The organism is Streptomyces syringium (assembly GCF_017876625.1).
Lineage (GTDB): Bacteria > Actinomycetota > Actinomycetes > Streptomycetales > Streptomycetaceae > Streptomyces > Streptomyces syringius.
The window spans coordinates 6,879,803-6,937,473 of the sequence record NZ_JAGIOH010000001.1 but is presented as its reverse complement, the minus strand read 5'-3'; the positions used below and the strand labels follow the sequence as shown (position 1 = coordinate 6,937,473).

Here is a 57,671-nt window from a genome sequence, read left to right as displayed (position 1 = left end):
GCCGCCCACGTCTGCTCGAGGAACAGCCGGTGCTGCGGGTCCATGACCTCGGCCTCGGCGGGCGAGATCTTGAAGAACCGCGCGTCGAAGCGGTCGACGTCGCTCAGGAAGCCGCCCCACCGGGCGGTGCCGCCGAAGCGCCGGGACACCTCCTGCCAGTCCCACCGGTCGGCGGGGGTCTCGGTGATGAGGTCCCGTCCGTCGGCGAGGTTCCGCCAGAAGGACTCCACGTCCGGCGAGTCGGGGAACCGCCCGGCCATGCCGATGATGGCGATGGCGTCATCCGCAGATGAGGGCACCGGGGTGACGGGTGCCGGGGTGGTCACCGCTTCCGTCCGGGTGACCGGGAGCAGTGCGGCGGCGGCCGGTGCCGCGTCCCGCTCCAGCAGGGCGGGGTGCTCGGCCAGGAGGTGACGGGCGAGCTTGTCGATCGTGTTGGCGCCGAAGAGCGTCGTCGTCGGCACCGTCACGCCGTAGGTCTCCTCCAGGGCCACGGAGAGGGACTGGAGTCCGAAGGAGTCCAGGCCGTACTCACCGAAGCCGGCCTCGGGGTCGAGCGCCGTCGGCGCCAGGCCGAGGAGTTCGGCGACCATCGTCCGCAGCCGGCCGGCCAGTTCACCGGCGGACGCCGCGGCCGGCTGGACGGCCGGCGACGGCTGGACGGCCGACGGCGACGGGGCGGCCGGACGGGCCTGGGGCGCGTTCTGCCGGATCCGCATCGCGTCGATCTGCTCGCGCATCCGCCCCGGCTCTCCCGGCAGGACGGCGACCTGGGGGTGTCCCAGACGCAGCACGAGGTCGAGCATCCGCTCGCCCTCGTCGGCCTCCAGGTAACGGAAGCCGGTGGCGGCGAGGTAGCCGCGCTCGTCCTCGGGGTCCACGTGCATGCCACCGGCGCGCCACATGGGCCAGTCGATCGAGACCGCGCGGCCGCTGCGGCGGCCCGCCGAGCGCAGCGTCTCGCGCTCCTCGGCGAATCCGTCGAGGAAGCGGGCGCCGACGGCGTAGTCGACGAGACCGTAGTCGCCGAGCTGGCCGGCCAGGGACGAGTACAGGACGAACACGTCCAGCGGCTCGTCGCGGGTCACCTCGTCGAGCACGCGGGTGCCTTCGAAGCGGGCCCGCAGGTGGTTGCGGAACTCGGCGACGTCCTTGCCGGGCAGCGGTGTGCGCGAGGCGGTCGCGGCCAGGTGGAAGACGCCGTGCAGCGCGCCCCACCGGTCCTTGACGGCCGTCACGACCTCCGCCATGGCGGCGGGGTCGGTCACGGATGCCTGGAAGTAGGCGACGTCACCGAGTGCGCGCAGCTCGGCCAGCTCCCGGGCGCGGTCCGCGGCGGGCGACCGGCCGGTGAGGGCCACTCGGGCACCGCGCGCCAGCAGCGTGCGGGCGAGCAGCAGTCCGAGCCCGCCGGTGCCGCCGGTCACCAGGTGCACGCCGTCCGGGCGCAGCGGCGAGGCGACGGCGGGCAGCGCGGCGACCTCGGAGAGGGCGCGGACGGTGCGGCCGGTGGCCGAGAGACGGACCGCGGCCGAGGAGAGGCGTTCCGCCGCCACCTCGGCGAGCAGGGCGGCCTGGTCGACCCGGCCGGTGACGCGCACGACGCCGAAGGCCGTGCCGGGCAGGGCGGCGCGCAGCGAGGTGTCGAACCCGCCCCACGCCTCCGCCATGGCGCCCTCGGGCACGATGACCTGGATCCGGTTCGCGGCGCGGGAGGTCGTCATGGCCTGGACGAGCAGGTAGACCGACTCGATGCCGAGGTCCTCGCGGTCCGGTGCGAGCAGCGGCCACTGGTGCACGATCCGGTCCGCCGGCGTGGTGAGCAGCCGGGCGTAGTCCTCGGCCTCGCCGGGACGGATCGTGACGGTGGAGCCGTCGTCCGTGTACGCGGAGCCGGCCCGCACATGGACGGCGCCGGGCACCGGCAGGTCGCCGAACACGAGCACCCGGCCCGTGAAGGGCACGGCGGGCGGCACGGGTTCGGCCGTCCACGCGGCCGTGAAGAGGCTGACGGGCTCCGTGTCAGCCGTGTCACCGGCGGGGGGCACAGGCGCGGGCTCGACGGCTCCCGCAGGGCCGCCGTCGGTGAACCAGTGCCGCTCGGCGGCGAAGGGGTACGCCGGCAGGGAACGCCGGCGCGGCGCCGGTGTCCACCGGGCGGACCAGTCGATCGTCCTGCCCCGCACCCAGGCGGCGGCCGTCTCGTCGGCACCGCGGCCGTCGAACGGTGACCTGTCGGCGTGCCGGTCGACGTGGCCGAGGTGGATACCGGAGGAGTCCCCGGCGAGGAAGCGCCGGAGGGTGGCCACCGCGTGCTCACCGGATTCCGCGACGAACGCCAGGCGTTCGGCGTGCTCGGCGCGGCCGGTCTGGAGGGTGTGGGCGGTGCCGGCGAGGTCCTGCGCCCAGCTGTCCGGGGCGTCGACGAACGAGTGCGCGAAGGCGCGCAGCCGCTCCGGGTCGCGGGCGGAGAGCGCGAACACGGCCGGGCCGTCGGCCGGCGCGGGCTCGTCGGCCGGGTACTCCTCCAGCACGACGTGGGCGTTGACCCCGCCGTAGCCGAACGAGCTGACCCCGGCGCGGCGCGGCACGCCGGGCGCCACGGGCGCCCAGTCGCGGCCGGCCGCCGCGACCTCGAACGCGGTGCCCTCCAGCGCCAGATGGGGGTTGAGCTCCGGGCCGTGCGGGTCGCCGGTGATCCGCCCGTGCCGCATCGACAGCAGCACGCGCAGCACCGCGGCGATGCCCGCCGCCGGCTCGAGGTGGCCGATGGTGTTCTTCAGCGCGCCCAGCGCGCAGTGCGGCGCGGCCAGCGCCGGGTGGCCCCACTCGCGGTAGAGCTCGGCGAACGCCTGACGCAGGCCGTTGGTCTCGGCGGGGTCGCCGATGACCGTCCCGGTGCCGTGCGTCTCGATGTAGCCGATGGTCGCCGGGTCGGTGCCCGCCTCGCGGTGGGCGCGCACGATGACCTCGGCCTGGGCGCGCGGGTTGGGGGCCGTCAGCGAGTTGGAACGCCCGCCGTGGTTGACGGCGGTGCCGCGCAGGACGGCGAGGATCGGGTTGCCGTCGGCACGGGCGCGGCTGAGCCGCTTGAGCACGACGGCGCCGACGCCCTCGCCGCGCACGTAGCCCGCGGCGTCCTTGTCGAAGGCCCGGCCCACGCCGTCCGGGCTGAGCATGCCCGCCCGTTCGAGGGAGGCGAAGGTCACGGGCGACAGCATGAGGCTGACGCCGCCCGCGATGACCGTGTCGCAGTGTCCGAGCCGCAGGGCCTCCGCCGCGCGGTGCAGGGCCACCAGCGAGCTGGAGCAGGCCGTGTCCACGGGTTCGCTGGGGCCGCGCAGGTCGAGGTGGTAGGAGACGCGGTTGGCCAGCATGGAGGGGGTCAGACCGGTCGAGGAGTACGCGTCGGTGGCCGTGCCGGAGCGCTGCACCAGCTCGGCGTACTCCGACGCGCCGACGCCGACGAACAGTCCGGTGTCGGTGCCGGCGAGGTCGGCCGGGTCGATGCCCGCGTCCTCCAGCGCCGTCCACACGGTGCGCAGCAGCAGCCGCTGGCGGGGGTCCATCCAGCGGGCCTCGCGGGGCGAGATGCCGAAGAACAGCGGGTCGAAGCGGTCGACGTCCGGCATGAAGCCGCCCCGGGTGATCCGGGTCCGGTCGGGGTGCCGCGCCGGGTCCCCGTAGTGCGCTTGGCTGTCCCAACGGTCGGCGGGGACCTCGGTGAACAGGTCGCCGCCCCGCTGGAGACCGGCCCAGAACTCGTCCAGGTCCCGGGCGCCGGGCAGGGTGCCCGCCATGCCGACGATCACGACCGGGTCGTCGGCGGCCCGGTCGGCCGCCGCGGGGAGAGCCGGGGCGGGCTCGGGCCCGGCCGGGGCCGCACCGGCCACGGCGTCCGGGTGTTCACGGTCCAGCCACTCGGCCAGCGTCTTCGGGGTGGGGGTGGCGAGGAGCTGGTCGGGCCCGACGGGCACGCCGAAGGCGTTCGCGACGTCGTCGGCGAAGCGGATGAGGCTCAGCGAGTCCAGGCCGTGCTCGTGGAAGGAGCCGGCGGGGTCGAGGTCGGTCACCGGGTAGCCGCTGACCGCGCCCAGCAGGCGCAGCAGGGTGTCCAGCGAGCCGGCCGGGCGGGCGGCCGGAGCACCGGCTGCGACGGGGACGGCCGGGCCGACCGGGGCAGTCGGGGCGACGGCGTCGATCCAGCAGCGGGTCCGTGCGAACGGGTACCCGGGCAGGGACAGCGGGCGCACCGGGCCCTGGTGGGCGGCCGCCCAGTCGAAGACCTCACCCGCGGCCCAGCGGCGGGCCACGCCGTCGGGATCGGCCGGGGAGGGCACGGTGGCCGTGCCGGGTTCCGCGGTCACCACGGCGGTGTGGCCGCACGGCCGGCCGGCGAGGAAGGCTTCGAGTGCTTCGGTGAGCTCCCCCGCCGACCGTGCCACGACGGCGAACCGGTGGGCCATGGGCTCCCGGCCGGTCTGCAGCGTGTACGCCAGCCGGCCGAGGTCGACTCCGGCGCCGCCGCCGGCCCGGCCGGCCAGCTCGCGCAGGGTCGTGCCGCCGTGCACGGTGCCCGGCCGGACGAAGTCGCCGAGGCCGATGAGGCGCACCATGGTGGCCGGGTCCAGCCCCAGCTCGTCGAGCGGTTCGTCGACGGCCGTGACGGGCACGCCGACCGCGGTGGCGATGTCCTTCGGGTCGGCGCCGGGGCCGGCGGTCCGCAGCCAGTCCAGCATCCGTTCGACGACGCGGCGCAGTGCCTCCGCGTCGCGGGCGGAGAAGGGGAAGACGGCCGGTCCCGCCGGGGTGTCCGCCGGGGTGTCCGCCCGGTACTCCTCGACCACGAGGTGGGCGTTGGAGCCGCCGGCGCCGAAGGCGCTGATGCCCGCGCGCAGCGGCTCGGCGCCCTTCCACGGCGTGAGCTCGCGCTGTACGCGGAACGGTACGGAGTTCCAGTCGACGGCCGGGTTGAGGGCCTCCGCGTGCAGCGAGGGCGCCAGTTCGCGGGCCTTCATCTGCAGCAGGACCTTGGTGAGGGCGGCGACGCCCGCGGCCGACTCCAGGTGGCCGACGGAGGACTTCACCGAGCCGAGGGCGACCGATCCGGCCGGCAGGTCGCCGAAGGCCCGGATCAGCCCGGCCACCTCGGCCGGGTCGCCCAGCGCGGTACCGGTGCCGTGCGCCTCCACGTACGAGACGCTCGCCGGGTCGACGCCGGCGCCGTGCAGCGCCGAAGCGATGACCTCGCCCTGGGCGGCCGGGCTGGGTACGGCGTATCCGCCGGTCTTGCCGCCGTGGTTGACGGCACCGGCGAGGATCACGCCGAGGATCCGGTCGCCGTCGCGCTCCGCCGCCGCCAGCGGCTTGAGCAGGACGGCGCCGACGCCTTCGCCGGGCACCATCCCGTCGCCGTCGGCCGCGAAGCTGCGGCACCGCCCGCTCTCCCCGGTGAAGCCGCCGGCCGCGAGCTGGCGGTACTTGCGCGGGTGCGGGGCGAGGTTGACGCCGCCGGCGAGCGCGTAGTCCGCCTGTCCGGCCGCCAGGGCCTCACAGGCGAGGTGGATGGCGGTGAGCGACGACGAGCACATGGTGTCGATCGCCATGCTCGGCCCGTGGAAGTCGAAGAAGTACGAGACCCGGTTGGCGATGGAGGCGTATCCCATGCCTCCCGCGAGGCCCCGCTCGTCCTCGAAGAGCTGGTAGTGCCCGTACATGACGCCCGTGTACACGCCGACGCGGCTGCCGCGCAGGCGCGCCCGGGTGTAGCCCGCGTCCTCCAGCGCGTGCCAGGAGGTCTGCAGGAAGAGCCGCTCCTGCGGGTCGGTCAGCTCGGCCTCGCGCAGCGACATCTGGAAGAAGCGGGGGTCGAACTCGTCGATGCCGTCGAGGAAGCCGCCCCAGCGGCTGATCTTCTGTCCGTCCGCCTCGGTCAGCGCGCTGTGGTCCCAGCGGTCGGCCGGCACCTCGCGCACGCAGTCACGGCCGGCGCGCAGGTTCGCCCAGAACGCGTCGGGGTCGTCGGCCAGGGGGTAGCGGCCGGCGACGCCGATGACCGCGATGCGCCGGTCCGCTGCCGCGGCGGGCTCCGCCGGGCGATCGGAGGCGTGCACGGCCGGGTACGCGGCCACGGCGGACCCGGGTGCGGCGGGTTCGGCCGCGGCGGGCGCCTCGGGGAGCAGGGCGCGCACCTTGTCGGCGTGCCGCTCGACCAGGTAGTCGGCGACCTCACGGACCGTCGGGTACTCGAACAGCAGGGTCGCGGGCAGCTCGCCCATGCGCTCGGAGAGCAGGTCCACGATGCGGGCCACGGTCAGCGAGTCGACGCCGAAGTTCTCGTAGGTCTCGTCCAGCCAGAGCCGGTTGCGCGGGACCTGGAGGATCTCCACGAAGGCGTCCTTCACGTACTCCCGGGCTGCCTCGACCAGCGCGTCGGCGTCCCCGCCGGACGGCACGGACGACGGCCCGGACGGCACAGTCGGCACAGCCGGTTCGGTCGCCCGGGGGGATGCCACGGCCGCCGTGGGAAGGGCCGCCGGTGCGGCACCGGTCGCCGTCTCCGCGACCACCACGTGCTGGCTCAGTCCCTCGTCGGCCGGGAGGGCACGGCTGCGGGCGAAGCCGGCGAGCGCGAGGGCCTTGCGCCAGCCGGGCGCGGAGAGCAGCGGGGAGCCGGGCAGGCGCAGTTCGGCGTCCTCGTGCAGCCACCAGCCGTCGAGCAGGCCGAAGGTGAGGGTGGCGGTGAGGACGTTGCTGCTGGCCTCGTTGAGCACCAGCCGTCCGCCGGGCTTGAGCAGCCAGGCCACCGCGCGCAGGGTGCCGAGCAGGTCGGAGGTGGCGTGCAGGACGTTGGCCGCCACGACCAGGTCGGCGCTGCCGGGCTCGAAGCCCTGGGCCACCGGGTCGCCCGAGATGTCGAGCTGCTGGAACCGGACGTAGGGGTACGTCTCGGCGAACCGCTGCTTTCCGTGCTGCAGGAAGGCGCGGGAGATGTCGGTGTAGACGTAGGTCACGTCCGCGCCCGAGGCCGTCAGCGCCGGAAGCACGCTCGCGGTGGTGCCACCGGTGCCCGCCCCGATCTCGACGACGGTGACGGGACCGTGGTGGCGGGACAGGCTGTCGGTGACCGCGCCGACGACGAGTTCGTTGGCGCGGTCGACGACCGGGCTGCCCCGGTAGGCGCCCTCCACGAGCGCGGTCGAGCCGCCGGGGAACATCACGTCGGTGGCGCGGACGCTGCCGCGCATCACCGCGAACAGGTTCCGCATGCATGGGAGCAGCAGCCGGTCGAAGCGGTTGAGCGCCGGCTTCTGTTCGCAGAGGGCGACCAGCTCGCCCTCGGGGTCCGCGGGGGCCGGGCGGCCGGCGGGGGTGAGGTGCCCGCCGTCGTCGTGCAGGTAGCCCGACTCGGTCAGCTGCCGCAGGAGCTCGGCGAAGAGCCTGCCCTGCCCGGGGAGGACGCGCAGGCGCTCCGCGAGGGTGGCGGAGGTCCACCGCTCGCCCTGGGTGAGGAACACGCCCTCCTGCCGGAAGAGCGTCCACAGCCAGCCGCACATGACCTCGGTCAGGCGGGCGTCGTCGGCCTCGGTGAGCAGCCGGGCGACGGGGGGAAGTGCCGTCAGCGACGGCACCAGTGACGGGTCGTCCGCCGGTGCCTCGGTGTTCATTGCTGTGTTCGTTTCTGTGTGCGCGCGGTCCGCCGGGGCGGGTTCCACGCCGACGGCGGCGAGGGCGGTGGCGTCGGCCTTGACCACGATGACCTGGCGGTCCGGACGGCCCAGCACGGAGTGCACGGCGGCCATCCCCTCCTCCGGGGTGATCGAGTGGATGCCGGTGGCCGCGAGCCGGGCGCGGTGGCGCTCGTCGGCGACGATGCCGACGGTCCCCCAGTAGCCCCAGTTGATCACGGCGGCCTTGGCGGCCAGCACCCCGTCGAGGTGGTGGGCGAAGGCGTCCTCGAAGGTGGAGCCGGCCGCGTAGTTGCCCTGCCCGGCGCTGCCGGAGAGGGCCACCGCCGAGGAGAAGAACAGCACGAAGTCCAGGTCGGCCGAGCCGGTGAGCGCGGCGTGCAGGGCGACCGAGGTGCGGGTCTTGGCCTCCAGGACCGAGCGGAAGGTCTCCTCGGTCATCGTGGCGACGGTCTGGTCCCGCAGGACGATCGTGGCGTGGAAGACACCGTGCAGCGCGCCGTGGGTGGCACGCGTCCAGGCGACCGCGTCGCGCAGCGCCGCGGGGTCCGTCGCGTCGGCCCGGCGGTAGGAGACCAGGGTTCCGTCCGGGTCGATGGCGCGCAGCCGGTCGCGGCGGGCGGTGTCCAGCTCGCTGCGGCCGAGCAGCACGACCTTCGCCCGGTAGGTGCGCACGAGCCACTCGGTCAGTTCGAGGCCGATGCCGCCGGCGCCGCCGAGGATCAGGTAGGTGCCGTCGCGGCGGATCCGCTCCTGCGGGGGCGTGGCCGTGACCGGGATCAGACGGCGGTGGTGGAGCACGTCGCCGCGCAGTGCGTACGGGCCGCCGGCGGGGACGTCGAGCACGTCCGCGGAGGGCCGGTCGGCGGACGAGCGGTCGACGACGGCCACCCGCCAGCGCGGGTGTTCCTGGGCCAGCGACAGGGCGAGGCCGTGCAGGCTCGCCGCGTACGGGTTGCCGACCGGCTCGCCGGCCGTGCCGAGCGCGTCCTCGGTGACGACGGTGAGCCGGACCGAGGAGCCGAGCCGCTGCAGGACCTTCGCGAGCCGGAACAGGGCGAGGACGCCCCGCTCCTGCGTGGCTTCGAGGGCGGCGATGTCGTCGGTGGCGTCGGTGGCGCCGGTCCGTGCTCCGGCGCCGGGGCCGAGCAGGACGACGTGGTCGGGCCGGCCGGTCGCGGTGGCGAGCCGGTCGGGCTCCAGCTCGACGACGGTGCCGCCCAGACGGGCCGTCAGGGCGGCCGCGAGCTCCGCGAACTCCGGGCCGCGGACGAGCCAGGTGGTGCCGCCCGTCGGCGCCGTTTCCCGCGCGGGCAGCGCGGACCAGCGCGGAACGTACATCAGGTCGTCCGCCGACACCGCGGCCATGGCGTGGGGGGCCTGGAGGGCCTGGGGGGTCTCGGGGGTCGCCGCGCCGGGGGCGGGGCGCAGGGACAGGTCGCGCAGCCGCGCGCAGACGCGTCCGGCGTCGTCGGTCAGGGTCAGTTCGTAGCGGTCGGTGCCGACGGTCCGCACGTGTGCGTAGCCGAGGTCCGTCACCGGGGAGAGGACCTCGGCGGCGGTGAGGGCGAAGGGCACCATGGCGGGACCGGCGCTCCGGTCGCGCAGCACCGCGAACGCGTGCAGCGCGCCGTCGACCACCGAGGGGTGGAGGGCGGAGCCGGCGAAGCGGGCGGCCTCGGCGGGGACCCGCAGCCGCACCAGGGCTTCCCCGTCGCCCGCGGCGATCCACTCGACGGTCCGCAGGGCGGGTCCGTAGACCAGGCCCGCCGCCGCGAGGTCCGCGTAGAGGTCGGTGCCCTCGTGACGACGGTTCAGCCGGGCCCGGACGGCGTCGATCGCGACGGTCTCCGGGGCCGGCGCGGGCAGGGCGTCGATCCGGCCCTCGGCGAGCAGTTCGCCGTCGCCGTCGCGCAGGTCGAACACCAGGCCGCTGTCACCGCGGCGCAGTCGCGTCCTGGCCGAACGCTCGGTGCCGGCCACGACGAAGGGCCGCAGCCAGCGGACGTTGGCGAGCTTGAGCCGCTGCCCCGCGCCGGCCGCCTCGGCCGCCGCGCGGGCCATTTCCAGGACGGCCGCGGCGGGCAGCAGACGCATGGCGCCGACGCGGTGTCCGTCGATGTAGGGGTGCTCGGGGCCGAAGGCCGTCCGGTAGGTCAGGCCGTCGAGGCTGTCGACCGGGTCGACCTCGTCCAGCAGCGGGTGCACCGGGCGGGGCGCGGCCCGGTCCGGGCCCGGAGCCGGCTGCGCGGGCGGCGACCAGATCGTGTCGGTGAGCCAGCAGCGCAGCTCCTCGAACGGGTAGCCCGGCAGCGGCACGCGCCGTCCTCGGGTCTGCGGCCAGTCGACCGTCGCACCGGCGGCCCAGGCGGCGGCGATGTCCGCCGGGGCGGTGCCGACGGGCGCCGCGGTGCGGGACGTCTTGCGGCCGCGCGCGCTGCCGGTCCAGACGCCCTGCGGGTCGCTTCCCCGCAGCCTGGCCACCAGCTCGGTGACGGTGGAGGCCGAGACGACCATCCGGTCCGCCCACTCCTCACGCCCCCGCTGGAGCGTGAAGGCCACGTCCGCGAGGCGGCGCTGCGGGCCGTTCTCGAGGGCGTCCGCCAGCTCGGCGGCGAGCACCGGCAGGCGCTCGGGCGTCTTGGCGGAGAGGGGGAACAGCCACGGGCCGCGCTCGTCGCCGTCCGCCGTCAGCACGGCGGCATCCTCGTGGTGGTCCTGGTATTCCTCCACGACGAGGTGGGCGTTGGCGCCGCCGGCGCCGAAGGAGCTGATGCCCGCCCGGCGGGGGGTGCCCGCGATCCGGGGCCAGGGGGCCAGGTCGCGCTGCACGCGCAGGGGGGTGGAGTCGAAGTCGATGTTCGGGTTCAGCGGGTCCGCGTGCAGCGACGGCACGAGCTCGCCGTGCTGCATCTGCAACAGCACCTTGCACAGCCCGGCCATGCCGGAGGCGGACTCCAGGTGACCGACGTTGGACTTGACCGAGCCGATCGGCAGGGTGCCCGACGACGGGACGGCCGTGCCCAGCGCCCGGGCGAGACCCCGGATCTCCACCGGATCGCCGAGGGCGGTGCCGGTGCCGTGCGCCTCCAGATAACCGAGCGACGCCGGGTCGACGCCGGCCTGCGCCAGCGCCTGCGCGACGAGGTCGCCCTGGGCGACGGGGTTGGGCACGGTGAAGCCGTTGGTCCGGCCGCCGTGGTTGACGCTGGAGCCGAGGATGACGCCGTGGATGTGGTCGCCGTCGCGGACGGCGTCCGCCAGCGGCCGCAGCAGCACCGCGCCGACGCCCTCGCCGGGTACATAGCCGTCGCCGTCCGCGCCGAAGCTGCGGCACCGGCCGTCGCTGGAGGTGAACTGGCCCTGGCCCAGGAAGCGGTACTTGTACGGGTGGGCGTGCAGATTGACGCCGCCGGCGACGGCCATGTCGGTGTCACCGGCCCACAGGTCGCGCACGGCCAGGTGGATCGCGGTCAGCGAGGACGAACACATCGTGTCCACGCCCAGGCTGGGGCCGGTGAGGCCGAGGGTGTACGAGACGCGGTTGGCGATCGACGCGTGCGACGAGGCGCCGATCCGGCCGTCCTCGGCCTCGTGCAGCTGGTACAGCCCGTACATGGCGCCCACGTAGACGCCGACGCGGTGGGAGCGCAGATCGGCGCGGGTCCGCCCGGCGTTCTCCATGGCGTGCCAGGCCGTCTGCAGGAACAGCCGCTCCTGCGGGTCGATGATCTCCGCCTCGCGGGGTGACACACCGAAGAAGAGCGGGTCGAACTTGTCGATGCCGCGCAGGAAGCTTCCCCATCGGCTGTACCGGGCGGCCCGGTCGGCGGGGGTGGCCTGGTCGTAGTCGCGCCAGTCCCAGCGGTCCGCCGGGATCTCGGTGACGAGGTCCCGGCCCGCCTTCAGGTTGGCCCAGAACGCCTCCAGCGTGTCCGATTCGGCGAACCGCGCGGCGACGCCCACGATGGCGATGGGCACGGGCCCCTGGGCGGAGGCGGTGGCACCGCCCTGGTGGGCTGCGGGGGTGACGGCGGTCGGCGTCACCGGCGCGGGGGCCGAAGCGGCGGGGGCGGGGGCGGGAGCCTCGACCGCGGGTGCGGGCGTCAGTTCCAGGATCCGGGCGCCGTGGTGCTCGGTGAACCAGTCCGCGAGCGCGCGCAGGTTCTGGTACTCGAAGAACAGCGTCTTCGGCAGCGACCCGAAGTGCTCCTCCAGCCGCCGGGTCAGGTCCATGATCAGCAGGGAGTCGATGCCGTACTGCTCGAAGGCCGTGTCGGCCTCGATCTCCTCCGGCGGGAACTCGAACACCTCGGCGAGCACCTCGCGCAGGAAGTCCTCGGCCGCGGCCGACGGTTCCGCGCCGGCCGTCCCGGGCTGCCCGGACAGCACGGACTGCCCGGACGGGGCCTGCGGCGCGGCCGGCTCCGGTGCCGTCGCGTCGAGCACCTCCCGCAGCCGCGCGAGGTTGCCGTGCGCGACGAGGACGTGGTCGCCGTCGTGGCCCAGCGCCCGGTCGAAGGCGGCCAGTGCCGCGCCGGTCGGCATCGCCACCAGTCCGACCTGACGGGCCATCCGGGCGGCGGTGGCGTCGTCGGCGTCGACGCGTATCCCGCCGTCGGCCCACAGCGACCAGAGCACGGAGAGGCTGCGGCCGGGCCGGTCGCTGCCGCGCCGCCACGCGGTGAACGCGTCGAGGAAGCGGTTGGCGTAGGCGTAGTCGGTCTGTCCGGGGCTGCCGGCGGCGCCGGACATGGAGGAGAAGGAGACGAAGAAGTCGAGCGGATCGTTCGCGGTGGCCCGGTCGAGGTCGAGGGTGCCACGCACCTTGGGTGCCAGCACGGCCGCGCTGTCCTCGTCGGTCTTGCGGATCAGCAGCGCGTCGCGGGTGGTCCCGGCGAGGTGCAGCACGCCGTGGACCGGTCCGAACGACGCGTGGACCCGCTCGACGAGGTCCGCCGCGGCGCCGGGGGCGCCCAGGTCCGCGCACAGGTAGTGCACGTCGAGGCCGGCGGCGCGCAGGTCCGTGAGGTCGGCCGTCGCCGAACGCCCCGTCAGGACGTAGCGGGCGCTGCCTCCCAGGTGGGCGACGAGGTGGCGGCCGATGGCGCCGGCGCCGCCGGTGACCAGCACGGTGCCGCGCGGCGTGAGCGGGGCGGCGGCGGGCTCGACGCTCTCCCACCGGAGGGCCTGGCGGCCCTCGGCCGTGTGACGGACCCGGAATTCGTGCGGGCCGTGTGCTTCGGCGGCGACGACATCGGCGAGGGGGACCGCCCCCGGCTCGATCACCGCGACGCGGAACTCGGGGTGCTCGTGGGCGAGGGAGCGCGCGAACCCGTCGAGGGCGTACACCCGCGCGTCCTCGGCCCCGCCCGTCGGGCGGAAGACGTGCAGCACCCGCACCGGCTGCCGGGCCGGCTGCGCCGACCAGGCGCGGAAGAGCCGCAGCAGTCCGGGCAGCGGGTCGCCGTCCACGGGGCGGACGAGGAGGAGTTCCTCGGCGCGGGGGAAGACGGTGTCCTCGCCGGCGCGCTCGGCGCCGGGGAGCGTTCCCTCGCCGAGCAGCACCACGCGTGCGGGCCGGCCGGCCGCCGCGGCCGGGGCGGGCCGCCAGCGCTGGGCGAGCAGGTTCGTGGCGACGGCGTTGTCGAGCCGGGCGGCACCGTCGACGGCCCGGGTGACGACGGCCCGCAGCCGCACGCACACCCGGCCCTCCTCGTCCGCGAGGGTCACGTCGTGGCCCGCGGGGGTGGCGACGGCGTGCACATGGCCCTGTTCGGGCAGCGGGCCGAAGATGTCGACCGCGTCCACGGAGAACGGCAACTGCCGTGCGCGGGGGGCCGCCGGGTCCTCATCGGTCCACAGGCAGGCCTGGAGCATCGCGTCGAGCAGGGACGGGTGCAGGGTGAAGTCGTCGAAGGGGACGTCGGCGGCCGCCGGGACCGCGACGTGCGCGAGGGCCTCGCCCGGCGCGGACCGCACCGACCGCAGGCCCTGCAGGCTCGGGCCGTAGCCGCCGCCGAGGGCGGTGAAGACCGCGTAGCACTCCTCGGCCGTCGCCGTGCGGGGCAGCCGGGCCCGGACGGCGTCCAGGTCCAGGAGCGGCGCCTCGGGGCGGGCGTCGAAGCGGAGCGTGCCGGTGGAGCAGAGCGCGCCGTCGGCCGTGCCGTCGACCCTGCGCACCTCGTAGGACACGCCGTCGGCGGCCTTTTCGAGGTGCAGGCGCACGCGCACGGCCTCGTCCTCGACGAGCACGGGGCGGGCCCACAGGACGTTGACGATGCCGGTCGGGGTGCCGTGGCCCAGCTTCGCGGCGGCGGCCACGGCGAACTCCAGTGCCGCCACCGCGGGCAGGATCTTGATCGTGCCGAGGGCGTGGTCGCGCAGGTAGAACTCGTCGCCGGTCAGGAGCCGTTCGGCCGGGCCGTCCGCCAGGCCGGCGGGCGGGCTGATCCAGTAGCGCCGGGTCGGCCGGGGCGGGTGGGGCAGGGAGAGCCGGGCCGGGCGGCCGCCGGGCAGCTCCGGCCAGACCACGGGACGGCCGGTGACCCAGATCCGGGCGGCCTCGGCCACGTCGTCCGTGGCAAGGGCTTCCGCGCCGGCGTCGGCCTGCGCGGTGCCGGTCGTGACGCCCTCGCCGTCGCGCAGCCGCGCCGCCAGTTCCCGGGTGTCCGTCACGACCACGGCGAGCCGCTCCCGCAGCTGTTCCCGGCCGGCTTGCAGCGTGTGCGCGATGCCGTCGAGGGAAGCCGTGGGGTGGGCGTCCAGCCAGGCCGCCATTTCGGCCCGGTACCGGTCGAGCTGCTCGGCGCCGTCGGCCGACAGCACGATCAGTCGAGCGGCCTTGTGCTCGGTGTTACCGCTCATCAACGCTTCCCCGCCTCTTCCACTACCACGTGCACGTTGCTGCCTCCCATACCGAACGAGCTGACGCCGGCTCGGGCCGGCGCGCCGTCGGGTGTTTCCCATGCCTGTGTTCCGGACTGGAGCCGGAACGGACTGCCGGCGAGGTCGATCATCGGGTTCGGCACCCGGAGGTCCACCAGGCCCGGCAGCGTGCGGTGCCGCATCGCCAGCAGGACCTTCACGATGCCGGCGACGCCGGCGGCGGCCTCCAGATGGCCGATGTTCGTCTTGACCGACCCGACGCCGGTCCGGCCCGGAACAACCGGGCTCCCCCAGTCCGTGTGCAACTGGCCGAACGCCTCCTTGAGCGCGTCGATCTCGATCGGGTCGCCGAGCGAGGTACCGGTGCCGTGCGCCTCGATGTAGCCGATCGTGTCGGGCGCCACCGCGGCGGCCCGGTGCGCGGCGAGCACGACATCGCGCTGTGCCTGCGGGTTGGGCACCGTGAGCGAATGGGTGTGCCCGCCGTGGTTCTCGGCCGAACCGATCAGCACGCCGTGCACCGGGTCGCCGTCGGCCAGCGCGCGGTCCAGCAGCTTGAGCGCGAGCAGCACCACGCCCTCGCCCCTGCCGTAGCCGTCGGCACGCTCGTCGAACGTCTTGCAGCGGCCGTCCGGGCTGAGCATCCCGGCGCGGCGCAGCCCGGTGAAGCCGTGCGGCGACAGCAGGAGGTTCGCCCCGCCGGCCAGGGCCAGTTCGCAGTCCCCGAGCTGCAGGGCGCGCGCCGCGCGGTGGACGGCGACGAGCGAGCTGGAGCAGGCCGTGTCGAACACGGCGCTGGGGCCGTGCAGGTCGAACACGTAGGAGATGCGGTTGGCGGCGATGGAGGCGACGTTGCCGATCAGGAAGTGGTCGCCCATCTCCGGGGAGCCGGGGCCGAGCAGGCTCAGGTAGTCCGCGCCGCTGAGGCCGACGAAGACCCCGGTGCGGCTGCCGGCCAGTGCCGCCGGGGCCTGGCCGGAGTCCAGCACGGCCTCGTGCGCGGCGTGCAGCAGCAACCGCTGCTGCGGGTCCATCTGCGCCGCCTCGCGGGGCGAGATGCGGAACAGCGGCGCGTCGAAGGCGTCCACGTCGTCGACGAAGGAGCCCCGGAAGCTCTCGGGGAACACCCGCGCGGAGAAGCCGCGCTCCATCGGGTAGGGGCGGGTCAGGTCGCGTCCGGCGGCCAGATGGCCCCAGAACTCCTCCAGGTTGCCGGAGGAGGGCAGCCGTCCGCCGACGCCGATGACCGCGACCGGCGGGTAGCCGTCGACCGTGGCGGCCGGGGCCGGTGCGGCGGGCACCCGCGGGGTGGTCGGGGCGAGCGCCTCGGGGTGCGCCTTCGTCAGGAAGGCGGCGAGCGAGGTGAGGTCGGGGTGGGCGTAGAAGACCGTCGGCCGCACCGTGATGCCGAACCGCTCCCGCAGCGCCACCGCCAGCCGGGTGAAGCCGATCGAGTCGAAGCCCGACTCGCCCAGCGGCCGGTCGACGGGGACCTGCTCCGCCGTCAGCCCGGCGACGCCGGCCGTGGCCTCCCGCAGCCGTGCCAGGAGGTCGCCGCCATCGCCCGCCGGGGCCGGCGGGGCCGCCGCCGGACGTGCCGCCGCCGGTTCGACGGGCCGGTCGTCGTGGCCGAACCGGCGCAGCAGTTCCTCGACCGGGAGGGCCGTCAGCGGACCGGCGTCGACCTTCGCGTTGGGGGTCAGGGGGAACCGTGCCAGGGCCACGGTGCGGGAGGGGACCATGTACTCGGGCAGCCAGGCCGCCGCCTGCCGGACGGCCCCGGCCGCGGCATCCGCGGCGGCCGTCACGAAGGCCACCAGCTGCGGGTGCCCCGGGAGGTCCTCGCGCACGACCACGCGGACGTCGCCGACCTCGCCGGTGCGGCGGACGGCGGCCTCGATCTCCCCGAGCTCGATGCGGTGGCCGCGCAGCTTGACCTGCCGGTCGGCCCGGCCGAGCAGCAGCATGTCGCCGGTGGCCGACCAGCGGGCCAGATCGCCCGTGCGGTAGAGCCGTTCACCGGTCGACGGGTCGGTGACGAAGCGCTCGGCCGTCAGCTCCGGCCTGCCGCGGTAGCCGCGGGCGACGCCGTCGCCGCCGATCAGCAGCTCGCCCACCGCGCCGAACGGCACGGGAGCACCGTCGGGGCCGGCGGTGGTGAAGGTGGTGTTGGCGATCGGGGTGCCCACGCTGATCGGCCGGTTGCGACGGACGCGCTGCGCGGAGGACCAGATGGTCGTCTCGGTCGGCCCGTACATGTTCCACAGCTCGTCGCAGCGGTCCAGCAGCCGGTCACCGAGCTCGGCGGTCATCGCCTCCCCGCCGCACAGCAGCCTGCGCACCCGGCCCGTCCACCCGGCGTGCAGCAGCATCTCCCAGGTGGCGGGCGTGGCCTGGACGATCGTCGCGCCCGATGCGTCGAGCAGTTCGGCCAGGGCGAACCCGTCCCGCACCACGTCCGCGGGTGCGATGTGGACGGCGGCGCCGCGGATCAGCGGGAGCAGCAGTTCCAGACCGGAGATGTCGAACCCGGCGGTGGTCACGGCCAGCAGCGTGTCGTCCTCGGCGCAGCCGGGACGCTCGGCCATCGAGGTGAGCAGGTTGACCAGGTTGCCGTGGCTGACCTCGACGCCCTTGGGCTCGCCGGTCGACCCGGAGGTGTAGAGCACGTAGGCGAGGTCGGTGTCGCGGCAGGCGACCGGGCCGGCCGGAGGCGTCGGCTCCGTCGGCGCCGGGTCGGTCAGGGGGATGCGCACACCCGGCGTGTTGTCGGGCAGCCGCCCGGCCAGGTCCGGGTCGAGGACGACGGCCGCCAGGCCGGCGTCGGTGGCGATGTGGGCGAGCCGCGCGGCCGGGAAGTCCGGGTCGAGGGGAACGTACGCGGCCCCCGCGGCCTGCACCGCGAGCAGGGCCACGATCAGCGCGGCCCGGCGGCCCACGAGGACGCCGACCAGATCGCCGGGGCGCACGCCCCGGTCGGTGAGGATCCGGGTGAGGGCGTGCACCTGCCCGGCGAGTTCCGCGTAGGTCAGCGACCCCGTGGCGTCGACGACGGCGGTGCGCTCCGGGCCGCTCCGGGCCCGGGCGAGCACCAGGTCGGCGGCGGTGATGTCGCGCGGCCGCTCGGCCCGGGTGGCGTTGGCCCGCTCGATCACCTGTCGTTCGGCCGCGGAGGCGAGGGCGACGTCGCCGACGCGGCGGGCCGGGTCGGCCGTCACCTGCTCCAGCAGCAGCCGGTAGTGCTCGGCCAGCCGCTCGACGGTGGCGCGGTCGAACAGCTCCGGGTCGTACTTGAAGTAGACGTGCGCGCCGGTGCCCCGCACGACCACCTCGACGACGAGATCGTTCTCGCCCTCCTGGGTCAGGTCGAGCGCGTCGCGGAAGACGGTCTGCCCGGCCGCCATGTCCTGGTCCCCGCCGACGCCCTGCTGCATGTAGAAGCCGATGTCAAAGCCCGCCTCGCCGTCGGAGGTCCGGCGGAGGTCGTCGACGACGGAGGCGAACGGGTAGGCGCTGTGGTCCTCGGCATCCGCCATGCGCGTCTGCACGGCGTCCATGAGCTCGGTGAAGCTCCGGCCGGGGTCGCAGTCCACGCGCAGGACCACCGGGTTGATCAGGTAGCCCACGGTGCGGTCGAAGCGCTGCGAGGGGCGGCCGTCGGTCGGCACCATCACGCTGATGTCGCGGTGCCCGGAATGGCGGTGCAGCAGTGCGGCGAAGGCACCGAGAACGACACTGAAGGGGGTCAGCCGGGCGGCGCGGGCGGTGTCCCGGACAGCGGTCCAGGTGGCCTCCGGGAGCCGCAGCTGCACCATCGCGCCCTCGGCGTGCGAGGCCGGGCCGACCCGGCGGCGGTCGGCGAGCGCGCCGAGCACCGGTGCGGTCGAGGCACCGGCCAGGCGTTCGAGCCACCACCGCCGGTGCTTCTCGGCCTCGGGGCCGTCGAGCATCTCCCGCTGCCACCGCACGAACTCGGCGTAGGGGGCGGCGCCTTCGACGGGCGGAAGCTCCCGCCCGGCGGCGAGCGCGTCGTGACAGGCGACGATGTCGCGCAGCAGGAGGTGGCTGGAGACGCCGTCGGTGATCAGGTGGTGGAAGACCAGCAACAGCAGCGTGGCACCGCCGGGCGCCGCGACGATCCACATCCGGTGCAGCGGATCGTCCTCGAGGTCGAACGGGCGGCGCACCAGGTTCCGGACGCGGGCGGCGAATTCGCCGTCGGTCACGTGACGGAGGTCCAGCCGGGTCACCTCGGCGGGGCGGTCGGTGACCTCCTGGACCGGCCCGGTGGCGTCCAGCCGGACGGCGATGCGCAGTCCCGGGTGGCGTCGCACCACGGCGGCCAGCGCCTCGGCGAGCCGGTCGGGGTCGACGTCGTCGCCGAGCCACAGGCCCAGCGGGAGGTTGTACGACACGGCCTGCGGGTCGGTCGCGTGGATCGCCCACAGGGCGGCCTGCCCACGGCTGAGCGGGTACGGCCCGGGCTCGGGCGCGGGCAGGGCCGCCGGTGCGGGCGCGGGCGTCGACACCGGCGCTGATGCCGGTACGGGTGCCGGCTCTGACGCCGGTTGCATCAGGCCCCGCAGCAGGAGCTCCGCCACGTCGTCGGACACCTCACCGGTGGCGATCGCCGCCAGCAGCTCGCGCAGTTCGGTGCTCATCGTCCCGTTCCCCCCTTCAGTGCGGCCAGCGCGGCGTCCACGCCGACGGTGCCGTTGCGCAGGCCGGCCAGCAGAGCCGCGACCCCGTCCTTGGCCGGCTCCGAGGGCCGCGCGGCGGCCGGTGCCGGATCCGGCCCGTCCGCCTCGTGCCCCGGCAGCGGTCCGTACGCCTCGAACACGGCACGGGCGACCGCCCGCACCGTCTGCGCCACGCCGAACATCCGGGCCGGGATGTCCACGCCGTAGTCGGCGCCGAGGCGACGGCTCAGCCGGCGCAGGCCCAGCGAGTCCACCCCCGCGTCGGACAGCACCCGGTCCAGGGGCAGCCGGTCGGGCCGCATCCCCAAGTGCGCGGCCAGCAGCCCGCGTACGTGCTCACGGACGGCGCTCTCCGGGTCGTCGGCGGCGGGCGCCGCGTCCGCCACCGGCCGGGCGGCGGGCACCGGCGCGGCGGGGACGGAAGCGACGGGCACGGATGCGACGGGCGCCGGGGCGGGCGCGGCAGCCGCCGGCTCGTCCTCGGCGTCGGTCTGCGTACCGGCGCCGGCATCGGCATCGGCATCGGCGATCAGGCCGGCCTCGGCGGCCTGGACGGTGTCGAACCGCGCTCCGGGAGTGAGCCAGTAGCTCTCCCGGGCGAAGGGGTAGGTCGGTGCGGGCACCCGCCGGGGCGCGGCGCCCGGCCACAGCTCCGTCCAGTCGATCGAAGCGCCGCCGGCCCACAGCCGGGCGACCTTGTCCAAGCGGCCGGCGTCCACCACGGCCCGCAGGTAGCGGTTCCCCTCGGACCCGTCCAACAGCAGGGCCGTGGTGGCGTCCTGGCCGTCCCCGGCGAACACGCCGGGCGCGGTGCCGTCGGACAGCCACGACTCCAGGGCCGCCACCAGCGCGCGCGGCGAGTCGGCGACGACGGCGAGGCGCTCGGAGAACGTCTCCCGGCCGGTCCGCAGCGTGTGGGCGAGGGCGGCCGGGGCGACCCCCTCGTTGGCCCCGGCCCAGTCGGCGAGGCGTCGCGCGTAGCTCCGCAGCCGCTCCGGGTCCTTCGCGGACAGCACGAACAGGTGGTCACCGGCCGGTCCGCCGACCGGCTCCTCCCGGAACTCCTCCACCACCACGTGCGCGTTGACCCCGCCGAGACCGAAGGAGCTCACCCCGGCGCGCAGCGGCGCCTCGGCCCCGTCGGGTGTGCGGACCCTGCGCCACGGCTCGCGCCCGGCCGGCACCCGCAGCGGGCTGCCGTCGAGGCGCAGATGCGGATTGAGCGTGTTCTGGTGGATGTTTCCGGGGATCTCCCCGTGCCGCATCGCGAGCAGGGCCTTGATCAGGCCGGTGACGCCCGCGGCGGCCTCCAGGTGGCCGGTGTTGGTCTTCACCGCGCCCAGCGTCACATGCGCTTCCGTGCAGGTGGCGCCGTGATCGGCGTACAGCTCGGCGAACGCCGTCTTCAGGCCCTCGACCTCGACCGGGTCACCGAGTTCGGTGCCGGTGCCGTGCGTCTCGACGTAGGTGACGGTCCGCGGGTCCACCCCGGCGCGGCGGTGCGCCTTGACGACGCAGGCGGCCTGCGCGTCCGGGTTGGGCGCGGTCAGCGAGTTGGTGCGGCCGCCGTGGTTCACGGCGCTGCCCCGCAGGACGGCGTGGATGACGTCACCGTCGGCGATCGCCGCGTCGAGGCGCTTGAGGACGACCACGCCGACGCCCTCGGCGCGGGCGATGCCGTTGGCGGCCGCGTCGAAGGTGCGGCAGCGGCCGTCGGGGCTCAGCATGTCGGCCTGGCTCATGTCCACGAACAGCGTGGGCGAGGCCATGACGTTCACGCCGCCCGCCAGCGCCACGTCGCAGTCGCCGTGCCGGATGGCCTCGGCCGCCCGGTGGACGGCGACGAGCGAGGACGAGCAGGCGGTGTCGAGGGTCTCGCTGGGGCCGTGCAGGTTCAGCAGGTAGGACACCCGGTTCGACATGATCGCGTGCGCCCTGCCCACCGTGCTGTACCCGTCGAGCGGGACGCCGAGGGCGTGCTGCAGTTCGAAGTAGTCGTAGGTGCTGCTGCCGATGAACACGCCCGTGTCCGTGCCGGCGAGCGCGGACGGCCGGATGCCGGCGTCCTCGATCGCGGTCCAGGCGGTCTCCAGCACGAGGCGGTGCTGGGGGTCCATCGCCACGGCCTCGTGCGGCGAGATGCCGAAGAACTGCGGGTCGAAGAGATCGACCCGGCGCATGAACCCGCCCCACTTCGCCGTGGTGCGGAACTGCCCCGGCTCGGGCTCCCCGTGCAGCCGCCGCCAGTCCCAGCGGTCCGCCGGAATCTCACCGACCAGGTCGTCACCCGCGACGAGGTGCTCCCAGAACTCGTCCAGGCCGTCGGAGTCCGGGAACAGACCGGCCATGCCGACGATGGCGACGGCGGCAGGATCACCGGCGAAGGGAGCGGGGGCCGCGGGTGCGGGGGCCGGCACCGCGAGGGCGGGGGCCGGTGCCGGGAGGGCGGTCTCCGGGGTGGGCGCCGTCTCCCGCTCGGGCACGGTCAGGTGCGCCGCGAGGGCCGGGCCGTGCTGGTGGAGGACCTTGTCGATGAGGTCGTTCGCGGTGGCCACCCCGAAGAACGCGGCCGGCGTCAGGTCGAGGTCCCAGCGCGCGTTCACCTGGTGGCTCAGCCTCGTGTACATGATCGAGTCGAAGCCGAAGCGGCTGAGCAGGTCGTCCGGCGCGAGCTCGCCCGGGCGGATCCCGGCCACCTCGCGCAGGAGGGCGAGCAGTTCATCGGCCGCCGCCGCGCGCCATGCCTGACCGCCGGGGGCCGCGCCGGCGGGGACCGCGGCCTCCGCCGGGGCCGCGGGGACGGCCGCAGGGACGGCCGGCGTCACGGCTGCGGGCACGACCGCGGCTACGGGCCGCCGCTCGTCCGTGCCGGCCGTCGTCACGCCGATGCGGGCGAGGAAGTCGTCCGTGCCCGAGACCACTGCCACCTGAACCTCCTGTCGGCCGAGCACCTGGCTCAGCGCTTCGAATCCCGTCTGCGGGGAGAGCGGGTGGACCCCCGCGGCGGCCAGCCGGTCGCGGTGGCGCTCGGTGAGCGCGGAACCGGTCCAGGCGCCCCAGTTCACGACCCGGACGGGGTAGGGCAGGTGCCCGGCGAGCGCCCGCGCGACGGCGTCCTGGGCGGTGCATCCGGCCGCGTAGGCGGCCTGCCCGGGGTTGCCGAGGAAGGACTGCACCGACGAGAACACCGCGAGGAAGTCGAGCCGCCGGCCGTCCAGGGCCTCGGCGAGCGCCGCGAGGGTCCGGGTCTTGGCCGCCAGGCCCGTGGTGAACCAGGCCTCGTCCATGGCCGCCAGGGACCGGTCGCTCGGCACGGTCACCGAGTGCAGGACCCCGTGCACGACGCCCACGCGGTCGAACACGGCGCGCAGCTCGGCCGGCCGGGCGGCGTCCGCCCGGTGGACCTCCACCGAGGTGCCCGTCGGGTCGATGGCCCGGATCCGGGCGGCCCTGTCCGCGTCCGGCGCGGAGCGCCCGACGAGGACGACCTTGGCCCGGTGGAGCCGCACGAGCCGCTCCGCGACATCGAGCCCGATGTCACCGGTGCCGCCGATGACCACGTACGTGCCACCGTCGCGCAGCACGGGCGCGGCGGGCGCCGTGGTGCCGAGGGGCTGGAGCACCTCCTCGTACCACTGTCCGGCGCGCAGCGCGTAGTCACCGGGGACGGCGACCGTGACCGTGGCGGGGTCGTCCGCGCCGATGTCGACGGTGCTGACCCGCCAGCGCTCGCACTCGTGCCGCACCGACCTGGCCAGCCCGCGTGCGGCCGCGGCCATCGGGTCGGTGGGCGTGGAGAGCGGTCCGGCGGCGTCGCGCGTCACGACGGTCAGCGACAGCTCGCCGGCCGCGCCGGGACGCGACTGCAGGTGCGTGACGATCCGGAACAGGTCGAGGACTCCGGCCTCGCCGCGGACCACGGCGTGGACCGCGGCGGGCGTCGGCAGCGACTGAAGCGGCGCACCCTCGACCCGGTGGACGTCGGCGGCCGGGAAGTCGTCGCAGCCGAGCACCCAGACGGGGCCGGTGACCGGGCCGCGGGCGGCCACGTCGGCGACGGGCCGCGGGCGCGGCGCGTACATGCCCGCCGGGGCGGCCGGGGCGACGGCGTCCCCGAGGGGCTCCGGCTCCTGGGGGCCGACCCAGCACCGGCGGCGTTCGAACGGGTAGGTGGGCAGCGGAATCAGTACGCCGCCCTCCGGCCAGTCGACCTGCCGCCCCGCGACCCAGCGGTCGGCGGGCGTCGTGCCGTCCGGCCGGGCCAGTGCGGGGTGGTCCGCGCCCTCGGCGGCGGCGGACAGCGCGGCGGCGAGCGTGTGCCGGTCCGCGGCGGTGACCGCGAGCCGTTCGGCCATGGCGTCCCGGCCGTGCTGGAGCGTGTGCGCCACGTCGGCCAGGTCCGGTGTCCGGTCCAGGGCGGCGAGCAGCGCGGCCGCGTACCGGCGCAGGGCGTCGGGCGTACGGGCCGACAGGGGGAACACCCAGGGGCCGTGCGGGCGTTGCGGCGCCCGCACGGGCTCGGCCTCCTCCAGGACGACGTGGGCGTTGACGCCTCCGTAGCCGAAGGAGCTGACCCCGGCGCGCCGCGGCCGGCCGCCGTCCGGGCGCGGCCACGCCTGCGCCGAGCGGACGAGGCGGAACGGGCTGCCGTCGAGCCGCAGGTGCGGGTTCTGCTCGCCGAGCCCGGCGACGGGCGGCAGCACGCCGTGCTCCATCGCGAGGAGCACCTTGATCACTCCGGCGGCGCCCGCGGCGGATTCCAGGTGGCCGACGTTGGCCTTGACCGCTCCGATCCCGCAGAAGGGCTCGGCCGGCGCCGGCAGGCCCCGGCGGTTCAGCAGTTCGTCGAAGGCGAGCCGCAGGCCGTTGATCTCGACCGGGTCACCGAGTTCCGTGCCGGTGCCGTGCGTCTCCAGGTAGCCCACCGTGGTGGGGTCGCCTCCGGCGCGCTCGTGGGCCCGCACGATCATCGCCGCCTGGGCGGCGGGGTTGGGCGCGGTCAGGGACCGGGCCCGGCCGCCGTGGTTGACGGCGGTGCCGCGCAGCCAGGCCCGGACTCGGTGCCGGCCGGCCAGGCTCGCACGGGTCAGCACCACGAGGCCGAAGCCCTCGCTGCGGACGAATCCGTCCGCCCGGGCGTCGAAGGTCTGGCACCGCCCGGTCGGGCTGAGCATGCCGGTGTTGCTGAGCAGGACGTGGTTGTGCGGCGACAGGATGAGGTTGATGCCGCCGGCCACCGCGATGTCGCACTCCCCCGAGCGGATCGCCTCGGCGGCCCGGTGGATGGCGACCAGGGAGCTGGAGCAGCCGGTGTTGACCGGTTCGCTCGGCCCGTGCAGGTCGAGCAGGTAGGAGACCCGGTTGACGAGGATGGAGTGCGTGGTGGCGGTGGCCGCGTGGGCGTCGACGGGCACGTCCGCGGCCTTGCGGACCTCCTCGTAGTCGCTCGACCCTGCCCCGATGAACAGGCCGACGTCGGAGCCCGCGAGCGAGCCGGGTGCCAGCCCGGCGTCCTCCAGCGCGGTCCACACGCCCTCCAGCACGAGCCGCTGCTGGGGGTCCATGCCCGCGGCCTCGTGCGGCGAGATGCCGAAGAACAGGGGGTCGAACATGTCGACGTCGTGGACGAATCCGCCGCGGTGGGCGTGCACGCCGTCCGGGAGCGAGCGCGTCTCCCAGCGGTCGGCGGGCACGTCGGTGATCAGGTCGTCGCCCGCCACCAGGTGCTGCCAGAAGGCGTCCAGGTCGCGGCTCGCGGGCATCCGCCCGCTCATGCCGATGACGGCGATGGCCTCGGGCTCGGCGGGGGCCGTGACGGGTGCCGTCGGGGCGGGTGCCGGGGCGGGTGCGGGTGTCTGCTCCGGGCGGTGTGCGGCCACGGCGGCAGCGGGCTCGGCAGGTGCCGGGGCGGCGGTGTGCCGGTGCTGGAGTTCGGGGTAGTCGCGCACGAGGCGGTCGGCCAGGGCGCGCAGGGTGGGCGTCTCGTAGAACAGCGCGGGCGTCACCTCCAGGGCGAACTCGTCGTTCAGCCGGGTCGCGAGGAGGCTGTAGCTGACCGAGTCGAAGCCGTAGTCCCCGATCGCCCGGTCGAGGTCGAGGTCCTCGAGCGGGATGCCCGAGGCCTCCGACGTCAGGGCCAGGAGCGCGTCGGTGAAGCCGGTGAGGGACGTCTCCCCGGCGGCGCCGGGCGTGGCGGGGTCGTCGGCCCTGGCCACGAGGATGTGCTGGAAGTTGCGGGTGGTCTCGGCGGCGCCCGGCATCGCGGACACCGCGTCGTAGCCGACGCCGGTGAGCAGCCCGGTCCAGCCGGGCACGTCCAGCAGCGGCGAGCCGGGCAGGCGCAGGGCGGTGTCGGTGTGGGCCCACCAGCCGTCGAACAGCCCGTAGGTGAGCGTGGCGGCCAGGGTCACCGAGGTCAGTTCGTTGAGCAGCAGTTCGCCGCCGGCGCGCAGCACTCCTCGCAGGTGGCGCACGGCGCGGCCCACGTCCGAGGTGGCGTGCAGGACGTTCGCGCCGACCGCGAGGTCGAAGCCGTCCGCCGGGAAGCCCTGGGTGACCGGGTCGGTGTCCAGGTCCAGGCGCTTGAACCGCAGGAACGGGTACTGCTCGCCGAACTCCCGGCGGCCGTGGGCGAGGAAGGTGACCGACAGGTCGGTGTACCAGTACTCCACCCGCTCGCCGTACGGGCGCAGCGCGCGCAGCAGCCCCGCGGAGGTACCGCCGGTGCCCGAACCGACCTCCAGGATGCGGACCTTCGCGTCGGCGGGCAGCTCCGCCAGGCGACGCTCGACGTGCGCGACGAGGTGCCCGGTGAGCAGGTCGTTGTAGAGGTCGCTGATGGGGTTGCCCCGGTAGACGCGCTCCATGAGGGAGGTGCCCGACGCGGGGAAGAGCAGCTCGGTGGCGAGGAGCTCGCCCCGCAGCAGCTGCGGGTAGTGCTCCAGGCACAGGGCCAGCAGCCGTACGAAGACCGCGGATTCGGGGTGTGCGTCGGCCAGCTCGTCCAGCTGCCGCAGGTGGCCGCCGGCGCGTGCCTCGGCGAGGGCGGCCGGGACCGGGCGGTGGCGTCCGTCACCGGCCTCGGTCAGGCCCGCGTCGGCGAGCATGTCCAGCACGGTGTGCAGCAGCCGTGCGTACCGGGGGGTGACCCCGACCCGGCGGGCGACCTCGTCGGCGTCCGGGGCCGGGCCCCGCCAGGCGCCCAGGTCGTCGAGCAGGGCCAGCAGGGCCCCGCTCGCGATCGTCGTCATCTGCCGGTCGAGCGCGTGGAAGTCCTCCACCACGCGCAGGTCCGTGGTGCTCAGCTGCCCGCCGGTCGGCGTCACGTCCGTGGTCTCCGTTCTCGTCGCTCCCATCCGTGCCCGCAACTCCTCGGTGCCGGGCACCACGACGGCCTGCGGTGCCGGCTGCCGGAGTGCCTCCACGAGCGCGGCGAACCCCGCCTCGGGCGTGATGGACCCGAAGCCGGCCGCGGTCAGGCGGTCGCGGTGGGTGTCGTCGGCCACCGCGCCGACCGTGCCCCAGAAGCCCCAGTTGACCGCGCGCACCGGGTAGGGCAGGCGGGCGTCGAGGGCATGGGCGTAGGCGTCCAGGAAGGTGGAGCCGGCCGCGTAGTTCGCGAGGCCGGCATCGCCCGTGAAGGACTGCGCGGAGGAGAAGAACACCAGGAAGTCCGGGCTGTGCCCGCGCAGGGCGTCCACCAGGGCCGCCGCGACACCGGACTTGGCCGCCAGGCTCTCCGCGAGGTCCGCGTCCGAGAGGTTGCGCACCAGCCGGTCCCGCTGGACCAGTGCCGCGTGCACGACGCCGTGCACCGGGCCCGCCTCGTCGAGGACGGCGGCCAGTTGCCGGGCGTCGGTCGCGTCGGCGCGTACGTAGCGGATCCGGTCCCCGAGGTCGGTGCCGGACAGCTCCCGGCGGCCGACCAGGACGACCCGCGCTGCCCAGTCCTCGACGAGCCGGCGGCCGATCGCCAGGCCGATGCCGCGGGCACCCCCGATGATCACGTAGGTGCCGCCCCGGCGGAGCGGGACGGGGCCGTCGGTGGCCGGGGCGGGGCGCAGCACCTGGGTGTGGCGGACGGCTCCGGTGCAGGCGAGCCGGGTGCCGCGGGGGGCCGTCGTCACGAGGTCGGCGGACGCGTGGGCGGGGTCGAGGTCGACGGTGGCGACCGACCAGGCGGGGTGCTCGTTCTCCAGGACCCGGGCGAAGCCGGCGATCCCGGCGGCGTAGGGGTCGGTGACATCGCGGCCGGGGGCCGCGGCAGCACCGGTGGTGACGACGACCCAGTCGAGTGCGGTCAGGCGGGACCAGTCGCGTGCGTAGCGGAGCAGCGCCTTGACGCCGGCGGCCTCGGCGCGCGCGACGCGGTCCGTCTCGTGCCCGGCGGCGCCCGTGGCACCGGTCAGGACGTAGACCAGGCGCGGCGTCACGGAGACCGGGGTCCCCAGCTCGGCGAGGACGGCTCCCTCGTGCCGGGTGGCCAGTTCGCGGGCCAGGCCGGCGCGGTCGGGAGCGTGCAGCACCACGACCGGACCGGTCGGCGTGCTCAGCAGGGCGGGTGCGGGGCAGGCCTCCCACACGGGGACGTCCAACGGGACGGTCTCGAACGCGGCGGTGGCGCGGGGCCGCTCGGCGGCCGGCGCGGCCACGGCCCGGGGAGCCTGCGCGGGGGGTGCGACGTCGACCCAGCACCGTACCCGTGCGAAGGGGTAGTGCGGCAGCGCCACCTTGCGCGCCTTCCGGTCGCGGTGCAGTGCGCGCCAGTCGGGGGCGGCGCCCGCCGCCCAGCCGCGTGCCAGCGCGTGCGGGTCGGTGGAGTCCGGGGTGGCGGCGGTGCTCCGCCCGGTGACCGTGCCGCGGTAGCCGGCCGTTTCCGCGCCGTCCAGGAAGGCGCGGAGCACGGAGCGCAGTTCGGCCGTGTCGGAGGCGACCACGGCGAGCCGCTCCTCCATGGCTTCCCGGCCGATCTGTGTGGTGTAGGCAATGTCGGCGAGCGGGGCGTCCGATCCGGTGGCGTCCTGCACGGCCGCGGCGAGGCCGGCCAGCGTCGAGCGGGCGTCGACGTGCGGGGCGGGGCCGGGGAAGCCGTCGGCGAGCGCCCGTGCCAGCCTGCGCAGGTCGTCGGCGTCCAGGCCGAGTTCGTCGAGCTCGGCCTCGGGGTCGGCGCCGGTCAGGCCGGCCAGTTCGGCCACCTCCGCGAGCCGGTCGGCGGCCGGCAGCCGCAGATAGCGCTCCGCCAGCTCGCGCAGGGCCTGCGGGGTGCGTGCGGAGAGCAGCACGACCTGCGGGCCGACCGCGGCGGCGTCCGAGGCCCACGACTGCGGGAACTCCTCGACGACGACGTGGGCGTTGGCCCCGCCCGCGCCGAACGCGCTGACGCCGGCGCGGCGCGGGGTGCCGGGCCCGGCGGGCCACGGCGCGGCCTCGCGCTGCACGGTCAGGCCCGTGGCGTCCCAGTCGATGACCGTGTTGGCCGGTTCGGCGTGCAGGGACGGCACCAGGGTGCGGTGGCGCAGCTGGAGCAGCACCTTTGTCAGGGAGGCGATGCCGGCGGCGGGTTCGAGGTGGCCGACGCCGGACTTCACCGAGCCCAGCCGGCACGGGGTGTCGCCGTAGACCTGGGACAGGGCCGCGATCTCGATGGGGTCACCGAGCGCCGTGCCCGTGCCGTGCGTTTCGATGTAGCCGATCGACGCGGGGTCGACGTCCGCCTTGTGCAGCGCCCGCCGCACCACGTCGGCCTGTGCGGTGGGGTTCGGCACGAAGAATCCGCCGGCGCGTCCGCCGTGGTTGACGGCGCTGCCCTTGATGACACCGAGGACGCGGTCACCGTCCTCCAGCGCGCGGGCCAGTGGCTTGAGCACGACGACGCCGACGCCCTCGCCGGGCACGTAGCCGTCGCCGCCGGCACCGAAGGCGCGGCAGCGGCCGTCCGAGGAGACGAAGCCGACCTGGCTCAGGTGCAGGTATTTGTACGGGTGGACGATGAGGTTCACGCCGCCGGCGAGGGCGAGCTCGCTGTCGCCGGACCTGAGGCTCTCGCACGCCAGGTGCAGGGCGGTCAGGGACGACGAGCACATCGTGTCCAGCGCCAGGCTGGGGCCGCGCAGGTCGAGGAAGTAGGAGAGGCGGTTGGCGACCGCCGAGGAGAAGGACGTCGGCAGCACCGGCAGCCGGTCCTCGGCGCCCAGGCCGAGCATCTGGTACTGGGTGAACATCACGCCCGCGAAGACGCCCACCGGGCGCCCGGACACGTCCGCGCGGGTCAGGCCGGCGTCCTCCAGGGCGTGCCAGGACGTCTGCAGGAACAGTCGCTCCTGCGGGTCCATCCCCTCGGCCTCGCGCGGTGTGATCCGGAAGAAGGCGGGGTCGAACTCGTCGATGCCGTCGAGGAACCCGCCCCACTTGCTGTACGAACGCCCGGGGGCGCGCTCCGGCTCGTAGAAGCCTGCCGCGGCCCAGCGCTCCTCCGGGATCTCGGTGACGCAGTCGCGTCCCGCCAGCAGGTTGGCCCAGAACTGGTCGAGGTCCTCGGCCATGGGGTAGCGGCCGGCGACGCCGATCACGGCGATGTCGCCGTCGGCTTCCGGCGCCCGGTCCGCCTCCCGGGGCAGGGCGCGGTGCTCGGCGTCCGGCGTGCCGTGGTGTGCCCCGGGGGTCTCGGCGGCCCCGAAGGCGGCGTCGGCGGCGGGCAGGCCCAGCGACCGAGCGGCCCGCTCCGGGTCGCCGTGGAGCACGACGACCTCGGTGCCGGCGAGCGCGAGCGCCTGCTCGAACACGTCCAGGCCGTCCGTCGTCGGCAGCGGGACCTGTCCCTGCCGGCGGAAGAGGGCCTCGGCCGCCGGGTCGGTGCGCATGCCGCCCTCGGCCCACAGCGGCCAGGCGAAGGAGGTCAGTCGGTGCTCGCGGGCGTAGGCGTCCATGAAGGCGTTCGCGGCGGCGTAGTCGCTCTGTCCCACATTGCCCGCGACGCCGGTCACCGACGAGAACACGGCGAAGAAGTCGAGGTCCAGGTGGCGGGTCGCCTCGTGCAGCAGCACCGTGCCGCGCACCTTGGGGGCGAGTACCGCCGCGACGTCGGCGGCGGACTTGGCGGTGAAGAGGCCGTCCCGCAGCACACCGGCCGCGTGGACGACGCCGTCCAGCCGGCCGTACCGGTCGAGAACGTCCGTGACCAGGGCGGACACCTCGGCCGGCACCGTCACGTCGGCGCGCAGGTACCGGCCGGCGGACGGCTGCGGCTGCGGCGAGCGCCCGGTCAGGACGGCCGTGGCGCCGCGCTCGGTCAGACGGGCGGCGAGTTCCCGGCCTATGCCGCCCGCTCCGCCGGTGATGAGGTAGACACCACCGGGCCGGACGGTGGCCGGGCCGCCGAGGTCCGCCGCGCGGTAGCGGCGGACGTGGCGGCGTCCCGGGGTGTGCCGCACCCAGGTCTCGTCCGGGTCGGCGAACTCCGCGAGCAGCGCCTGGGGATCGGCGGGGCCGTCGCACTCGACGGCGGTGATCGCGAGGCGCGGCTGCTCCAGGCGTACGGTGCGGGCCAGCCCGGCCACGGCGGCGGCGACCGGCGCCGGTCCGACGTGCACGACCGGCACCGGGCCGTCGGCGAGGGCCTGGGCCAGGGCGAGTACCTCGCAGCAGGCGGCGCGCACGGCCTCGGGGAGGTCGGCGGTGGCGTGCTCCGTGTGCTCCGCGACGTGCAGGACCGCCTCGGGCGGGGCACCGAGGTCGGCGACGAGCTGCCGCAGGTCCGCCGCCTCGCCGGGGCGGATCTCGTACTCGTGGTGCGCGACGCGGCGGAAGGCCGTGCCGCGGCGGGCGGTGATCTGACCGGGCCGGACCGGCAGATCGCCGATCACCAGCAGCGATCCGGTGGCGGGCGCGGAAGGCCGGGGGGCCGTCTGCCACACCCCGGTGAGGCAGCCGGTCCGGGCGGGGGTGTCCTCCTCCGGTGCGGCGGCGGCCGTGCGGGTGTGCCAGTCGTCGGGCAGCAGCTCCGCGAGGTGGTCCGCGACTGCGTCGACCGTCGGGTACTCGAAGAGCAGGGTCGGGTAGAGCGCGATGTCCCAGCGCTCCTCGAGGGCGCGGACCAGCGTGAGCAGGTGCGTCGACTCCAGCCCGAGGTCGTAGAAGCCGCGGTCGCCGTCCACCACCAGGGTGGGGTCGCCGACGGCACGGCGGACCAGTTCGACGATCTCCGCCCGGATGTCGCCGGGCTCGCCGTCCGCGCTCGCGGGCGTCGAAGTCGAAAGGGCAGACAGGGCAGAAGGGGCCGACGAGGCCGAAGGGGCAGTGGGACCGGCGGGGTGCCCGTCGAGGGCCGGCGCGGCGGCCGAAGTGCCGTTGGTGAGCCGGGTGATCGCCGCCGTGGAGCGGATCCGCTTGAAGGTCAGGCCCGTGAACCGGGCGGCGGGCGCGCCCGAGCGGTCGTACAGGTCGATGTCGGCCTTCACCACGTCGTCACCGGTGCCGGCCGGGCGGAGGCGCAGGTCGACGGTGCAGGCGTCGCCGAGGGTGCGGGCCGCGCGGAAAGCGGCGATGTGCAGGGGGATGAGCGGGCGTCCGTCCGCGTCCACGCCGTCGAAGACGAGGGCGTACGACTGCATGGTGGAACCGTCGAGCAGGGCGGGGTGGAGCAGGAAGTCGGCCACCGTGGCGCGGGCCTCGTCACCGAGCGCGATCTCGGACCGCACGCGGTCCGCCGTCGCCCGCAGGGTGCCCGCGCACCGCATGAACGCCCGGTGCTCGATGCCGGCCGACCGCCCGGTCGCGTACACCTCGGCCACGTCGCGCGGGGTGCCGGGGGCCGCCGGTTCGAGGGCGCCGGTGAGCGGGGGCAGACCGGTGCGCAGGGTCGCCCGCAGGTGGGTGGTGACGGCGTCGTCGACGGGGGTGCCGTCCTGGGTGCGGCGGCTGGTCGCCGTCACATGGAAGACGTCACTGTCGGGGTCGGGTTCGAGGGCGATGACGAGTTCACGGTCGAAGGACTCGGTGGTCACCACCGGCTCGACGAACAGCACATCGCTCAGCTCGGTCCCGTCCAGCGGGATGTCGCGTGCGGCGAGCAGCCTGCAGACGATGTCGAGGAAGGTGACACCCGGCAGGGTGCGCACCCCGTGCACCCGATGGTCGTCGACGATCGGGTTGTCCCGGTTCAGGTGCAAGACGCAGCGAACGGACCGTCGGTCCACGTGTTCTCTCCTGGTGATCGGCGATGCGGCGGAGCGTGATCTACGGCCCGGGCGCGCCGGGTTGCGTGAGGGTCAGGCCGGGTCAGTAAGGGTCAGCTGAGGGTCAGGTCGAGCCGGGCCGAGCGGACCGGCGCCGTGGCCGGCCCGGGCGCGGCGGGCAGGCGCCAGAAGCGCCTGCGCCGGTAGACGGGCAGCGGCAGCGGGGGCCTGCCCGGTTCGCCGGGCGTGCCCGGCCCCAGGACGACATGGGCGTTGGTGCCGCCGAAGCCGAAGGCGCTGACGCCGACCCGGCTGCCGGGCGGCAGGTCCATGGCCCGCGTCACCGGGAAGAACGGCGACTCGGCGAACGCGAAGCGCGGGTTCGGCCGGTGACAGTGCAGGGTCGGCACGAGCCGGCCGTGCCGCAGGATCTGTACGGCCTTGATGAAGCCGGCGACGCCCGCCGCGCTGAGCAGGTGGCCCATCGTGCTCTTGATGCTGCCGATGCCGCAGTAGCCGCGGTCGTCGGTGTGGGTCCGGTGGACGGTCGTCAGCGCCTGGAGCTCGATCGGATCACCGATCATCGTGCCGGTGCCGTGGGCCTCGACGTACCCGATGGTGCGCGCGTCGATCCCGCCCCGGGCGAGCACGTCGGAGACCAGGGCGCGCTGGGCGCGTCCGTTCGGGGTGGTGTGCCCCATGGTCCGGCCGTCGTTGTTGACGCCCGACGACTCGATCACGGCGAGCACCCGGTCGCCGTCGCGCTGGGCGTCGGCGAGCCGCTTGAGCAGCACCATTCCGGCGCCCTCGCCGGGGACGAGGCCGTCGGCGGACTCGTCGAAGGTGCGGCACCGGCCGCTGGGCGACAGCGCCTTGCCGGCGCTGAGCATGAGGTAGGGCTCCTCGTCGAACAGCAGGTCCACGCCCCCGGCCAGGGCCATGGACGACTCGCCCGCCGCCAGGCTCTGCGCGGCCAGGTGAATGGTCACCAGCGACGACGAACAGGCGCTGTCGACCACCAGGTTGGGCCCGGTGAGGTCGAGGAAGTGCGAGATGTGCGCGGCCACGAAGTTCTGGTTGACCCCGGCCGTGTACTGCCGCGTGGGGGGCTGCAGATGCGCCCGGTGGTTGCCCGTCCGGGTACCGACGAAGACCCCCAGCGACTGGCCCCGCAGTTCGTCCTCGCGGTAGCCGGCGTCCCGCAGGCACTCCACGGACACCTCCAGCGCCTTGCGCGCCAGCGGGTCCAGCTGCCGGGCCGACTCGTCGTCGAAGCCGAAGAACTCCGGGTCGAACAGGGCGGCGTCGTCGAGGAATCCGCCCCACTTGCTCTGGCTGCGCCCCCGTCCGCCGTCCGGGCTGTAGAGCGAGCCGATGTCCCAGCGGTCGGCCGGCACCTCGGTGACGAGGTCACGGCCGGCCAGCAGCACGTCCCACAGCTGCGCGGGGTCGGCGGCGCCCGGCAGCCGGCAGCCCATGCCGATCACGGCGATCGGCGTCGGCCGCCCGTCGGGGGCGGGGACCGGTTCCGTGACGACGGCACGCGCGGGCCGGTCGGCCGGCCCGGCGGCGGGGGCGGTGGTGGGGGCACCGAGCGCGCCGGCGAGGCCGGCGAGCGTCGGGTGTTCCTGGAGCAGGCTCGGGTCGACCGCGTGGCCGAGTTCCGCTTCGAGGTCCCGCACCAGTTCGGCCATCAGCAGCGAGTCCACGCCGACGTCGCCGAGCAGGGTGTCGGGTCCCAGCAGCGCCGCGTCGACCTTGGTCGTCCGGGCCACCAGGGTGGTCAGCCAGCCGAGGTCCGCCGCCGTGTCCGGCGCGCTGTCCGCGGGGGCTTCCCCGGCCGCGTCCGGCAGGGTGCCGGTGCTGTCGGAGGACGGGACGGCCGGCACGGGACGCGAGGGCGCCCGCTCCGCCGGAGCGGTGCGCGACGGCGCCAGGAACAGCTCTCCGGCGGCCAGCGACGCGCGCTCCACCCGGCAGGGCAGCAGCACGGCTTCGCCGGGCACCCGCAGGGCGAGGTCCAGCAGGTCCAGGGCCTCGTTCCCGTCCAGGTCGGGGATGCCGAGTCCGCCGCCGGCGCTCGTCCGCTCGAGGCCCATGCCGACGCCGCGCCACAGCGGCCAGCGCAGGGCGCGCACCGTGCAGCCGGACTCGCCGTCGTGGGCGGCGGCGAAGTCGTCGAGCACGGTGTTGGCCGCCGCGTAGTCCAGATAGCCCGCGGCCAGCCGGGGTATCGCGCCGGCCACCGAGGAGAACAGCACCATGAGCCGCGGTGGCTTGGGCCCGAAGGCCGACCACAGCACCCCGAGGCCGTCGGCCTTGGGCCGCAGCACCCGGGAGATCTCCTCGGCCGTCCGGGAGAGGAAGGACGCGGGCGGGTCCATGACGCCCGCGCAGTGGAAAACGGCGTCGATCCCGCCGGCCTGCTTCCTGACCCGGCCGATCAGCCGGCGGAGCGAGGTGACGTCGTCGAGCGCGTCGGTCCGCACGGTCAGCGTCACACCGCGCTCGACCAGGGCGAGCAGCGCCGTGAGCCGGGTCCGCAGGACGGGGTCCGTGGACGGCTCGGCGGCGAGGGCGGCCCACTGGTTGCGGACCGGCATCCGGGAGCGGCCGATCAGCACGATGTGCCGGGCGCCGCGGTCGGCGAGGTGGGCCGCGAGGCGCAGCCCGATGCCGCCCAGGCCGCCCGTGATGAGCACCGCGCCGCGGCCGAGGTCCGCGAGCGGGTCGTCACCGTTCGAGGCCGGGGCGAAGGCGGCCACCGGACGGCGGCGCCGGGCCCCCGCGTAGCGGATCTCCGTCTCCCGGTCGGCCGCCGACGTCTCGGCCCTGACGGCCGCGACGAGTTCGGCGGTGCCGCCGTCCACGCGGACGGTCCGCCCGTGGACACCGGGGAACTCGCCGGACAGCGAACGGTAGAAGCCGGCGAGCGCGGAGCGTTCGGCGCCGCTGACGTGCACGCAGCGCAGCCCGATGCGGGGGTTCGCGGTGAGCACGCGCTGCAGCAGCGCGATCCGCTCGGTGACCCGCGTTCCGGGCGCGGACCAGTCGACCAGGTCGACGACACCGGTCAGACCGCTCGCCTCGGGCAGCTCGTCCCCGGGGACGTGCACGACGCAGCGGTCCGCGAGCACCGTGCGAGCGAGCTCCGGGTCGGTGGTGACGACCAGGAGCCGGCCGTCGTGGACGGCGTCCGGTGCGGGCGCGTCCTCCCAGGTGGTGGTGAGGAACTCGGCACCCGGGACGGGCGCCGCCCAGTGCTGGTCACGGCTGAAGGGGTAGGTCGGCAGCGACACCGGCGGGGCGTCCGGAGTCGTGAACTCCGGCTCCGCGGTGTGCCGGTCCTCGGCCGGGGCCACGCCGTCGGCCGGCGCGTTCGCGAGCACCGCGGCGAGCTTCTCGGCCAGTTCGCCGAGGTCCGCGGCCTCGACGGCGACGCGGCACGGCAGGGCGGCGCGTCCGGTCTGCAGGGTCCGCGCGATGGAGGCCAGCGGCGGGGCGTCGGCGGAGCGGACCACCTCCAGGAGCGCGGTCACGGCCTCGCGCAGGGCCTGCGGCGTACGGGCCGAGAGGGGGACGAGCACCGGGAGGGGGGCGGTCGGGGCCGGGGCCGCCGTTTCGGGCGCGTCCTCCAGCACGACGTGTGCGTTGGTGCCGCCCATGCCGAAGGAGCTGACGCCGGCCCGGCGGGGACCGCCGCCGGCGGGCGCTTCCCAGGGGGCCCGCTCGAGTTGGAGCCGCAGCGGGGTGCCGTCGACCTTGATCATCTTGTTCGGCCGGCGCACATTGCGGCTGGCCGGCAGCGTCCGGTGGCGCATGGCCAGGATCACCTTGATCATTCCGGCGATCCCGGCGGCCGCCTCCAGGTGGCCGATGTTGGTCTTGACCGAGCCGACGCCGCAGTGCGGCGCGGCCGGCTCCGGGTGACCCCACTGGTCGTAGAGGCGCTCGAACGCCGCGACCATGCCGGAGATCTCGATGGGGTCGCCCAGGCGCGTGCCGGTGCCGTGCGCTTCGATGTAGCCGACGGTCGCCGGGTCGACTCCCGCCTCGTTGTACGCGGTCACGAGCAGGTCCGCCTGCGCGTCCGGGTTGGGCGCGGTGAAGGACTGTGCCTGCCCGCCGTGGTTGACGGCCACGCCGCGGATCACCGCGTGCACGCGGTCGCCGTCGGCCAGGGCCCGGTCCAGCGGCTTGAGCAGCAGGGCACCGACGCCCTCGCCGCGGACGTATCCGTCGGCGTCGTCGTCGAAGGTGTGGCAGCGGCCGCGGGGGCTCAGCACACCGGTGCGCTGGTAGGCGTGCTGCCGGGCGGGATCGCACAGGACGTTCACGCCGCCGGCGAAGGCCTGGTCGCACTCACCGGCGCGCAGGGCCGCGACGGCCTGTGCGACGGCCACCAGGGACGAGGAGCAGAGGGTGTCGACGGCGACGCTCGGCCCGCGCAGCCCGAGGGCGTAGGACACCCGGTTGGCCACCAGGGAGGGGGAGACCGCGACGCTCAGGTGCGGCTCGTCGTGGCCCGCGTGCTCGGCGAGGACGGCGGCGTAGTCGGAGTGGCAGACGCCCGCGTAGACGCCCGTGCGGCTGCCGGCCAGCGAGGTCGGGTCGCACCCGGCGTCCTCGGCCGTCGCCCACGCCACCTCCAGCAGCAGCCGCTGCTGGGGGTCCATCAGCGCGGCCTCGCGCGGGCTGATGGAGAAGAACTCGTGGTCGAAGCGGCGGATGTCGTCGAGCAGGGCCGCCTTGTCGACCAGCCCGGGGTGGGCGGCGGTGTCCCAGCGGTCGGCCGGGACGGTACGGACGGCGTCCTCGTCCCGGCCCAGCAGGTCCCACAGCTCGGGCACGCCCGACGCGCCGGGGAACCGGCCGGCCATGCCGATCACGGCGATCGGCGCCCCCGCGTCGGAGCGGGGAGCGGCCGGCGGCGCGGTCGTGACCGGGGCCGGAGCGGGACGCTCACCGCGCAGCACGCGCGCCATGGCGGCGACGGTGAAGGCCTGGAACATGGTGCTGGGGTCGATCTCCAGCCCGCTCTCGTCCCGGGCCCGGGCAGCGGCTTCCGACAGCGCCAGGCTGTCGAGTCCGCGCCCGCGCAGGTCGTCGTCCGCGGTCAGCGATCCGGCGGGCTCGTCGAGCACGCTCTCCATCAGCGCCAGGAGCCGGGGCTCGAGGTCGTCGGGTGCGGGCGGGTCGCTCTCCACGGCGGCGGGGGCCGGTGCCGAAGCGGACGGGGCCGAGGCGGCGGGCGCGGCCACGGGAGCTCCCGTGGCGTCCCACAGGGCCGCGTAGGCCTCGGGCCGGACGAGCTGCTTGACGCTCTCCAGGCGGGCGAGCGGCCTTCCGTCGCGCTCCCGCAGCAGGGACGACGTCAGGACCACACGGTGGTCCGCCTCCAGCCGGCAGTCGTCCAGGCGGTAGCGCACCGCGTCGTCGATGCCGCAGTTGCCGAGGTAGACGATGTCCCGGCTGAGGGTGACCGCCTCGACGGCCCACTCGCCGCCCGGCACCAGCGACTGGACGTAATTGCGCTCGCCGCGGTCGTTGATGTGCGGGTACGAGGCGAAGTACAGCAGGCCCGCGGCGTTCATGTCCGCGAACGGGTTGAGTTCGTAGGTGTCGCTGAACAGTCCGGCGCCGTCGGGGGCCGAGGTGGTCCGCGCGCGGAACTCGCGGTGGAAGTCCAGATGTTCCGCCGCCGGCCGCGCCACCGGGGCGCCGCCTTGGGGCTGCGGTGTGCCGGGGACGAGCCAGTTGCCTGCGCCGCGGTGGACGAAGGCCGTGAGCAGCCGGACGTCGACGTGGGCCGTGGCCGTGGCGAAACGGATGTCGCTGACGAACGTCTGCTCGTCGAGCTTGGTCAGTGCGCCGCTCAGCTCTCCCTCGTCGTGCTCGGTGAAGGACCGCAGCGACTCGGCCGCGATGAGCCGGGCGCGGGTGAAGGCGGGCAGCAGCCGGTTACCGTCGGTGTCGGCGAGTTCGGCGACGGGAAGACCGAAGTGTTCCCCGATGAGGGACCAGTGGAGGTCACCGGCCTCACGTAACAGCCAGTTCTCGGACAGACCACTGACAGAGAGTGCGGGAAGCCCCAGAACGACCGGCCGGGTCAGCATGCGGCCACACACGCGAAACGGGCAAGCGGCGCGGAAACACACACACCACGACCTGAACGCGGCCAGGAAAAACGGCAGCGCTGAATCATCACATCCCCCACCCTGCGATGTATTGCGATGAAGTCCCGCCGACGGCGCGGCGATGCGCCGACGCTAGCGGTCCCTCGGAAGAACCGTCGTGAGCGGGAGAACCAACCTCCGTTGGGGAGGCCGGAAATCGCGCTTCGACGGAACACATCTTGGTCGATCATGACCACTTCTGCAAGGGTAACCTTCGTTCATGACAGGCATTCAGGAACCGGGGTTCTGTCCAAACGGCTCGATACGGACACCCCGTTCACCAGGGCGGACATCCACGAACCTCTCTCCTGGCGCCGAGGCCGCGCACCTTCCGCGCCCGGCGGTTCCCGGGACCGGAAAGGACCTGCTGGCGGGGCTGTTCCCGGACGTCATCGTCGTGGAACGGTTTACGGATCCCCCGGACGTCCACCTGTACCCGCAGGAGGCCGACATCGTGGCACGCGCGGTTGACAAGCGCCGACGCGAGTTCGCCACCGTCCGGCTGTGCGCGCGCACGGCGCTGGCCGGGCTCGGCATCGCGCCGGGGCCGATCCTGCGCGGCGACCGCGGGGCCCCGGTCTGGCCCGAGGGGATCGTGGGCAGCATGACCCACTGCGACGGCTACCGCGCGGCGGCGGTCGCGCGGAACACGGCGGTCGCCTCGGTCGGGATCGACGCCGAACCCCACGCCCCGCTGCCCGCGGGCGTCGAGAAGCTGGTGGCCCTGCCCGAGGAACGGCGCACGCTGGACCGGCTCAGCGTCTCGCACCCGGCGGTGGCCTGGGACCGGCTGCTGTTCAGCGCCAAGGAGAGCACGTACAAGACGTGGTTCCCGCTGACCGGACAGTGGTTGGACTTCCCTGACTGCGTCATCACCCCCGATCCGGAGGACGGCACCTTCACCTGCTCGCTGAACGTCCCCGGACCGGTGGTCGGCGGGCGCCGGATCGACCGTTTCACCGGGCACTGGCGGACCGTCACCCGCGACGGCGCCGCGTACGTGGCCACCGCGATCACGGTGCCGGGCGCCCATCGAACCGCTGCCTCGTAGCGCCCGGCCGACGAGGGCTGTTCAACTGCCGCCCGTTCCCCGGAAAATGGCCGAAACTTATCCTGGAATACAGCATTCCGCCGACGAAACCCCGTAAGAAACCAGCCAGTACAGCCCGGCCAGTCATCCGTACGCCGTTCCGCGGGGCCGAGGACGGCAGGAATTCGATCACCCCCTTGGAACACCCATCCGGCCCCAGTAGGGTTACCGCACGTCACCAGGGCACCGGCGTCATGGATACGCGGCGCCTTCCGTGCGGTCCGTGCGACCCCGCGAAAAGCCGCGGGCGCCCCGGCCCACCGGAGACGCCGTCGCCGGCACCCGCGCCGCGGCCGGACCACCGCGCCACGCGGCGCCGGAACCCCCGGCTCCGGCCCCGTGTGCGCCGCGGCCTCACCGCCGTCCCTGCGGCCGGGCCCGACCGGCCGGCCCACCGCGGGGTGCGCCGACCGCGCACCGACCGCGCCACCCGTACATCCCACTCCCGAGGACGTCGTATGCAGGACATCGTCAGCGCCATCGTGAGCGGGGACGCGGCACCGGAGGACTTCGCCGCGCTCCCCCTCCCCGAGTCCTACCGGGCCGTCACCCTGCACAGGAGCGAGACCGAGCTGTTCGCCGGGCTCGCCACCCAGGACAAGGACCCGCGCAAGTCCGTGCACCTCGACGAGGTCCCGGTGCCCGAACTCGGTCCGGGCGAGGCCCTGATCGCCGTGATGGCCAGCTCCGTGAACTACAACACCGTCTGGTCGTCGATCTTCGAACCCTTGCCGACCTTCGGTTTCCTCTCCCGGTACGGGGCCCAGTCGCCGCTGGCCGCGCGGCACGACCTGCCGTACCACGTCATAGGCTCCGACCTGGCGGGCGTGGTGCTGCGCACCGGCCCCGGCGTCAACGCCTGGAAGCCCGGGGACGAGGTCGTCGCACACTGCCTGTCGGTGGACCTCGAGGCACCGGACGGGCACAACGACACCATGCTCGACCCGCAGCAGCGCATCTGGGGCTACGAGACCAACTTCGGCGGACTCGCCGAGCTGGCCCTGGTCCGGGCGAACCAGCTGATGCCCAAGCCCGCCCACCTCACCTGGGAGGAGGCCGGCACCCCCGGGCTGGTCGCCGCCACGGCGTACCGCCAGCTGGTGTCCCGCAACGGCGCCGGGATGAAGCAGGGCGACAACGTCCTGATCTGGGGCGCCTCCGGGGGCGTGGGCGCGTTCGCGACCCAGTTCGCGCTGGCGGGCGGCGCCACCCCCGTCTGTGTGGTCTCCAGCGAGCGGAAGGCGGAGATCTGCCGGGCCATGGGCGCCGAGGCGGTCATCGACCGCAGCGCCGAGGGCTACCGGTTCTGGAAGGACGAGCGGACCCAGGACCCCAAGGAGTGGAAGCGGCTCGGCAAGCGGATCCGCGAACTGACCGGTGGCGAGGACGTCGACATCGTCTTCGAGCACCCCGGCCGGGAGACCTTCGGCGCCTCCGTCTTCGTCGCACGCAAGGGCGGCACGATCGTGACCTGCGCCTCGACGTCGGGCTACAACCACGAGTACGACAACCGCTACTTGTGGATGTCGCTGAAGAAGATCGTGGGCTCGCACTTCGCCAACTACCGCGAGGCGTGGGAGGCCAACCGGCTGATCTCCAAGGGGAAGATCCACCCCACCCTGTCGCGGACCTACACCCTGGAGGAGACCGGCCAGGCCCTGTACGACGTCCACCGCAATCTGCACCTGGGCAAGGTCGGCGTCCTCGCCCTGGCCCCCGGAGAGGGCCTCGGCGTGCGGGACCACGCGTTGCGCGAGCAGCACCTGCCGGCCATCAACCGCTTCCGGACCCCGGAGCGGACGGCCGGCTGACGCCCCCTTCCCCGCCTCCCCGGCTCGGCCACGGGCTGCCACCTCCCCTCGGGCGACGGTGGCAGCCCTTCGTCGTGCGCGCCCTGTCCGTGCGTGCTCTTGATCCTGTTTCAGATACAGAGCCGTATTGGGATACAGTCTCGCATCTCAGTGGCTCGTCAGGGAGGCGATCACCATCACCCAGCGGCTCACCCGGCAGCAGAGCCGGGAACTCACCCGAGAACAACTCCTGCGGTCGGCGGCCGAACTCTTCGCCGAACAAGGGGTGAACGGGACGTCGGTGGAGCAGATCGTCGAGCGTGCCGGCTACACCCGCGGCGCGTTCTACGGCAACTTCAAGGGCAAGCACGAGCTCGTCCTGGCCCTGCTCGAGCAGCGGACCCAACGCGAGTTGGAGGAGGTCCGGGCGATGAGCCGCCAGTCGGGCTCCTTCGACGAGATGATCGAGCACCTGCGTTCCTGGCACGGCGAGCGCGACCGCAATCTCGCCGGCTGGCTCGCCCTGCGCACCGAACTCTGGCTCTACGGCCTGCGCGACCGCCCGGAGCTGCTGCCGGTGCTGGCGGACCGCGAGCGCCGTACCCGGGCCGCGATGGCCCAGGGGCTGGAGCAGGGCTTCGCCGACCGCGGAGTGACCACCCCGGCCCCCGTGGAGCTGCTGGCGCTCATCGTGCACGCCCTGGACGACGGCCTGTCGATCCAGCGCGTGCTCTCCCCCGCCGACAGCAGCACGGACACGGTCGTGGACGTGGTGGAGCTCCTGATGACGGCCTGGACCGCCCTCGCCCACAGCACCGCGCCCGCGGACGGACAACCCGCCGCCGCCCCCACCGCGACCCCCGCCGCGATCCCCGCCGACGGGACGACCGGCCCCAGCACCGCGCGTCCGGCATCCCCCGGCCGGACGCGCACCTTCGAGAACCTGGAGAAGAAGCCATGAGCAAGGCAGGGCAAACGGAGCGGTCGGCTACCGCATTACCGCCTGTTACCCCCGACGAGCCCGAGTTGGACCCCAAGCGATGGCTCGCGCTGACCGTCCTGCTGGTCGCCACCTTCATGGACCTGCTCGACGCCAACATCATCACCGTGGCGATCCCGAGCATCCAGCGCGACCTCGGCGCCTCGGCCGTCGCCGTCCAGGCGATGACGGCCGGTTACACCCTGAGCTTCGCGGTCCTGCTGATCACCGGCGGCCGGCTCGGTGACATCTTCGGCCGCAAGCGGATGTTCCTCACCGGCGTCGCCGGGTTCGTCGTCGCCTCCGCCCTGTGCGCCGCCGCGCAGAACACCGAGATGCTCGTCGCCTCCCGGGCGCTGCAGGGACTCGCCGCCGCGATCATGGTGCCGCAGGTCCTCGCGCTCATCCACGTCACCTTCGCTCCCCAGGAGGTCGGGCGCGTCGTCAGCCTGTACGCGAGCATGATCGGTCTGGCCATCGTCTCCGGCCCCGTCGTCGGCGGCGCCCTGGTCGACTGGAGCCCGCTGGGCCTCGGCTGGCGGAGCATCTTCGTCGTCAACCTCCCGGTCGGCGTGGCGGCCCTGATCGGTGCGTGGAAGTGGATGCGGGAGTCGAACTCCCCGCACGCCAAGCGGCTGGACATCATCGGCATGCTGCTGGCGATCGTCGGACTGCTGCTTTTGATGCTGCCCCTGACACTCGGGCGTGAGCTCGACTGGCCGCTCTGGAGCATCGTCGCGCTCGTCGCGGCGGCGCCCGTCATCGCGCTGTTCGTGGTGTACGAGCGCCACAAGACCCGCAAGGACGGTTCGCCCCTGGTGACGCTGTCGCTGTTCAAGGTCCGCGCCTTCGGCGCCGGCATCGGCGTGCAGCTGCTCTTCAGCGCCATTCCCGCGGGCTTCTTCCTCAGCTGGACGCTCTATCTCCAGGGCGGCCTCGGCTGGTCCGCGCTGCACACCGGTCTGACCGCGATCCCGTTCTCGATCTGCGTCCCGCTCGTCGGCGGCCTCGCGGTGCGCAAGCTCTTCCCGCTCTACGGCCGGTACTGCCTGATGGCGGGTGCGCTGAGCATGCTGGCGGGCATCGCTTCCTACGCGTGGATGGCCCGGCACGAGGGCGCGGACATCACCTCCTGGCACGCCATCCCCTCCATGCTGCTGCTCGGCTCCGGCATGGGCCTGCTGATGCCCCCGCTGACCGCGCTGGTCCTCCGGGAGGTCACCCCGCAGGAGGCGGGCGCCGCGTCCGGCATCATCAACGCCACCGGTCAGCTCGGCGCCGCCCTCGGCGTGGCCGTCATCAGCGGTGTCTTCTTCTCCGCCCTGGCGAGCAACGCCGGGCCCGAGGCCGACCGCGTCGTCCCCGCCGTCCGGGCGGTGGCGCCCCAGCAGGCCGAGGCGGTCAAGACCTGCGCGACCGACTCGCTCGGCCAGGACGATCTGTCGAAGGTGCCGCGCAGCTGCACCGAGCTCGCCGAGAACGGCGACCGGGGCAGCCAGGGCGTGGTCAGCGGCGCGCTCGGCGAGATTCGCGCCAAGACGTTCGTGTCCACCTACAGCGAGACGCTGTACTGGGCGGCCGGTGGCCTCGTGCCGGTCACCGGTCTGCTCTTCCTCCTGCCGCACCACCGGGTCCGGCGGGAGGAGATGGCGTAAGCCCCATGCACCACCGGCGGCCGCCGGGACGACAGCCGACACCGATACCGAGAAACACCTCAGGAGAACCGCAGTCATGAGTCACACGACCTACCAGGTCATCGTCCAGGGCAAGTTCGCCCCCCTCGACGACGAGCAGCGCGCGTCGCTGCGGGCCCGGGCCGACGAACACGACGTGTTCAGCGCCCGGTTCACCGAGGAAGGCACCGTCACCTACCAGCGGACGCTGCACGGCTTCGCCTTCCGGGTCCTGGTCCCCGCCGAGGAGGAGGACAGCGAGGCCCTGGTGCTGTCGAAGGCCGAGGAGCTGGCCGCCGTCGCCGTCCGCAAGCTCGGGGCCGAGTGCGGTGACCTCCGTTCGACGGCGACCGACCTGGCCAGCATCAAGGTCCGGCGGAAGGGCCGCTGACCGGCCGGGACACCCCGTGGGAACGCCGTGGGCCCCACGTCCGGTACGGACGTGGGGCCCACCACTCTTTCCGCTCCTGCCTCACGCTCCGGCCGGCACCGGCCTGGGCAGCCGCACGGCGTCCAGCACGGCGGCCTGGTACGGGGTCAGGGCCGTCGCGGGCCCGCCCGGGGACAGTGCCGACCAGTTCGGCTCCCGTCCGCAGGCGTACAGCGTGCCGAGCGAGGAGAGCACCGAGCGGCGCTCCTCCCGCCGTCGGCCCGAGGGCAGCAGCCAGCCCTGCCGTTCGCCGCTCTCCAGCGTCTGCCGGACGGGGCTGAGCAGCACCGGGTGGGCGCTGACCTCCACGAACACCTCGTGCCCCGCGGCGAAGAGGTTCTCCACCGCGGCGGCGAGCCGTACGGGCTCACGGAGGTTGCGCATCCAGTACGCGGCGCCGAGGTCGGTGCCGGGCACCGGCTCGGACGTCACGGTCGAGTACATCGGCACCCGGGTGGCCGTCGGTTCCAGCGAGCGCAGGGCGGTGTGGAGGTCCTCGCGCAGCTCCTCGACGTAAGGGCTGTGCGAGGCGACCGTCGCCTTGATCACCCGGCAGTAGACGTCCCGCCGGCCGAGCTCGTCGACGAGCTCGGCGAGCGACCGGGCGTCACCGGCCAGCACGGTCGACCGGGGGCTGTTCTCCCCGGCGACGGTGATCTTGCCGCCACTGGCCTCGGCCACCGCCTGGGCCTCGGCGGGCGAGAGTTCCGTCGTGGCCAGCGCCCCCTTGCCGGCGATCCGGCGCAGCAGCGCGCTGCGCCGACAGGCGATCATCACGGCATCGCGCAGGGTCAGCGCGCCGGCGGTGTGCGCGGCGGCGATCTCCCCCATGCTGTGCCCGACGACCGCGTCCGGGCTCACGCCCCAGCTGCGCCACAGCGCGGTCAGGGCGATCTGGAGGGACACCATCGTCGGCTGCAGGACGTCCAGTTCGTCCAGCCGGGCCGCCTCGGGGGGCAGTCCCAGCTGTTCGACGACGGAGAAGCCCGCGAATTCGCGCACGAGCCGGTCGCAGCGGTGCATCGCCTCCCGGAACACCGGCTCGGTGGCGAGCAGTTCGCGGCCCATTCCGTCCCACTGGGCGCCCTGCCCGGCGAAGACGAACACCAGCGGGGGGCGCCGGGTGGCGAGCTCCGCCGGGAGGCGCTCCACCTCGCCCGCGCACACCTGTGCGAGCTGCTTCTCCAGCTCGGTGTACGACTCGACGGCGAACGCGACGCGGTACGGGCCGGCCGTGCCCGTCGCCGCGTCGTGGCAGTACCGGGCCAGCGGCGGGAGGTCTCCCCGGGTACGGATCCGGTCCAGGTGCCCGGCCAGGAGCGCCCGCAGGAGGTCCTCGGTGCCGGCGGCGACGGCGAACAGCCGTGCGGTCACATCTCCCCCTTTCCGTGCGGCTTTCCGTGCGAGGCCACGGGGCGGGTCATCGGCGGACGGCGATCTGGTGGCGGTAGCTCTCCATCGGCAGTCCGCTCATCCACGGCACGATGCCCAGCTTGCTGAGCGCCTTGATCGTGGAAGGCGGCTGGTAGCCCGCGAACATGCCGCCGAACATGAGGATCTGGCTGTGCGCGACGACCTGCCGCATCAGCGGGTTCATCCGCTGCTTCCCGAGCATGGTGCGGAAGTGGCTGCCGGGTGCCATCCGGCGGCGTACCGCGGCGCGGACCCGGTCCGATATGTCGTGGTCGGCGGTCCACTCCAGGCCCTCGGTCTCCGCTGCCGCCTGCTTCATGGTCGCGGTGCGCTGCCGGGTGTAGACATCGATGTGGCTCAGGTAGCCGCCGGGGCGCAGCACGCGCGCGGCCTCGCTGAGGAACTTGCCGAGGTCGGGGTAGGTGTGCGAGCTCTCGATGTTGACGAGGACGTCCACCGAGCCGTCCTCGAACGGCAGGTCCTCCGCGTCGCCGTGGACGAAGCGCAGCGCGTCGCCCCGGGACAGCGTGGCCGTGCCGCGGGCGACGGCCTTCGGTGACAGGTCCAGGCCGGTCATCCGGGCGCCGGGGGCGACCCTGGACAGGAAGTTCAGGCCCTCCCCCATGCCGCAGCCGACCTCCAGGACCTCCTTGCCGGCGTAGTCGTCCAGGTCGATCGGGAGGTCGCGCAGGGCGAGGAAGTAGAGCTGCTCGCTGAAGCCGTCGGTCCAGGGCTCGCCGAATCCGGGCACGCGGGCCCGGATCTCCTCGACGAGGTCGGCGTCGTACATGCCCCAGTTCCACAGGTCGCCCTTGCCGGACAGCGTGGCGGCCATGTCGTAGATGGTGGCGCTGGCGGACTTCATGCCGGCGGCCTTCGCGCCGTTGCGCGGGGCGCTGGACTCGGCGAGGTTGATGTCCGCGAGACCGCTGGTGAAGGCGGTCATGACGTCAGGGGTGGCACTCATGGGCGGTCTCCGATGGGCGAGGCGGGGTCGGTCACGCGCTGATGGTGTCGCCGCGCACCAGGCCGAAGCCCTCGGGCACCTCGGCGGGGTCCGAGCCCGTCGTGACGGGCCGGTTGTCCTTGTCGACGAACACCACGCTGGGCTTGTACGAGCGGGCGTTCTCCTCGCTCATGGACGCGTAGGAGATGATGATGACGAGGTCACCGGGGCTGATGAGGCGGGCGGCGGCGCCGTTGATGCCGATGATCCCGCTGTCGGCCTCCCCCTCGATGACATAGGTGCTGAGCCGGTTGCCGTTGTCGATGTCGACGATGTCGACCTTCTCGCCGGGCAGCAGGTCGGCGGCGGCCATCAAGGTGGCGTCGATGGTGACGGAGCCGACGTAGTGCAGGTCCGCCTGCGTCACCGTGGCGCGGTGGATCTTGGACTTGAACATCTCTCGGTACATGGTCTCTCCGTTCAGCGGGTCACCGGCAGTGCGGGGGCGTCGGTCATCGCTCGTCCGTCTCCGGCGAGAGGTGCACGGGGAGCCGCTGCATGGCGAGCAGGTAGCGGGGGGCGATCTCCGCCGGGTCGGCGGCCAGCCGCACCTCGGGGAACCGCTCGAACAGCGCGGTCAGCGCGACCTCGCCCTCGATCAGGGCGAGGCTGGCGCCCAGGCAGTAGTGGGCGCCGCGGCCGAAGCCGAGGTGCGGGTTGTGCTCGCGCGTGACGTCCAGGTCCGCCGGGCAGCCGAACTCGGCCGGGTCCCGGTTGGCGGCGGCCAGCACCACCTGGACGGCCTCGCCGGGCTGCACCGTCACCCCGCCGATCTCGACGGGCTCGGTGGCGAAGCGCCGGAAGGTGTGCTTCACCGGTGCGGTGTGGCGCACCAGTTCGGCGACCGCCCGGCCGGCGATGGACGGGTCGTCCTTCAGCAGCTTCAGCTGGTCGGGGTGCTGGAGCAGGGTGAAGACGCCGAGCGCGATGAGGTTGCGGACGGTTTCGTGGCCGGCCTGGACGAGCACCATGGCCAGGGCCACGAGTTCGTCGTCGGTCAGCCGGTCGCTGTCCTCCTCGTGGACCTGCACGAGCTCGGATATGAGGTCGTCCCGGGGCTCTGCCTTGCGGGCCTCGACCAGTTCCTTCGTCACGCGGGCCATGCCGCGCACCGCGGGGGCGAACTGTTCGGGGTTGGGGCGCAGGGCCTGGGCGAGCGTCTCGCTCCACTCGCGCCACTGCTCGCGGTAGTGCTCGTCGACGCCGAGCATTTCGCAGATGACGTTGATGGCCAGCGGGTGCGCGTAGTCCGCGATCAGGTCGGGCTCGGGCTTGTCGGCGAGGTCGTCCAGCAGTCGGTGCGCCATGGCCGTGACCGCCGGCGTCAGCGTCAGCATCCGCCGGGCGGACAGGGCGCGGGTGACGAGCCGCCGCACGCGCATGTGGTCGTCGCCGTCCATGGTCAGCAGGGTCGAGTCGAACATGTCGACGATGTCCTCGGGGATGCCCCTGCTGAGCATGGACTCCCGGTGGGAGTCGCCCGGCGGCCGGCTGCGGAACGTCGGCTCGCTCAGTACCGCCCTGACGTCCTGGTACCCCGTGGCCACCCAGACGTCGCTGCCGTCGGCGAACTTTCCCTTGCAGACCGGGCGGGGGCCGCCCAGCCACCGCTCGCCCGCCTCCGGGTCGGTGATGAACGCCGGGTCGGACAGGTCGAACTCGCCGGCCGGCTCGTCCGGATCGGTGATGTGCTCCGGAGCGGAGGTTTCGGTCATGGGGTCGGCCTCGCTTCTTGCTCAGTGTGGTGTCTTGTTCGGTGTCGCTGGGTGGCCGGCGCCCTCGCCGGCGCCGGCCACGGGTCAGAGTGCCGGGCGGGCGACCGCGGCGGCCTCGGTCATCAGACGGTCGGCCAGCTCGTCGGCGTGGCGGTCCCGCCAGGCGTGCAGCGGCGTGTGCGCCAGCCAGCGGTTGCACGCGCCCAGCGCCGGTCCGCAGGGGATCTGGTAGTCGGCGGCGCGGCCCTGCGCCCCGTCGATCGCCCAGGTGCTCGCCTGCGCGCAGTACCAGCGGAAGACCAGCGCCATGCGTCGCTTGGGGTCGAGCGCCGGCTCGGCGGAGCGGCCGAGGCGGGCGTAGACGTCCTCGAAGGAGGCGCCCAGGTAGTCGCGCTCCACCTTGGACCGCACCGCCGCGGGTACCGCGTCCCAGGAGTCGTAGTTGCGCCACAGGTCGTACAGCTTGCCCGCGCGGGCGTGGAAGAGCACGCCCTTGCGCAGCACGCGGGCCCGGCCGCCCAGTTCGAACAGGTCGCCGTAGGGCGCGAACGCGGTGTCGTGCACGTCGGCGTCCTGGAGCAGGTCCTTGGCGGCGGCGCTCATCCCGCTCTCGGCCGTGCAGAGGTTCACGGAGCCGGTCAGGACGAAGTCGGCGCCCAGCACGAACGAGGCCGCGGCCGACTCGGGTGCGCCGATGCCGCCGCCGGCCCCGATGCGCGCCCCTTCGGCGACGCCCCCGAGCTCCGTGCGGAGCCGGCGCAGCGCGGGCAGCAGTGCCCACAGGGTCGCGAGGTCGGAGTGGTCGCCCGCGTCGCCCACCGCGCAGACGTCGTCGGCCAGCGCCACGCGCTCCCCGGCCGCCGCCTCCTCGGCGGTCAGCAGGCCCTCGGCCACCAGCTGCCGTGCCAGTGCGGCGGGCGGCGGGGAGAGGAACAGACGGGCGGCGTCCGGGCGGGTCACCTTCGCCAGGAGCTTGCGGGGCACGTGCACCGTGCCGTCGGCGAGGACCCGGGCGCCGGTCAGTCGGTGCCGGACGAGCGCGGGCGTCACCTCGACATGGGTGGCGGCCTCCACGAACCGGACGTCGTGGCGGACGAGCACGTCCACCAGGTCGGCCTCGGCGCGCGGGTCGAAGGGGTCGTGCGTGACGTTGACCCCGAACGGCGCTCCGGCCGGGACGCGTTCACGGATGCGGGCGACCGCCGTGGCCACGTCGGTGGCGGCGAGGCCCGAGGCGCCGAAGTAGGAGAGCAGACCGGCCCCCGCCATCCGGGCGACCAGGTCGACCGAGCTGATGCCGCGGCGCATCCCGCCCGCGGCATAGGCGAGGCGGACCCCGTAGTCGCGCCGGAAGGCCTCCGACCCCAGCGACTCGGGGCGCGGGCTCGCGGGTTCGGTGCGGACCGGCGCCGGCTGCCGCGGTGCGACGGGCGCGGAGGTGTCCGCGGCCGGCAGCGCGGTCGCCTCGGTGCGTACCCGGGCAATGAGCTTGGTCAGCACCTGCCCGGGGCCGAGCTCCCGCACCCGGAAGTCGCCCTGTCCCATCAGGAGCCGGATGCTGTCCGTCCAGCGCACGGGGGAGGCGATCTGGCGGCGCAGGGTGGCGGCCACCTCTCCCGCCTCGTAGGGCCGGGCGTCGACGTTGCTGATCACCGGGATCTTCGGTGCCGCGAAGTCGGTGGCGTCGAGCAGCCGCCCGAACTCCTCGGCGGCGGCCGCCATGTACCGGCTGTGGAACGGCGCGCTGACGTTCAGCGGCGCGCAGCGGGCTCCGGCGTCCTTCAGCAGGGGAAGGGCCCGGTTGACCGCCTCCGCGGGACCGGCGATCACCGTCTGGGTCGGCGCGTTGTAGTTGGCGATGTCGAGCTCGGCGAGGCCGTTGTCCCGCAGGACCCGCTCGACGAGCGCGGCGTCGACCGCCGAGACGGCGGCCATCGTGCCGCCCGTGACCTGTCCCATGAGCCGGCCGCGCTCGGCGACCAGGCGCAGCCCGGTCTCGAAGTCGAAGACGCCGGCGGCGAACAGGGCGGCGAACTCGCCGAGGCTGTGTCCGAGGACGTAGTCCGGCAGCCGCCCGCCCTCGCCGACGGCCGCGAGCCAGGTGAGGGAGTTGACGACGTACAGCGCGGGCTGGGTGTACCGCGTGTCGCGGAGGTTGCGGCCCGGGTCCTCCAGGCACAGCTCCCGGATCGAGTAGCCGAGCACGGCGTCGGCGCGGGCGACCAGGTCGGGGAAGCGGTCGAACACCTCCCGGCCCATGCCCTTGGCCTGTGCGCCCTGCCCGGGGAAGACGTAGACGTCGAGCGTCCGCCCGCCGGGGGCGGGATGGTCGGGCGTCACCGCGGGTGCGCTCACGGGTTTCACCTCGGTTCGTCGTGCGGGGGCGGCGGGGGCCGCCAGGAGGGGCCGGGTGTCGAGGACGGCCCGGTACAGCACCTCGTCACGGGCGTACGGGGACAGCAGGGGCAGGACCTTGGACCGGCTGCCCTCCGGCAGGGCCGCGCGCACCAGGTTGGCCATGGACCCGGACGGCCCCAGGTCGAGGAAGAGCAGGTCGTCCTGTGCGAGCAGCGGGCCGAGGGCCCGGGTCAGGTCGAACGGCTCCCGCAGCACCTGCCACAGGTGGGCCGGGTCCGGCAGGTGCACGGCCCCGCCGGTGGTGCCGGAGATCAGCGGGAGCGTGGCGGGCTTCATGGCCAGTTGGCCGATGAGGTCCTTGAACGGGCCCTCCACCGGGTCGATCAGGGGCGAGTGGAAGGGGAACAGCACGGGCAGCCGCTGGCAGAGCGTGCCGGTGGCGGTCAGGTGCCGCTCGATGCGGTCCAGGTCGTCGGCCGTTCCCGCCAGGACGAAGTTGTCCGGCGAGTTGACCGCGGCCACGTGCGCCGTCGCCAGGACGGGATCGCGCCGGGCGAGACCGACGTCGGACAGGACCGCGAGCATGCCCCCGCGGGGGCACTCGGCCTCGAACAGGTCGACCTGGCGCAGCAGGGAGCGCAGGCACTCCCGGGGGTCGACCACGCCCGCGACGGCCGCGGCGGCGACCTCGCCCAGGCTGGCGCCGAGCACCGCACCGGGTGCGAACCCGTGCGACCTCAGCATCTCCGCCAGGGCGTACTCGACCATGAAGATCGCCGGCTGGGTGAGCGCGAAGCGCGTCATCGGCAGCTCGGGGCCGTGACCGCCGCCGTGGATGGCCTCGATCACCGAGTCGCCGCGTACGTCACGGACGACCGCGTCGAGGGAGTCGAGGGCGTCGCGGAACACGGGGTCGGCTCCGTACAGCCACTTGCCCATGCCGTGGTACTGCGAGCCCTGCCCCGCGAACAGGAAGACGGGCGTGAGCATCATCCGGCACGCAGGGAGGACTCGAGGACCTTGTGCCCCGTCGGCAGCTGCGCCACGGACTCCACCGTGAAGCCTGCCTCCTCCAGGGCGCGGCGCATGCCCGCCTCGTCCAGGCCGATGGTGCCCTCGTCGCAGGCCACCGCCTGGAACATCGCCCGCCAGCCGTCGATGTCGTTCTCCACCAGCGGCTCCACCACCAGCAGCCGGGCGCCGTCGGCGCTGTCGGCCATCGCGGTGGCGACGGTGCGCAGGATGCGGACGCAGTTGTCGTACGTCCAGTCGTGCAGCACGTTCTTCAGCAGGTAGCGGTCGGCGCCCGCGGGGACCTCGGCGAAGAAGTCGCTCGGCGTGAAGGTGATGCGTTCGAGGACGCTCTGGTCGGTGACCCGGTCCAGGGCCTCGTGACCGCGGGCGCAGACGCTGGCCCGGTCGGCGACGGTGCCCCGCAGGCCGGGGTGGGCGGCCAGGAGGCCGGGCAGCAGGCCACCGCTGCCGCCGCCGACGTCGACGACGGTCTTCCCGCCGCTGAAGTCGTGGGCGCCGAGCAGGCACTGGGCGACCGGCACGGCCAGGTCGATCATTCCCTGGTCGAACAGCTCCGCCGTCTCGGGGTGGTTCTCCAGGTAGCCGTAGAGCGACTGCCCGAAGACCTCCTGGAAGCCCGACCGTCCCGTCTTGACGGTGTGCATCAGTCCGCCGAAGGCGTCGTCGTACAGTTCGGCGGCGAGGATGGCGAAGTGGCGCTGGGTCATGGGGTGGTCGGCGCGCAGCGGGGCGTAGGCCTCGGACAGCCGGAACTTCTCCCCGTCCCGCTCCAGCACACCGGGCACGGTGAGCATCTGCAGCAGGCGGTGGAGCACGTCCGGGTCGGTCTCGGTGCGCTCGGCGAGCTCCGCGGACGACATCGAACCCCCGTCGAGGATGTCCGCTATCTCCAGCCGGGCGGCGACCGCCAGGGCCCGGGCGAACCAACCGCTGACGGCGAGCTTGAGGATTTCCATGGGATGACTCTCTTTCACAGGTCCCGTCAGGCGAGCCGGCGCAGCCGGTCGACCAGCGCGGCAGGGGTCGGGGTCTCGAACACGTCGGTCAGGGCGAGCCGGACGCCGGTGATGTCCTTGATCCGCTGGGCGAGCGTGACGGCCAGCAGGGAGTGTCCGCCGTTGGCGAAGAAGTGGGTACCGGCGTCCACGTCCTGGCGTTCGAGCAGTTCGGCGAAGAGGCCGACGACGGTCGTGGTGAGGTCGTCGTCGCCCGCGCCGGCCGCGTCGCCGCCGGCGGCCGGGCCCCGGTGCCGCGCCGCTTGTTCGGCGAGGGCCAGGTAGTCGACCTTGTCGCTGCCGGTCCGGGGGAAGGTGTCCACGGCGATGAACTGGTGCGGTACCACCGAGCGCGGGAGCTGCCCGCGGGCGTGGTCCCAGAGCTCGGCCGCGGCCTCGGGGCGGCCGGGCATCCGGACGAACGCGGCCAGGGAGCCGTCGGCGCTCGGATCGCCGACGACCACGACGGCCGCGGCCTCGACGTCGGGGTGGGCCAGCAGGACCGCCTCGACCTCCGCCAGTTCGATCCGGTTGCCGCGCAGCTTGACCTGCCGGTCGACCCTGCCGAACAGGTCGATCCGGCCGTCCGGCCGCCAGCAGGCCACGTCACCGGAGCGGTGGAACCGTCCGTACTCGGCGTTCTCGCCGAAGCGTTCCGCGGTCAGCTCGGGCCGCCCGTGGTAGCCGGAGGCGACGCCCGTGCCCGCGACGCAGAGCTCGCCCCGGAGGCCGACCGGAAGCGGCCTGCCGTGCGGGTCGGCGATGAAGATGCGGGTGTTGGCGATGGGCGAGCCGACGTCCACCCGCCCGCCGCGGTCGGCGCTCATGCGTCCCGCGGTGGCCCAGATCGTGCTCTCGGTGGGGCCGTAGACGTTCCACAGCTCGGCGCCGGCCGCGAGCAGCGTGGCCGCCAGTTCGGCGGGCAGGGGTTCGCCACCGGTGAGGATGGTGCGTCCGGCCAGCGTCTCGGCGGCGTCGCGGGCGACGAGCCGCCAGGTGGTGGGGGTCGCCTGGAGCAGCCCGATGTCGTGGGCGGCCACGGCGGCGGCCAGCAGACCGCCGTCGGTCCGCGCCTCGTCCGGGATGACCACCGTGTGCCCGCCGTGCAGCAGCGGCATCATCAGTTCGAGCGAGGAGGTGTCGAAACTGTAGGTGCTGAGCCAGCCCGTGGGGCGCGTCGATCCCGCCACGCCGAACCGGTCGGCGTAGTCGACGATGTGGTTGACGAGGCTGCGGTGCCGGATCGGGATGCCCTTGGGCTTGCCGGTCGATCCGGAGGTGTAGATCACGTAGGCGAGGGCGTCGGGTTCGGCCGCCGCTGCCGCCGCGACGTCCACCGGCGCGTCGGGGACGTTCTCCCAGTCGGCGGCGGGCACGGTGGCGCGGCCTTCCGGAGCCGTGATCCCCGCCCCGGCTATCACGGTGCGGGCACCGGCGTCGTCGAGCTGGTACGCCAGCCGCTCCGCGGGGTGGTTCGGGTCGAGCGGCAGATAGGCGGCGCCCGCGAGCCAGGTGCCGAACACCGAGGCGGCCAGCGCCGCGCCGCGCGGCAGGAGCAGCGCGACGACGTCGCCGGGTCGCACACCGGCGGCGGTCAGCCGGGCGGCGGTGTCGACGGCGGCGGACCACAGCGTGCCGTACGTCGCCGTGCGGTCGCCGTCGCGGACGGCCACGGCCGTGGGGTCCTTGGCGGCGCGGTCGGCGAACCCGGCGAGTACCGACGGGGTTTCGATGACGCGGTCCGTGGCGTTGGCTGCCTCGATGACCGCGTGGTCCCGCGGCGACCAGACCGGCAGCGCGGCGAGGGGGGCGTCCACCGAGGCGCCCAGGGCGACCAGCAGGGCGTCGTAGCGCTGGACCATCAGCTCGACGTCCGACCGGTCCAGCACGCCGGTGTAGAACACCGCGCGCACGGTGGCCGTGTCCTTGTTGGCCGACACGAAGAACTCGAGGTCGAACTGGCTGAAACCGTTCTCCACCACGATGAGTTCGGCCTCGGTGCCGGCGACGGTGAAGGTGCGCTGGTCGTCGACGAAGGGCACGTAGTTGAACACGTGCTTGAACAGGCCGTTGCGCCAGCCGGAGCCGTCGCGCTCGACCATGTCGAGGACGTCGTCGGCCGCCACGTCCTTGTGCGCCATGGCCTCCATGAACGTCCGCCGGGTCAGGGCGGTGAGGTCCCGGAAGCTCGCGTCCGACTCGAGCAGCAGCCGCAGGGTGACGAGGTTGCTGTGGTAGCCGACCGTGTCCACCGCCTCGCGGGGGCGGGTGTTCACCGGGGAGCCGATGGTCAGGTCGGGGCCGGCGCCGTGAGCGGCGAGGAGCACCGCGTAGGCGGTGAGGAGGACGACCGATTCCGGCGCCCGCAGCTCGCGCTGGAGGCGGCGCACCACCGCATGGGCCTCGGGCGACAGGACGTGGGTGACCTCGTCGCCCTGGAGGGTGGTGACCGCCTGTTCCCGCTGCTCGCACCGGAGTTCCAGCCCCGAGGAGCGGAACCCGGCCATCTGCTCGCGCCAGTACTCCCGGCTCGCGTCCGACGGTTCGGGTTCGTGCCAGGCGGGCACCTCGGCGGGCACGGGCGGCTCGCCGGCGGCACACGCCTCGTAGAGGGACACGAACTCGGCGCGCAGGATCGCCGTCGACTGGACGTCCGACACGGCGTGGTGGACCGCCAGGCACAGGACGTCCCCGTCCTGCCCGTGCAGCAGCAGCGCCCGCAGGAGCGGGCTGCCGTCCGTGGCGAACGGCCTGGCCACGAAGGCCGTCAGGACGGCTCGTTCACCGGCCTCGTCCCCGTGGTGGTCCGCTTCCTCCAGACCGACGGCCAGGGACGGCACGACGGACTTGGTCAGTCCGGTGTCGTCGCGGTGGAACACCGTCCGCAGCACCTCGAAGCGTGCCGGGAGGAGCTGGAGGGCTTGCGCGACGGCGGCGCGATCGAGCCGGCCGCGCACCCGGACCGCGAGCGAGAGGTTGCTCGCGCCGCTGTCCGGGACCAGCTCGTCGAGCAGCCAGAGGGTGCTCTCCTTGCGGGTCGGACGGACGTGGCCGTCGGGAAGAGCGAGACTCACGCGTGGGCCCCCGGGCGGTCGGCCAGGACACCGGCCACCGACTCGGCGACGGCGGGGGTGCGCAGCAGGTCGCGGTGCTCGACCTCGAAGCGCCGCTCGTCCGCGACCTCGATGGGGGCGATGCCGGGCGTGGCGCGCAGACGGTTCAGTCCGCTCTGCTCGCTGGCGGAGGTGATCACCGTGGCCCGCGCCCAGCCGGGACGCGGGTCGAGTCCGGCGGCGGTGGCGAGGTAGGCCATGAACGAGCCGACCAGCTGGACCAGTTCGCCGGCGTAGTCCTCGTCCAGTCCGGCGCGTCGGAGCGCCGCGGTGCCGATGGGCCGGAAGGCCGCGTAGAGCCCGGCCGCGAATTCGGCCGGCTCGATACCGGGCTTCGCGACGAGTTGCTCCGCGGCGCCGGTCAGCTCACTGATTTCCTCGGCCGTCAGAACGGTGGTCATATTGCCGATCACCCGCCCGAACTGGAGGTGAACGGTGGGTACATCGACCAGCTCGGGGTCGAAGACGACCACGAGGGGAGCGGTGGACTGGCGCGCGGCGATCTTCTCGGCGAGCACGCCGGCGAACACCGAGCCCGCGCAGTAACCCAGTACCGCGCGGACCGTCCGTCCGCTCGCCGCGACCTCCGAGAGCCAGGGCTCGAGGTACGCGTCGTCCAGGGCGTCCGTCTCGGGACTGCGGACCGGGGCGACCGTCTGCCACAGGGCGCAGTCCAGTCGGAGACCGGGCGCCAGATCGGCGAATCCACCCTCGTTTCGGCCGGTCACCGGAAAATCGGCGGCGAGCACAATGTCGGTGTCAGCTCCTGAATCGAGCACGACATTCCACACGGTGGGGCTGGGCATATGAATTCCCCCGAATGTCAAAAAGTCTTCGGCTAATTCCTCGACCATGTCCGGTCAGGCCAGGCTGGATCCTAGGGGCAGGCAATCCGCTCTGTCCACAGCAAACGATCATGGACCGAACCGGGACAGACCTCACGGAACCCACCGAGTGGATTTGAGCCACGGCCGATGAATTTCAGACATGCAGTGAGGGAGTTTCGGACATGCGGCCATCGCATTTCGGCCGCGTTGACCAGCGGGTTCGCCGGGAAACACCGGTCCGGCCGCGCAAACCGGGACTTCACGGCGGACGGCCGTCGGCACCCGGTGGAAACTCCGGAATGTCAGTTTTTGCGGCGTGACGGACCCCATACGTACAGTTGGCGACGCCCGCTCCATCGGTCGTTACCGGCCACCTGTCACCGGTCATCCGCCCGCCGCCGGGCCGGCCAACAACCGGACCGGGCCCGGGGGGCGCATGTGTAACGTTCGGCGTGCGTGGCAGCCGTTGCTGCCGGGGGTGTGAGGAGGGGGCAGTGAGCGGGATAGTGGTCTATCTGCCGCAGGAGAGCGGCGTCGCCGGCGGGGGGCCGGGCGGCGAAGCGGTGACGTTACGGCTCGGCCCGGGGGAAGTGGCGCGCTTCGGGCGGGGATCGGCGACGACC

Annotated in this window: 18 protein-coding genes (2 of these 18 running past the window's edge); 6 read left to right on the top strand and 12 right to left on the bottom strand. The window is 74.3% G+C overall.

Features of this window, described 5'->3' with window-relative positions:
• The 4 genes from JO379_RS30230 to JO379_RS30215 all read right to left on the bottom strand — a co-directional run.
• Positions 1 to 14,555, bottom strand: the 5' portion of a protein-coding gene (locus JO379_RS30230) for an L-histidine N(alpha)-methyltransferase (protein ID WP_209517915.1). Its footprint begins 4,810 nt before the window's first position; only the first 14,555 of its 19,365 coding nucleotides appear in the window; its start codon is at positions 14,553 to 14,555; its stop codon lies off the left edge, out of view.
• The gene (locus JO379_RS30225) at positions 14,555 to 19,237 is read right to left on the bottom strand and encodes a non-ribosomal peptide synthetase (RefSeq protein ID WP_209517914.1); all 4,683 of its coding nucleotides are present in this window, start codon (positions 19,235 to 19,237) and stop codon (positions 14,555 to 14,557) included. The genes JO379_RS30230 and JO379_RS30225 overlap by 1 nt, the downstream gene beginning before the upstream one ends.
• Positions 19,234 to 32,469, bottom strand: a complete 13,236-nt coding sequence (locus tag JO379_RS30220) for an SDR family NAD(P)-dependent oxidoreductase (RefSeq protein ID WP_307842187.1) — start codon at positions 32,467 to 32,469, stop codon at positions 19,234 to 19,236. The genes JO379_RS30225 and JO379_RS30220 overlap by 4 nt, the downstream gene beginning before the upstream one ends.
• Positions 32,470 to 32,561: 92 nt before the next feature.
• Entirely contained in the window at positions 32,562 to 38,564 is a 6,003-nt protein-coding gene (locus tag JO379_RS30215; RefSeq protein WP_209517912.1) for a beta-ketoacyl synthase N-terminal-like domain-containing protein, read from the bottom strand.
• A 514-nt stretch (positions 38,565 to 39,078) separates the two neighbouring features.
• Between JO379_RS30215 and JO379_RS30210 the strand changes: the two genes are divergently transcribed.
• The 5 genes from JO379_RS30210 to JO379_RS30190 all read left to right on the top strand — a co-directional run bounded on the left by JO379_RS30210 (position 39,079) and on the right by JO379_RS30190 (position 44,547).
• Positions 39,079 to 39,675 carry a 4'-phosphopantetheinyl transferase family protein gene (locus tag JO379_RS30210; RefSeq protein ID WP_307842186.1) on the top strand — a complete coding sequence of 199 codons (597 nt, stop codon included), beginning with the start codon at positions 39,079 to 39,081 and terminating at the stop codon, positions 39,673 to 39,675.
• A 497-nt stretch (positions 39,676 to 40,172) separates the two neighbouring features.
• Positions 40,173 to 41,525, top strand: a complete 1,353-nt coding sequence (gene ccrA / locus JO379_RS30205) for a crotonyl-CoA carboxylase/reductase (protein WP_130881017.1) — start codon at positions 40,173 to 40,175, stop codon at positions 41,523 to 41,525.
• A 127-nt stretch (positions 41,526 to 41,652) separates the two neighbouring features.
• Positions 41,653 to 42,465 carry a TetR/AcrR family transcriptional regulator gene (locus JO379_RS30200; protein WP_245381590.1) on the top strand — a complete coding sequence of 271 codons (813 nt, stop codon included), beginning with the start codon at positions 41,653 to 41,655 and terminating at the stop codon, positions 42,463 to 42,465.
• A gap of 65 nt (positions 42,466 to 42,530) precedes the next feature.
• Positions 42,531 to 44,138 (top strand): MFS transporter, encoded by a 1,608-nt coding sequence (locus JO379_RS30195; RefSeq protein WP_281066625.1) that lies wholly within the window; start codon positions 42,531 to 42,533, stop codon positions 44,136 to 44,138.
• 76 nt (positions 44,139 to 44,214) lie between these two features.
• Positions 44,215 to 44,547, top strand: a complete 333-nt coding sequence (locus JO379_RS30190; RefSeq protein ID WP_130881019.1) for a DUF6204 family protein — start codon at positions 44,215 to 44,217, stop codon at positions 44,545 to 44,547.
• Positions 44,548 to 44,628: 81 nt separating this feature from the next.
• Here the strand turns inward: JO379_RS30190 and JO379_RS30185 are convergent, their stop codons facing one another.
• The 8 genes from JO379_RS30185 to JO379_RS30150 all read right to left on the bottom strand — a co-directional run bounded on the left by JO379_RS30185 (position 44,629) and on the right by JO379_RS30150 (position 56,949).
• On the bottom strand, positions 44,629 to 45,960 hold the full coding sequence (locus JO379_RS30185) for an acyltransferase domain-containing protein (RefSeq protein WP_209517906.1): 1,332 nt from the start codon (positions 45,958 to 45,960) through the stop codon (positions 44,629 to 44,631).
• Between the two features lie 46 nt (positions 45,961 to 46,006).
• A complete protein-coding gene (locus tag JO379_RS30180) occupies positions 46,007 to 46,966 on the bottom strand; it encodes a class I SAM-dependent methyltransferase (protein ID WP_130881021.1) in 960 nt (319 codons plus the stop codon).
• 31 nt (positions 46,967 to 46,997) lie between these two features.
• Positions 46,998 to 47,414 (bottom strand): aspartate 1-decarboxylase, encoded by a 417-nt coding sequence (gene panD / locus JO379_RS30175; RefSeq protein WP_130881022.1) that lies wholly within the window; start codon positions 47,412 to 47,414, stop codon positions 46,998 to 47,000.
• A gap of 43 nt (positions 47,415 to 47,457) precedes the next feature.
• On the bottom strand, positions 47,458 to 48,720 hold the full coding sequence (locus JO379_RS30170; protein WP_209517904.1) for a cytochrome P450 family protein: 1,263 nt from the start codon (positions 48,718 to 48,720) through the stop codon (positions 47,458 to 47,460).
• 84 nt (positions 48,721 to 48,804) lie between these two features.
• Complete coding sequence (gene fabD / locus JO379_RS30165) at positions 48,805 to 52,071, bottom strand: ACP S-malonyltransferase (protein ID WP_245381589.1); 3,267 nt, start codon at positions 52,069 to 52,071, stop codon at positions 48,805 to 48,807.
• Entirely contained in the window at positions 52,068 to 53,069 is a 1,002-nt protein-coding gene (locus JO379_RS30160) for a methyltransferase (protein ID WP_209517903.1), read from the bottom strand. Before JO379_RS30160 ends, fabD begins: the two co-directional genes overlap by 4 nt.
• A gap of 26 nt (positions 53,070 to 53,095) precedes the next feature.
• On the bottom strand, positions 53,096 to 56,182 hold the full coding sequence (locus JO379_RS30155) for a non-ribosomal peptide synthetase (RefSeq protein WP_209517901.1): 3,087 nt from the start codon (positions 56,180 to 56,182) through the stop codon (positions 53,096 to 53,098).
• On the bottom strand, positions 56,179 to 56,949 hold the full coding sequence (locus tag JO379_RS30150) for a hypothetical protein (RefSeq protein WP_130881026.1): 771 nt from the start codon (positions 56,947 to 56,949) through the stop codon (positions 56,179 to 56,181). Before JO379_RS30150 ends, JO379_RS30155 begins: the two co-directional genes overlap by 4 nt.
• 593 nt (positions 56,950 to 57,542) lie before the next feature.
• Between JO379_RS30150 and JO379_RS30145 the strand changes: the two genes are divergently transcribed.
• On the top strand, positions 57,543 to 57,671 hold the 5' portion of the coding sequence (locus JO379_RS30145; protein ID WP_207304027.1) for a serine/threonine protein kinase. The gene runs 678 nt beyond the window's last position; only the first 129 of its 807 coding nucleotides appear in the window; the start codon lies at positions 57,543 to 57,545; its stop codon lies beyond the right edge, outside the window.

Bases quoted from the DNA above. Each gene is read 5' to 3' on its own strand.
- JO379_RS30225 (WP_209517914.1), bottom strand. From the start codon at position 19,237: ATGAGCACCGAACTGCGCGAGCTGCTGGCGGCGATCGCCACCGGTGAG.
- JO379_RS30215 (WP_209517912.1), bottom strand. From the start codon at position 38,564: ATGCTGACCCGGCCGGTCGTTCTGGGGCTTCCCGCACTCTCTGTCAGT.
- ccrA (WP_130881017.1), top strand. From the start codon at position 40,173: ATGCAGGACATCGTCAGCGCCATCGTGAGCGGGGACGCGGCACCGGAG.
- JO379_RS30190 (WP_130881019.1), top strand. From the start codon at position 44,215: ATGAGTCACACGACCTACCAGGTCATCGTCCAGGGCAAGTTCGCCCCC.
- JO379_RS30180 (WP_130881021.1), bottom strand. From the start codon at position 46,966: ATGAGTGCCACCCCTGACGTCATGACCGCCTTCACCAGCGGTCTCGCG.
- panD (WP_130881022.1), bottom strand. From the start codon at position 47,414: ATGTACCGAGAGATGTTCAAGTCCAAGATCCACCGCGCCACGGTGACG.
- JO379_RS30170 (WP_209517904.1), bottom strand. From the start codon at position 48,720: ATGACCGAAACCTCCGCTCCGGAGCACATCACCGATCCGGACGAGCCG.
- fabD (WP_245381589.1), bottom strand. From the start codon at position 52,071: ATGATGCTCACGCCCGTCTTCCTGTTCGCGGGGCAGGGCTCGCAGTAC.
- JO379_RS30160 (WP_209517903.1), bottom strand. From the start codon at position 53,069: ATGGAAATCCTCAAGCTCGCCGTCAGCGGTTGGTTCGCCCGGGCCCTG.